This is a genomic window from Novosphingobium flavum (assembly GCF_014230315.1).
Taxonomy (GTDB): domain Bacteria; phylum Pseudomonadota; class Alphaproteobacteria; order Sphingomonadales; family Sphingomonadaceae; genus Novosphingobium; species Novosphingobium flavum.
In genome coordinates this window covers 223,228-276,809 of sequence record NZ_JACLAW010000006.1, presented here as the reverse complement: position 1 = coordinate 276,809, position 53,582 = coordinate 223,228, and the positions used below count along the sequence as shown (strand labels likewise).

General features: G+C 67.2%; 64 protein-coding genes and 1 tRNA gene (2 of these 65 only partly in view). 21 read left to right on the top strand and 44 right to left on the bottom strand.

Annotated elements, in window-relative coordinates; translation table 11 throughout:
* Positions 1-484, bottom strand: the 5' portion of a protein-coding gene (locus H7F51_RS09825; RefSeq protein WP_185664067.1) for an alpha/beta fold hydrolase. It extends 374 nt beyond the left edge of the window; 484 of the gene's 858 nt are visible here — the first part of the coding sequence; its start codon is at positions 482-484; its stop codon lies off the left edge, out of view.
* 87 nt (positions 485-571) lie between these two features.
* Between H7F51_RS09825 and H7F51_RS09820 the strand changes: the two genes are divergently transcribed.
* Together H7F51_RS09820 and H7F51_RS09815 are read left to right on the top strand one after the other, a co-directional pair.
* Positions 572-1,990: a protein adenylyltransferase SelO family protein gene (locus tag H7F51_RS09820; RefSeq protein ID WP_185664066.1), complete on the top strand. Its 1,419-nt coding sequence runs from the start codon at positions 572-574 to the stop codon at positions 1,988-1,990.
* A 107-nt stretch (positions 1,991-2,097) separates the two neighbouring features.
* Positions 2,098-3,516, top strand: a complete 1,419-nt coding sequence (locus H7F51_RS09815) for a succinylglutamate-semialdehyde dehydrogenase (protein ID WP_343061262.1) — start codon at positions 2,098-2,100, stop codon at positions 3,514-3,516.
* Positions 3,517-3,598: 82 nt separating this feature from the next.
* Here H7F51_RS09815 and H7F51_RS09810 read toward each other — a convergent pair whose 3' ends face one another.
* Complete coding sequence (locus H7F51_RS09810; RefSeq protein WP_185664064.1) at positions 3,599-3,874, bottom strand: hypothetical protein; 276 nt, start codon at positions 3,872-3,874, stop codon at positions 3,599-3,601.
* A gap of 288 nt (positions 3,875-4,162) precedes the next feature.
* Positions 4,163-4,894 (bottom strand): hypothetical protein, encoded by a 732-nt coding sequence (locus H7F51_RS09805; protein ID WP_185664063.1) that lies wholly within the window; start codon positions 4,892-4,894, stop codon positions 4,163-4,165.
* Positions 4,895-5,061: 167 nt separating this feature from the next.
* On the opposite strand from H7F51_RS09805, the gene rarD reads away from it, so the two are divergent.
* Positions 5,062-5,982, top strand: a complete 921-nt coding sequence (rarD, locus tag H7F51_RS09800) for an EamA family transporter RarD (RefSeq protein ID WP_185664062.1) — start codon at positions 5,062-5,064, stop codon at positions 5,980-5,982.
* A 44-nt stretch (positions 5,983-6,026) separates the two neighbouring features.
* Positions 6,027-6,761 carry a CAF17-like 4Fe-4S cluster assembly/insertion protein YgfZ gene (gene ygfZ / locus H7F51_RS09795; RefSeq protein ID WP_185664061.1) on the top strand — a complete coding sequence of 245 codons (735 nt, stop codon included), beginning with the start codon at positions 6,027-6,029 and terminating at the stop codon, positions 6,759-6,761.
* A 16-nt stretch (positions 6,762-6,777) separates the two neighbouring features.
* Here the strand turns inward: ygfZ and H7F51_RS09790 are convergent, their stop codons facing one another.
* Complete coding sequence (locus H7F51_RS09790) at positions 6,778-7,371, bottom strand: TetR/AcrR family transcriptional regulator (RefSeq protein WP_185664060.1); 594 nt, start codon at positions 7,369-7,371, stop codon at positions 6,778-6,780.
* A 28-nt stretch (positions 7,372-7,399) separates the two neighbouring features.
* Here H7F51_RS09790 and H7F51_RS09785 point away from each other — a divergent pair, with 28 nt between their 5' ends.
* On the top strand, positions 7,400-8,278 hold the full coding sequence (locus H7F51_RS09785) for a metal-dependent hydrolase (RefSeq protein WP_185664059.1): 879 nt from the start codon (positions 7,400-7,402) through the stop codon (positions 8,276-8,278).
* A 51-nt stretch (positions 8,279-8,329) separates the two neighbouring features.
* Here H7F51_RS09785 and H7F51_RS09780 read toward each other — a convergent pair whose 3' ends face one another.
* The 3 genes from H7F51_RS09780 to rplU form a co-directional block, all read right to left on the bottom strand.
* Positions 8,330-8,890 carry a GNAT family N-acetyltransferase gene (locus tag H7F51_RS09780; RefSeq protein WP_185664058.1) on the bottom strand — a complete coding sequence of 187 codons (561 nt, stop codon included), beginning with the start codon at positions 8,888-8,890 and terminating at the stop codon, positions 8,330-8,332.
* Between the two features lie 216 nt (positions 8,891-9,106).
* The gene (gene rpmA / locus H7F51_RS09775) at positions 9,107-9,376 is read right to left on the bottom strand and encodes a 50S ribosomal protein L27 (protein WP_185664057.1); all 270 of its coding nucleotides are present in this window, start codon (positions 9,374-9,376) and stop codon (positions 9,107-9,109) included.
* A 17-nt stretch (positions 9,377-9,393) separates the two neighbouring features.
* Positions 9,394-9,759, bottom strand: coding sequence for a 50S ribosomal protein L21 (gene rplU, locus H7F51_RS09770; RefSeq protein ID WP_185664109.1), 366 nt, complete (start codon positions 9,757-9,759; stop codon positions 9,394-9,396).
* A gap of 199 nt (positions 9,760-9,958) precedes the next feature.
* On the opposite strand from rplU, the gene H7F51_RS09765 reads away from it, so the two are divergent.
* Complete coding sequence (locus tag H7F51_RS09765; protein WP_185664056.1) at positions 9,959-10,528, top strand: hypothetical protein; 570 nt, start codon at positions 9,959-9,961, stop codon at positions 10,526-10,528.
* 39 nt (positions 10,529-10,567) lie between these two features.
* On the opposite strand, the gene H7F51_RS09760 is transcribed toward H7F51_RS09765, so the two are convergent.
* From H7F51_RS09760 to thrC, 8 genes are all read right to left on the bottom strand, one after another.
* A complete protein-coding gene (locus tag H7F51_RS09760; protein WP_185664055.1) occupies positions 10,568-10,993 on the bottom strand; it encodes a hypothetical protein in 426 nt (141 codons plus the stop codon).
* A 159-nt stretch (positions 10,994-11,152) separates the two neighbouring features.
* Positions 11,153-11,593, bottom strand: coding sequence for a molybdenum cofactor biosynthesis protein MoaE (locus H7F51_RS09755; RefSeq protein WP_185664054.1), 441 nt, complete (start codon positions 11,591-11,593; stop codon positions 11,153-11,155).
* A 2-nt stretch (positions 11,594-11,595) separates the two neighbouring features.
* On the bottom strand, positions 11,596-11,838 hold the full coding sequence (locus H7F51_RS09750) for a MoaD/ThiS family protein (protein WP_185664053.1): 243 nt from the start codon (positions 11,836-11,838) through the stop codon (positions 11,596-11,598).
* The gene (gene moaA / locus H7F51_RS09745) at positions 11,838-12,839 is read right to left on the bottom strand and encodes a GTP 3',8-cyclase MoaA (RefSeq protein WP_185664052.1); all 1,002 of its coding nucleotides are present in this window, start codon (positions 12,837-12,839) and stop codon (positions 11,838-11,840) included. Before moaA ends, H7F51_RS09750 begins: the two co-directional genes overlap by 1 nt.
* An 8-nt stretch (positions 12,840-12,847) precedes the next feature.
* Positions 12,848-13,174, bottom strand: a complete 327-nt coding sequence (locus tag H7F51_RS09740) for a Rossmann fold domain-containing protein (protein ID WP_185664108.1) — start codon at positions 13,172-13,174, stop codon at positions 12,848-12,850.
* Positions 13,175-13,178: 4 nt separating this feature from the next.
* On the bottom strand, positions 13,179-13,550 hold the full coding sequence (locus tag H7F51_RS09735; protein WP_185664051.1) for a dihydroneopterin aldolase: 372 nt from the start codon (positions 13,548-13,550) through the stop codon (positions 13,179-13,181).
* A 10-nt stretch (positions 13,551-13,560) separates the two neighbouring features.
* Complete coding sequence (locus H7F51_RS09730) at positions 13,561-14,448, bottom strand: class I SAM-dependent methyltransferase (protein ID WP_185664050.1); 888 nt, start codon at positions 14,446-14,448, stop codon at positions 13,561-13,563.
* 13 nt (positions 14,449-14,461) lie between these two features.
* Entirely contained in the window at positions 14,462-15,862 is a 1,401-nt protein-coding gene (gene thrC / locus H7F51_RS09725) for a threonine synthase (protein ID WP_185664049.1), read from the bottom strand.
* An 89-nt stretch (positions 15,863-15,951) separates the two neighbouring features.
* Here thrC and H7F51_RS09720 point away from each other — a divergent pair, with 89 nt between their 5' ends.
* A complete protein-coding gene (locus H7F51_RS09720) occupies positions 15,952-16,434 on the top strand; it encodes an SRPBCC family protein (protein ID WP_246448064.1) in 483 nt (160 codons plus the stop codon).
* Positions 16,435-16,481: 47 nt separating this feature from the next.
* Here the strand turns inward: H7F51_RS09720 and H7F51_RS09715 are convergent, their stop codons facing one another.
* The 8 genes from H7F51_RS09715 to coxB all read right to left on the bottom strand — a co-directional run bounded on the left by H7F51_RS09715 (position 16,482) and on the right by coxB (position 22,941).
* Positions 16,482-17,051, bottom strand: a complete 570-nt coding sequence (locus tag H7F51_RS09715; protein WP_185664048.1) for an SURF1 family cytochrome oxidase biogenesis protein — start codon at positions 17,049-17,051, stop codon at positions 16,482-16,484.
* Complete coding sequence (locus H7F51_RS09710; protein WP_185664047.1) at positions 17,048-17,464, bottom strand: DUF983 domain-containing protein; 417 nt, start codon at positions 17,462-17,464, stop codon at positions 17,048-17,050. Before H7F51_RS09710 ends, H7F51_RS09715 begins: the two co-directional genes overlap by 4 nt.
* 15 nt (positions 17,465-17,479) lie before the next feature.
* Positions 17,480-18,304 (bottom strand): cytochrome c oxidase subunit 3, encoded by an 825-nt coding sequence (locus tag H7F51_RS09705; protein ID WP_185664046.1) that lies wholly within the window; start codon positions 18,302-18,304, stop codon positions 17,480-17,482.
* A gap of 64 nt (positions 18,305-18,368) precedes the next feature.
* Positions 18,369-18,992 carry a cytochrome c oxidase assembly protein gene (locus H7F51_RS09700; RefSeq protein ID WP_185664045.1) on the bottom strand — a complete coding sequence of 208 codons (624 nt, stop codon included), beginning with the start codon at positions 18,990-18,992 and terminating at the stop codon, positions 18,369-18,371.
* Between the two features lie 2 nt (positions 18,993-18,994).
* Positions 18,995-19,141, bottom strand: coding sequence for a CoxF protein (locus H7F51_RS09695; protein WP_185664044.1), 147 nt, complete (start codon positions 19,139-19,141; stop codon positions 18,995-18,997).
* 5 nt (positions 19,142-19,146) lie between these two features.
* Positions 19,147-20,088 (bottom strand): heme o synthase, encoded by a 942-nt coding sequence (locus tag H7F51_RS09690; protein ID WP_185664043.1) that lies wholly within the window; start codon positions 20,086-20,088, stop codon positions 19,147-19,149.
* Between the two features lie 99 nt (positions 20,089-20,187).
* Entirely contained in the window at positions 20,188-21,879 is a 1,692-nt protein-coding gene (gene ctaD / locus H7F51_RS09685) for a cytochrome c oxidase subunit I (protein ID WP_185664042.1), read from the bottom strand.
* Positions 21,880-21,909: 30 nt separating this feature from the next.
* A complete protein-coding gene (coxB, locus tag H7F51_RS09680; protein ID WP_185664041.1) occupies positions 21,910-22,941 on the bottom strand; it encodes a cytochrome c oxidase subunit II in 1,032 nt (343 codons plus the stop codon).
* A 200-nt stretch (positions 22,942-23,141) separates the two neighbouring features.
* On the opposite strand from coxB, the gene pyrE reads away from it, so the two are divergent.
* The 7 genes from pyrE (at position 23,142) to ruvX (ending at position 28,716) form a co-directional block, all read left to right on the top strand.
* Positions 23,142-23,726 (top strand): orotate phosphoribosyltransferase, encoded by a 585-nt coding sequence (pyrE, locus tag H7F51_RS09675; protein WP_185664040.1) that lies wholly within the window; start codon positions 23,142-23,144, stop codon positions 23,724-23,726.
* Between the two features lie 27 nt (positions 23,727-23,753).
* Positions 23,754-24,500 (top strand): pyridoxine 5'-phosphate synthase, encoded by a 747-nt coding sequence (locus H7F51_RS09670; RefSeq protein ID WP_185664039.1) that lies wholly within the window; start codon positions 23,754-23,756, stop codon positions 24,498-24,500.
* A gap of 157 nt (positions 24,501-24,657) precedes the next feature.
* Complete coding sequence (gene acpS / locus H7F51_RS09665) at positions 24,658-25,059, top strand: holo-ACP synthase (RefSeq protein ID WP_185664038.1); 402 nt, start codon at positions 24,658-24,660, stop codon at positions 25,057-25,059.
* 30 nt (positions 25,060-25,089) lie between these two features.
* Entirely contained in the window at positions 25,090-25,938 is an 849-nt protein-coding gene (gene lepB / locus H7F51_RS09660; RefSeq protein ID WP_343061259.1) for a signal peptidase I, read from the top strand.
* Between the two features lie 30 nt (positions 25,939-25,968).
* Entirely contained in the window at positions 25,969-27,096 is a 1,128-nt protein-coding gene (locus tag H7F51_RS09655) for an AI-2E family transporter (RefSeq protein WP_185664037.1), read from the top strand.
* 7 nt (positions 27,097-27,103) lie between these two features.
* Positions 27,104-28,216: a DUF3089 domain-containing protein gene (locus tag H7F51_RS09650; RefSeq protein WP_185664036.1), complete on the top strand. Its 1,113-nt coding sequence runs from the start codon at positions 27,104-27,106 to the stop codon at positions 28,214-28,216.
* A complete protein-coding gene (ruvX, locus tag H7F51_RS09645; RefSeq protein WP_185664035.1) occupies positions 28,213-28,716 on the top strand; it encodes a Holliday junction resolvase RuvX in 504 nt (167 codons plus the stop codon). Before H7F51_RS09650 ends, ruvX begins: the two co-directional genes overlap by 4 nt.
* On the opposite strand, the gene H7F51_RS09640 is transcribed toward ruvX, so the two are convergent.
* From H7F51_RS09640 to argH, 7 genes are all read right to left on the bottom strand, one after another.
* Positions 28,713-29,606, bottom strand: a complete 894-nt coding sequence (locus tag H7F51_RS09640) for a transposase (protein ID WP_185664034.1) — start codon at positions 29,604-29,606, stop codon at positions 28,713-28,715. The genes ruvX and H7F51_RS09640 overlap by 4 nt on opposite strands.
* Positions 29,594-30,559 (bottom strand): hypothetical protein, encoded by a 966-nt coding sequence (locus H7F51_RS09635; protein ID WP_185664033.1) that lies wholly within the window; start codon positions 30,557-30,559, stop codon positions 29,594-29,596. The genes H7F51_RS09640 and H7F51_RS09635 overlap by 13 nt, the downstream gene beginning before the upstream one ends.
* 39 nt (positions 30,560-30,598) lie before the next feature.
* Complete coding sequence (locus tag H7F51_RS09630) at positions 30,599-30,748, bottom strand: hypothetical protein (RefSeq protein WP_185664032.1); 150 nt, start codon at positions 30,746-30,748, stop codon at positions 30,599-30,601.
* A 131-nt stretch (positions 30,749-30,879) separates the two neighbouring features.
* Positions 30,880-31,671, bottom strand: coding sequence for a precorrin-2 dehydrogenase/sirohydrochlorin ferrochelatase family protein (locus H7F51_RS09625; protein WP_185664031.1), 792 nt, complete (start codon positions 31,669-31,671; stop codon positions 30,880-30,882).
* A 91-nt stretch (positions 31,672-31,762) separates the two neighbouring features.
* Entirely contained in the window at positions 31,763-33,022 is a 1,260-nt protein-coding gene (gene lysA / locus H7F51_RS09620) for a diaminopimelate decarboxylase (RefSeq protein ID WP_185664030.1), read from the bottom strand.
* A gap of 27 nt (positions 33,023-33,049) precedes the next feature.
* Positions 33,050-33,298 carry a hypothetical protein gene (locus tag H7F51_RS09615; RefSeq protein ID WP_425491018.1) on the bottom strand — a complete coding sequence of 83 codons (249 nt, stop codon included), beginning with the start codon at positions 33,296-33,298 and terminating at the stop codon, positions 33,050-33,052.
* A 20-nt stretch (positions 33,299-33,318) separates the two neighbouring features.
* Entirely contained in the window at positions 33,319-34,692 is a 1,374-nt protein-coding gene (gene argH, locus H7F51_RS09610; protein WP_185664029.1) for an argininosuccinate lyase, read from the bottom strand.
* A 16-nt stretch (positions 34,693-34,708) separates the two neighbouring features.
* Here argH and H7F51_RS09605 point away from each other — a divergent pair, with 16 nt between their 5' ends.
* The 3 genes from H7F51_RS09605 to H7F51_RS09595 all read left to right on the top strand — a co-directional run bounded on the left by H7F51_RS09605 (position 34,709) and on the right by H7F51_RS09595 (position 36,925).
* The gene (locus H7F51_RS09605) at positions 34,709-35,296 is read left to right on the top strand and encodes a TlpA family protein disulfide reductase (RefSeq protein ID WP_246448063.1); all 588 of its coding nucleotides are present in this window, start codon (positions 34,709-34,711) and stop codon (positions 35,294-35,296) included.
* 89 nt (positions 35,297-35,385) lie between these two features.
* Positions 35,386-35,472: transfer RNA gene (locus H7F51_RS09600), tRNA-Leu, on the top strand.
* Between the two features lie 178 nt (positions 35,473-35,650).
* Entirely contained in the window at positions 35,651-36,925 is a 1,275-nt protein-coding gene (locus H7F51_RS09595) for a tyrosine-type recombinase/integrase (protein WP_185664027.1), read from the top strand.
* 191 nt (positions 36,926-37,116) lie between these two features.
* Here the strand turns inward: H7F51_RS09595 and H7F51_RS09590 are convergent, their stop codons facing one another.
* Complete coding sequence (locus H7F51_RS09590; RefSeq protein ID WP_425491017.1) at positions 37,117-37,341, bottom strand: helix-turn-helix domain-containing protein; 225 nt, start codon at positions 37,339-37,341, stop codon at positions 37,117-37,119.
* A 463-nt stretch (positions 37,342-37,804) separates the two neighbouring features.
* Between H7F51_RS09590 and H7F51_RS09585 the strand changes: the two genes are divergently transcribed.
* Both H7F51_RS09585 and H7F51_RS09580 read left to right on the top strand, forming a co-directional pair.
* Entirely contained in the window at positions 37,805-38,056 is a 252-nt protein-coding gene (locus tag H7F51_RS09585; protein WP_185664026.1) for a helix-turn-helix domain-containing protein, read from the top strand.
* A 14-nt stretch (positions 38,057-38,070) separates the two neighbouring features.
* Positions 38,071-39,384, top strand: a complete 1,314-nt coding sequence (locus tag H7F51_RS09580) for a type II toxin-antitoxin system HipA family toxin (RefSeq protein WP_221774080.1) — start codon at positions 38,071-38,073, stop codon at positions 39,382-39,384.
* Between the two features lie 72 nt (positions 39,385-39,456).
* Here H7F51_RS09580 and H7F51_RS09575 read toward each other — a convergent pair whose 3' ends face one another.
* The 12 genes from H7F51_RS09575 to H7F51_RS09520 all read right to left on the bottom strand — a co-directional run bounded on the left by H7F51_RS09575 (position 39,457) and on the right by H7F51_RS09520 (position 51,300).
* A complete protein-coding gene (locus H7F51_RS09575) occupies positions 39,457-39,672 on the bottom strand; it encodes a DUF2274 domain-containing protein (protein WP_185664024.1) in 216 nt (71 codons plus the stop codon).
* 9 nt (positions 39,673-39,681) lie between these two features.
* Positions 39,682-40,875: a TraB/TrbI/VirB10 family type IV secretion system protein gene (locus tag H7F51_RS09570; protein WP_185664023.1), complete on the bottom strand. Its 1,194-nt coding sequence runs from the start codon at positions 40,873-40,875 to the stop codon at positions 39,682-39,684.
* The gene (gene trbG / locus H7F51_RS09565; RefSeq protein WP_185664022.1) at positions 40,872-41,804 is read right to left on the bottom strand and encodes a P-type conjugative transfer protein TrbG; all 933 of its coding nucleotides are present in this window, start codon (positions 41,802-41,804) and stop codon (positions 40,872-40,874) included. The genes H7F51_RS09570 and trbG overlap by 4 nt, the downstream gene beginning before the upstream one ends.
* The gene (gene trbF / locus H7F51_RS09560) at positions 41,801-42,598 is read right to left on the bottom strand and encodes a conjugal transfer protein TrbF (protein ID WP_185664021.1); all 798 of its coding nucleotides are present in this window, start codon (positions 42,596-42,598) and stop codon (positions 41,801-41,803) included. Before trbF ends, trbG begins: the two co-directional genes overlap by 4 nt.
* Before the next feature lie 3 nt (positions 42,599-42,601).
* Positions 42,602-43,900, bottom strand: coding sequence for a P-type conjugative transfer protein TrbL (gene trbL, locus H7F51_RS09555; RefSeq protein ID WP_185664020.1), 1,299 nt, complete (start codon positions 43,898-43,900; stop codon positions 42,602-42,604).
* Positions 43,901-44,013: 113 nt separating this feature from the next.
* Positions 44,014-44,757 (bottom strand): P-type conjugative transfer protein TrbJ, encoded by a 744-nt coding sequence (gene trbJ, locus H7F51_RS09550; RefSeq protein ID WP_185664019.1) that lies wholly within the window; start codon positions 44,755-44,757, stop codon positions 44,014-44,016.
* Positions 44,758-44,761: 4 nt separating this feature from the next.
* Complete coding sequence (gene trbE / locus H7F51_RS09545; protein ID WP_185664018.1) at positions 44,762-47,212, bottom strand: conjugal transfer protein TrbE; 2,451 nt, start codon at positions 47,210-47,212, stop codon at positions 44,762-44,764.
* A gap of 10 nt (positions 47,213-47,222) precedes the next feature.
* A complete protein-coding gene (locus H7F51_RS09540) occupies positions 47,223-47,507 on the bottom strand; it encodes a VirB3 family type IV secretion system protein (protein WP_185664017.1) in 285 nt (94 codons plus the stop codon).
* Entirely contained in the window at positions 47,504-47,839 is a 336-nt protein-coding gene (locus tag H7F51_RS09535) for a TrbC/VirB2 family type IV secretion system protein (RefSeq protein ID WP_185664016.1), read from the bottom strand. Before H7F51_RS09535 ends, H7F51_RS09540 begins: the two co-directional genes overlap by 4 nt.
* 2 nt (positions 47,840-47,841) lie before the next feature.
* On the bottom strand, positions 47,842-48,831 hold the full coding sequence (gene trbB / locus H7F51_RS09530) for a P-type conjugative transfer ATPase TrbB (protein ID WP_185664015.1): 990 nt from the start codon (positions 48,829-48,831) through the stop codon (positions 47,842-47,844).
* The gene (locus H7F51_RS09525) at positions 48,828-49,247 is read right to left on the bottom strand and encodes a CopG family transcriptional regulator (protein WP_185664014.1); all 420 of its coding nucleotides are present in this window, start codon (positions 49,245-49,247) and stop codon (positions 48,828-48,830) included. The genes trbB and H7F51_RS09525 overlap by 4 nt, the downstream gene beginning before the upstream one ends.
* A 1-nt stretch (position 49,248) precedes the next feature.
* Entirely contained in the window at positions 49,249-51,300 is a 2,052-nt protein-coding gene (locus H7F51_RS09520; RefSeq protein ID WP_185664013.1) for a conjugal transfer protein TraG, read from the bottom strand.
* Positions 51,301-51,609: 309 nt separating this feature from the next.
* Between H7F51_RS09520 and H7F51_RS09515 the strand changes: the two genes are divergently transcribed.
* Positions 51,610-51,888 (top strand): acylphosphatase, encoded by a 279-nt coding sequence (locus H7F51_RS09515; RefSeq protein WP_185664012.1) that lies wholly within the window; start codon positions 51,610-51,612, stop codon positions 51,886-51,888.
* Between the two features lie 183 nt (positions 51,889-52,071).
* On the opposite strand, the gene H7F51_RS09510 is transcribed toward H7F51_RS09515, so the two are convergent.
* Positions 52,072-53,160, bottom strand: coding sequence for a MucR family transcriptional regulator (locus tag H7F51_RS09510; protein ID WP_185664011.1), 1,089 nt, complete (start codon positions 53,158-53,160; stop codon positions 52,072-52,074).
* A 201-nt stretch (positions 53,161-53,361) separates the two neighbouring features.
* On the opposite strand from H7F51_RS09510, the gene H7F51_RS09505 reads away from it, so the two are divergent.
* Positions 53,362-53,582, top strand: the 5' end (the start) of a protein-coding gene (locus H7F51_RS09505; RefSeq protein WP_185664010.1) for a Rossmann-like and DUF2520 domain-containing protein. It continues 640 nt past the right edge of the window; only the first 221 of its 861 coding nucleotides appear in the window; it begins with the start codon at positions 53,362-53,364; its stop codon lies beyond the right edge, outside the window.

Genomic DNA, 53,582 nt, shown 5'->3' with positions numbered 1-53,582 from the left:
CCAGCGCGCGGGCGGCGTGCATCCAGGTGGCGAAGGCCCGCCCCTGCCCGACATAGCCGCGAATGCGCGCCAGCCCCGCTTCCTCGATCACCGGGCCAATGTCGCCCAGCACCGCCCCCGCGACGAGGCCAGGATGCTTGAGCGAGAGGATCGCGGTCATCAGCCCGCCGAGCGAGGTGCCCACGGCCACGATCCACTCCAGCCCGAGCGCGCCGAGCAGCAGTTCGACATCCTCGACATATTGCAGCGGGTTGTAGCTGGCTGCATCCTTCGCCCAGTCGCTGTCCCCCCGTCCGCGCAGGTCGGGACAGATCACCCGCCACTCCCCGGCATGGCGCGCGGCCAGAGCGGCAAAATCGCGCGCGTTGCGGGTCAGGCCCGGCAGGCACAGCAGCGGCGGGCGGTCCTCCCGCCCCGGATAGTCGCGGTAATGGAGCTTGAGCCCGTCGCGGCTCGACCAGAAGCGATTCTCGAACTCGGCCATGTCGGGAACAGGTACTTTCGGCAGCGATAGGGTGCGCGGCCCCCGGGATGACTTGCCCCACGGCGCCGCGATCCCCACTATCGCCCGATGAGCGCCGAACCGCAAGCCGGGGCCTATCGCCCCGATCCCCAGATAGCCCCCCTCGCCCCATGGCTCGCCGATCCGGTCGCGGCGGCGGATTTTCCGCGCGCCGGCTTGCGCTTTCGCAACCAGCGCTGGGCCGGCGCGGTCGGCCTCGGCGATCTCACCGACGAGGACTGGACGCAGCATTTCGCCCGCTTCGCCCCGCTGCCCGGCAACCTGCCCCAGCCGCTCGCCCTGCGCTATCACGGCCACCAGTTCCAGGTGTACAACCCCGACATCGGAGACGGGCGCGGCTTCCTCTTCGCCCAGTTGCGCGACGCCGATGGGCGCCTGCTCGACCTTGGCACCAAGGGCTCGGGCCAGACCCCGTGGAGCCGCTTCGGCGACGGGCGGCTGACGCTCAAGGGCGCGGTGCGCGAGATCCTCGCCACCGAACTGCTCGAGGCCCACGGCGTCTACACCAGCAAGACCTTCTCGGTGATCGAGACCGGCGAGGAGCTGGTGCGCAATGACGAGCCGTCGCCCACCCGCTCGGCCGTGCTGGTCCGCCTCTCGCACGGACACATCCGGATCGGTTCCTTCCAGCGCCTGCTCGCGCTGGAGGAAAAGGACCACATGGCCGAGCTCGTCGACTATTGCCTCGCCCGGTTTCCCGGCTCGCCCGCGCCCGCCGATGCCCCGGGGCGGGACGAGCCGGCCGTGCGCCTCATGCACCAGGTGGTCGAACGACTGGCCGACATGGCCGCCTCCTACATGGTTTCGGGCTTTGTCCATGGCGTGCTCAACACCGACAACATGAACGTCACCGGCGAGAGCTTCGACTATGGCCCGTGGCGCTGGCTGCCGCGCTTCGATCCCGCTTTCACCGCGGCCTATTTCGATCACCAAGGGCTCTATGCCTATGGCCGCCAGCCGGGCGCGATCCACTGGAACTGCGGCCAGCTCGCCGTGGCGCTGCGCCTGCTGGCCGGCTCCGAGCCGCTGATCGCCGCGCTCGACCGTTTCGCGCCGCTTTACCGCGCGGCGCTGGGGCGGCGGTTCTGCTGGCGGCTCGGCGTCGAGCCGCAAGGCGAGGAGGCCGACCTCGCCCTGTTCCAGGGCGCCGGGCAATACATGCAGCAGGAAGGCCTTTCGCCCGACCTGTTCCACTTCCTCCACCGCGCCGGGCGCAATCCCCCCGAAGGCGCGCTGGGCGACCTGCTGCGCGCCCGCCGCCCCGCCGCCGCGCCCGACGACCCGCTCGGCCACCCGTTCTGGGCCGAGGCCGCACCCGTCACCAATCACATCGACGAGGTCGAGCGGATCTGGTCCGCGATCGCCGATCATGACGACTGGTCGCCCCTTCACGACCAGGTTGCCGCGATCCGCCGCCTCGGCGCGGCGCTCGGTCCGGCCCCGGTCCCGGCCGGTCACGGCTTTTGAACCGAAATCGCGCATTATCTTGGGGCGGGGGATAACAAAGGATTGCCTCCGTCCGCCGGGGCCGCGAAGATGGCGCCGACTGCGGGTCGCTCCGAGGGTACTTCACGATTGCGATGACCGATGAGATCGTTTCCCTGGCCCCCGCCACCGGCGCGGAATTGTGGCGCGCGCCGGTCGGCGATGTGGACGAACTGGTCGAGCGCGCCCGCCGCGCCTGGGGCACATGGGCGGCGCAATCGCTGGCCAACCGGATCGAGCTGTGCCGCCGTTTCGTCAACGAACTGCGCAAGGAGCAGGATTCCTTCGCGGAACTGATCGCGCAGGAATGCGGCAAGCCGCTGTGGGAAGCCCGCAGCGAGGTCGAGGCCGTGCTCGCCCGGGTCGAAATCTCGGTGCGCTCCTATGCCGAGCGCACGGCCCAGCGCCGGCTCGACAATGCGATGCAGGGCTCAACCGCGCTGCGCCACAAGCCGCACGGGGTCATGGCCGTGATCGGCCCGGCCACTTTCGCCGCGCACCTGCCCGCCGGGCACATCATCCCGGCGCTGATCGCGGGCAACGCCGTGATCTTCAAGCCGAGCGAAAAGGCGCCGGCCACGGGCGAGTTCCTCGTGCGCTGCATGCACCGCGCGGGCATTCCCGCCAATGCCCTGCAACTCCTCGTCGGCGGCCCCGCGATCGGCCAGGAACTGGTTGCCCACGATGGGGTGGACGGCATCCTGTTCACCGGCTCGGCGCTCAACGGCATCGCGATCAACCGCAAGCTCGCCACCAACCCGGCCAAGATCGTCGCCCTCGAACTGGGCGGCAACAACCCGATCGTGGTCTGGGACACCCCCAAGATCCAGGACGCGGCCACCCTCGTGGTGCAATCGGCCTTCGCCACCAGCGGCCAGCGCTGCACCAGCGCGCGGCGGCTGATCGTCCGCTCCAGCCTTTACGACGCCGTGGTCGGCGAGGTGAAGGCGCTCGCTGACCGGATCGTGGTTGGCGCCCCGTTCGACGATCCCCAGCCCTTCATGGGCCCGGTGATCGACAATGGCGCCGCCGAGGGGCTGACCGAGAGCTTCGTCTACCTGCTCTCCCACGGCGGCCGCCCGATCAAGCACATGGTCCGGCTCGACCGGGAGCGCCCCTTCCTCACCCCGTCGATCATCGACACGACCGCCATGGCCGAACGCCCCGACGTCGAACTGTTCGGCCCTCTGCTGCAGGTCATCCGGGTCGACGATTTCGACGAGGCCATTGCCGAGGCCAATGCCACCCGCTTCGGCCTCGTCGCCGCGCTGATCGGCGGCGCCCCGCAGGATTACAACCGCTTCTGGGCCAATGTCCGGGCCGGGGTGGTCAACTGGAACCAGACCACCAATGCCGCCACGGCCGGCGCCCCCTTCGGCGGGATCGGCCTGTCCGGCAATCACCGCCCCGGCGCCTTCTACACCGCCGACGCCTGCGCCTACCCCGTCGCCTCGACCGAACTCGAACAGCCCCGCGCCTCGATCGGCATCGGCCTCAAGGAAGTCTGATCGGCGAATTTGCCGCATGGGCCCTGCCAAATGGCCGCTTTCACGGCAGACACAGCGCGCAGTAAAGGGTAGGAAGGTCGGGTTAGCTGCCGTTCGGCGAGGCATTACCAATAAAGCCAAAGCTAAGCTCAGGCATCGACTTCAAGCCATCGAACACGCAGGTAAGGCGCCGCCTCTCTACGGTAGTTAGCGCAGCCGACCGGGTAAGTAGCTGTATTTCCACTTCATTGCCTGGGTGCGCTACGAACCGAATGTCCTCGGAAGCGTGACAACGCCTCACCAACTCATTGATCCGCTCCTGAACGATGGCGGTGTCGTTCACCGACGAAGCGTGCATCAGGAAGGTGAGGAAGAGCATAGGACCAAGCCTAATTTAATTCCTGTGTCGTGCAATGTCCGAAGCGTCGGCGGGTCCGGACAGTCCGCTTTCAGTCGGAAAACGCCGAAACCCGCCCCGGCCCCGCCCAAACCATTTTCCTACATCGCCCGCCCCTGTCATCCTCCGCCCGTTCTTTGAAAACCGGCCGCGCGAACAATCCCTGTAGGACAAGTGTCACCCATGCACTGTTCCGGCGAGCCCTTGAATAACAGCAGCTTAACTCCGGGACAGCGCCCGAACAGGGTGACACTCGTGTCACCCTGCGCGCTAAAGCCCGTTGGTCACCAGATCGACCTCGGTCATCAGATCGCGGCTGCGGACATAGGCAACGAAAGCGGCAGCGCCCTTCTGTCCGGCGACGACATGGTCCTCGCCCGCCAGCCGGTGGCGCGGGGAAAGCCCGGCGCGGCGGCCGCGGGTCCAGTAGAAGTCGACCACCTCGCCGAGCGGTACGGGGGTGCGAAACGTGACGACGCGCAGGCGGCAGGGCGCCGCGTCACTGCCCGCGGCATCCTGCACGTGGCCGCGCGGATAGATCGGCAGGACCGCCGGCATCCGCGCCGCCCAGATGAAAGCGTAGTCGAGGCTGCGCGCGCAGCCCCTACCGGGACCATTTTCGGCCAGTGCGCTGTTGGCGGTCAGTTCCGCGGTCATCCCGGCCGCCGAGGGAGCCCCCGGCTCGGGCTGCGGAGCGTGGAGCGGCGCGGCGCCGACCAGCCGGACCGCCTCGGCCCGCGCGGCCGCGATCGCTTCCGGGCTGCTGTCTTCCGGCGGAATCGGCACGGCGGGCGGGCCGCCGGGGGTGACCACGGCATGGCGCGGATTGATCCGGGCCAGATCGGGATCGGCCATGAGCTGCTCGTCCAGCGCGGCAGAGACGATCGGATCGCTGCTCGGCCGGCGGCCATCCTCGCCCGCCTTGCTGTCGCAGGCGGAGAGCGCCGGGACCAGCGCCAGCGCCGCGGCGGCGCAGATCGGCAAGGCGGTCCCACGCTTCATCCAGATTCCTCGTCTCACACCGGCACCAGCCCGGCCTTGCACGACCGGCCCCTGCCCGCGAATCGGTGAAAATTCGGTTCAGCCCGCACACGACCCGCGTCAGACTGCGCCAGATTGCCGACGAACGCCACCTTGCCGCAGCGCAGCAAAATCTCTAACGGCCGGCCATGGCCGCCAACCCTTCTTCAACCCGCCCGCAGGCAGCCCATCTGCGCGGCGGAATCCTGCTGGCGGTTCTCGCCAATCTGGTCTGGGGATCGGCGCCGATCTACTTCCATGCGCTCGGCCATGTCGATCCGCTGGTGATCGTGTCCTGCCGCATCCTGTTCTCGGTGCCCTTCTGCCTCGCGCTCACCGCCGCGACGCGCCAGACGGGCGAGGTCCGCGCCGCCCTGCGCGCGCCGAAGCGCGCGGCGGCACTCTGCACCAGCGCCGTCCTGGTCGGGGTCAACTGGTCGCTCTACATCTATGCCGTGTCCCAGCATCACGTGCTGGCGAGCAGCCTGGGCTACTACATCAACCCGCTGGTCTCGGTCCTGCTCGGCACCCTGTTCCTGCGCGAGCGCCTGTCGCCGCGGCAATGGCTGGCGATCGGCCTCGCCGCCCTGGCCGTGACCCTGCTGGCCGAGGAAGCTCTCGGCATGCTGTGGATCAGCATCTCGCTCGCGCTCACGTTCAGCCTCTACGGGCTGGTGCGCAAGGTGGTGGTGGTTCCGGCCGTAGCCGGGCTGACGGTGGAGACCCTGGTGCTGGCGCCGCCCGCGGCCGCCTATCTGGCTTGGCTCGTCCTGCACCGCCCCGAGGCGCTGCTGGGCTTCGACGCGGTGACATATCTCCTGCTGGCCGGGATGGGCCTGATCACCACCGTGCCGCTGGTCCTCTTCGCCGAGGCGACGCGGCAGCTCGACCTCTCGATCGTCGGCGTGCTCATGTACATCACGCCGAGCTTGCAGTTCCTCGTCGGCATCCTCGCGCTGGGCGAGGCGTTGCGGCCGATCCAGCTTGCCTGCTTCGTACTGATCTGGCTGGCGATCGGCATCTATCTTGCCGACCTCGCGCTGAGGAACCGGCGCCCGGTAACGGCCTGATCGCCCCTTCCGCTTCGCGGCCCGGCGCATTACCTAGGGCAGGCATGACAGGAACCCAACTCTACGCCCGCGCCCTGGTCCGCCTCTCTCCCGAAGAGGGTGAGGATGCCGCCGCCTTCCTCCAGGGACTGGTTACCAACGACGTGACCGGATTCCTGCCGGTCTGGGCCGGCCTGCTCAGCCCGCAGGGCAAGGTCCTGTTCGACTTCATCGTCTGGCCCGCCGGGCGCGACCTGCTGCTGGACTGCGAGGCCGAGGCGGCCGAAGCGCTGGTCAAGCGGCTCTCGCTCTACCGTCTGCGGCGCAAGATCGCGATCACCGTCGCAGAGCGCCTCTCGGTCCACTGGCGCCCGCACACCGGCGACGGCGCTGCGGCCGACCCGCGCCTGTCCGCGCTGGGCGAACGCTGGATCGCCCCGCCCGGCGCCGATGATGACGAGAGCGCCGACCAGGCCTGGCTCGCGCACCGGCTCGCCCACGGCGTGGCCGAGGGCCGCGCGGAACTGGGGGAGGGCGAGACCCTGTGGCTGGAATGCAATGCCGCCGAGTTGCACGGGGTGAGCTTCACCAAGGGCTGCTACGTCGGGCAGGAAAATACCGCGCGGATGAACTGGCGGCAGAAGGTCAATCGGCGGCTGGTGGTCGTGCCGATCGAGCGGTCGGACCCGGCGCGGCAGCGCGTGGCCTATCCGGCGCTGGGCAAGGCGATCGACCATCTGCGCCTCGAGGACATCGACGCGGCGCTGCTCCCGGCCTTCCTCAAGGACATCAAGGAATAGCACCGCTGCCCGGCGATCAGGGCAATGGCGGCGGCGCGAGGCCTGCCCGCTCAGTCGCCTCGGCCAGCATGCGCTCAGCCTGATCGCGCCCGGTGGTCCGGGCCAGATCGAGCGACTGGGTCAGCGGCGCGCCCATCAGCGCATCACCGAGCGCCAGCAGCACGAGGGTAAGCGTCGTCGCCCGCATGGCTTCCGAGCCGTAGTCGTGGAGGTCCTCGACCAGATCGTGGATCGCGCCAATGATCGGGTCGAGCGCGCCCTCGTTGCCCGTGAGCAACATCCACGAGGCCAGCGCGCCGCCGCCCTCACGGTCAAAGGCGTCGAACGTCAGGTCGACCACGTCGCGCGGGCTGGCAATGCCGGAGCGGCTGGCGATCACCGTTTCGCCGATCTTGGCGCAGATGGTCGAAGCAAGGTGTTCGGCCAGCGCCTTCTGCAGCCCGGCAGCCGAGCCGAAGTGATGCAGGAGGTTGGCGTGAGTCCGCCCGACCCGCTCGGCAACCGCCTTGAGCGTGACCGACTGCGGGCCCGTTTCGAGCAGCAGTGCCCGCGCCGCAGCCAGCGCGGCCGCGCGGCTTTCTTCCTGGGTCAGGCGGCGCCTTATTGACATCCTTGTAAGTAACTCTATCTTGGAGGGCATGGACGCGCCTCTCCCTGTCCCGATAGAACCACAGCGGCCTCTCGGCAACACCGTTCCGTCACAGGGCGGGCCCGCGATCACGGTGCGCGACCTGCGCTTCGGCCGGACCGGTTGGAGCCGGCGCTGGTGGCTGGGCGGCGATCCGGTGGCGAGCGCCTGGCACAATGCCCTGTCCGGCACCTTTCCGCGCGGCGAGGCCTTTTTTATCGAGGCGGTCAAGGCCTTCCGCGACGGGGCACCGCCGCGGCTCGCCGCGGAAATCCGCGCATTCGTGATCCAGGAGGTCAATCACACGCGCGAGCATGTCGCCTTCAACCGGATCGCGACCGAGGCCGGCTACGACATGGCGCGGGTCGATGCGCGGGTCGAGGCGATGATGGCGAAAACCCGCGGCCGCCCCAAGATCCTCGACCTCGCGGCAACCATGGCGCTGGAGCACTGGACGGCGATGATGGCGCACCAGTTTCTCTCGCGGCCCCAATACTTTGCCGGAGCCGACCCTCAGATCGCGCGGATGTGGCAATGGCACGCGATCGAGGAGATCGAGCACAAGGGCGTGGCCTTCGACACCTGGCTCCACGCGACGCGGGAATGGCCTGCGGGCAAGCGCTGGCGGGTGCGGGCACTGATGATGGCGGTGGTGACCTGGCACTTCCTGCGCCACCGCTTCGCCGATGGGCTGGACCTGCTTGGACAAGACGGAATTCCGCGCTGGAAAGCGAGGGTGAAGCTGGGCTGGTATCTCTGGGTAAAGCCCGGGGTCCTGCGGAGAATCGTGCCGGACTGGCTGCGCTTCTTCCGCCCCGGATTTCACCCCTGGGACGTCGATGACCGCCACCTGATCGGTGCGGCCGAGCAGGCGTTGCAGGACGCCTGAGGCGTCACTGCAACGCTATTGCAACGCCCCTACAACGCCCTTGCAAGCTCGTCAGGCGGCGCGGCGGGCCATGGTCGAGCCATCATCGTCGCAATCGCTCGGCTGGCCGAGGTCGATCGCGTGGATCGCGGCCGCCGAATCGGTGCCGCGCCCGCACGAATGGCGATGGACGATCTCCCCCGTCGGGCAGAAGCCGACCTTGCGCAGCACCCGGCCCGAGGCCGGGTTGTCGATGAAGTGCTGGGCGACGATCCGGCGGTGGCCGAGAGTGCGGGCCAGGGTCAGGACGGCGCGTGCCGCCTCGGTGGCATAGCCCTGCCCCCAGGCGTCGCGCGCGATCCAGTAGCCGAGTTCGGTCTGGTCTCCGATCCGTCCCAGACCGGCGGCGCCGACCAGACGGCTCCCGTCGGCGCCCGGCAGGGTGACGAGGAAATGCGGATGACGCGGAGACTGGGCCGTGGCGGCAAAGGCCTGCGCGTCTTCCGGCCGGTAGGGCCAGGGCGCGCGGGCCAGGTTGCGGACGATCCCCTCGTCCGCGATGCGGCTATGCAGTTCGTTCCAGTCCTCCGGCCAGCCGGGGCGCAGGAACAGGCGCTCGGTGCGAATGAACATGACGCTCTCCTCGTCGATCAGCCCGCTGACAGCGCGTCTACACCGCCAGCGTGACATTCGTGTTGCGCCGTGCGACCGGATGCTCGGAGCGCACGACAAGCGACTGAGGGAGAACGAAAAAAGGGAGACGGGCGGGGCCCCTCTCCCTCGTTGACGGCCAGTGTTCAGGACACTGGCGGGGCCATCCCGTGGGATGGCCCATGAATGACCATCCGGTTATTCTGCCGCTTCGGCCATCATGTCGACCGACACGTACTTGCGGCCGAGCTTGCCGTCGTGGAAGCGCACGCGGCCTTCCGTGAGAGCGAAGAGGGTGTGGTCCTTGCCCATGCCCACGTTCGCACCCGGATAGACGCGGGTCCCGCGCTGACGGATGATGATGTTGCCGCCGATCACTTCCTGACCGCCGAACTTCTTGACGCCAAGGCGACGGCCAGCCGAATCGCGACCGTTACGCGAGGAGCCGCCTGCTTTCTTGTGTGCCATGTCGAACTACTCCGAACTTATTCAGCAGCCGCAGCGGGGGCGGCGTCTTCAGCCTTGGCGGCCTTCTTGGCAGCCTTCTTCTCGGCCCCACCGACCGAAAGGATGCGCAGCAGGGTCATCTGCTGGCGGTGGCCGTTGCGACGACGGTAGTTATGCCGGCGACGCTTCTTGAAGACGATGACCTTCTCGCTCTTGGCCTGCGCGATGATCTCGGCCGAAACGACGACACCCGCCGAATCCTTGACCTCGCCGCCGTCGCCGGCGAGCAGGACGTCGCCCAAGGTGATCTTGTCACCGGCTTCACCAGCCAGCTTCTCAACCGCGATCTTGTCTCCGGCGGCAACCCGGTACTGCTTGCCGCCCGTGCGCACTACTGCGAACATGGTGCTCAATCCAATCTGTCTTTGCCCGTGCCGCCCCGCACGCTTTACCGGCAGAACCGGTTGCGGGCGACGCGCCGACTCCCTGCCCCGAAACGGACAGGTGCCGGAAGAAGCAGCGCCCCTAGTGCAACGGGCCTTTGCTGTCAACCGCGAGAGGCGGGGTTTCGCAGGGCTTCGCGAGGGTTTATGCCCCTATCCCATGAAACCCGTGATCGCGCCGCTGGCCGCGCTTGTCCTCCTTTCCGCCTGCGGCTCGCAAGGCGAATTTCCCTCACTCGCCAAACGTCAGGCCGAGCTGGCGCTGGAGGCCCGGCCCGCCGGATCGCCCCCTGCCCCGGCAGCCGCCGGGGCGCCCGGACGAATCACGGGAAGCGGGGCGCCGGCCGCCCCTGCCCCCGATGCCACGGCGAGCGAGCGGGCGGTTTCGGGCGACCTTGCCGCCCGTCTCAGGGAATTGGGAGATTCGGCGCGCGAGGCGCATGACCGGTTTGGCGAGAAGCGGGAGCGCGCGCGGCAACTGGTGGCGGCGGCGAACGGCGCACAGGTGGCGAGCGAGGCCTGGTCGGTGGCGACCGTGGCCGTGGCCGACCTCGAATCGGCGCGCAGCGATGCGATGATCTCGCTGGGCGAGCTTGACCGGCTCTATGCCGCGGAACGGATTGACGGCGGCGATGGGGTTGCCATCGCCGCCGTCCGCGACCAGGTGACCGCATGGGTCGCCGATGAAGATGCGGTCCTGGCCGAGCTGGGAAACCGTCTTAAAACCTGACCGGAAGGCGCATCGGCGCCCCCTTCCGGCTAAATCGGATCAGTGGCCGACCACCGCGTAGATCACGGCGATGGCGAGGCCCCAGGCGAGGATCAGGACCGGCAGGATCAGGACCTGGGCAGACGCCTCGGCGGCGGTCAGGCGGCCCGACAGGGTCTGGATGCCGCGGCTGGCGAACTGGCCCATGGAGAGGGTCGGATTGTCGTTGCCCGGCTTCATCGCCACCCACTTCCAGCCAAGCCCGAAGCCGCCGACGATCGAGACGACGAAGGCCGCCATCGGCAGGACCAGTTCCGCGTTCATGAACAGCGCGCTCATCACCACGAGAAAGCCGAGGTAGCAGGCGACCGTCAGGGCATAGAGTCCGGCGGGCAGCTCGAAGGTACGATTGACCCGGGTCTGGACCGGGGCATCGGCCACGAGGGCCTTGGCGGCGAGATCCGCCTGGGTAACGTGTCTGGACATCGGCGACACTCCTTTCGGGAGCGTCGTTAGGGCCGATGGGCGGGGCGTTCCTTGACCTCGATCAACGGGGCCGGCGGATTCGGCGGGCCGAGGTTGGGGCGTGGCTGCCCTGGATTGCCTCGACGCTGCGCTCCTCGCAATGACGAGGGGAAGTCGGGCTTACCAGCGGGTGAGGTCGGCGTGGTCCTGCTCGCGCGGTTCGATCCAGCGCCATTCTCCGCCCGAGCGTTCGCGTTTCCAGAACCACGAATCGCTCTTGAGGTGGTCCATCACGAAGTCGGTGGCGGCGAAGGCGTCGCGGCGGTGGCGGGCGGCAGCGGCGACGAGGACGATGGGGTCGCCCGGCACCATGACCCCGCTGCGGTGGACGACGAGGAGCCCAGCGAGGTTCCAGCGTGATTCGGCCTGTGCGGCGAGCGCCTGCATCCCCGGCAGGGTGAGCGGGGCGAAATGCCTGAGTTCGAGGGCGTCGACCGCATCGCCGGCGCGGACCTTGCCGAGGAATGAGACGATCCCGCCGGCTTCATCGTGCGCGGCGCCGAAGGCCGTGAGTTCGGCCGCCGGATCGAACGGCGCGAGGGCGAGGCGGACCTCGGGCATGGTCAGCCGCCGCTGACCGGGGGAAGGAAGGCGAGTTCGTCGCCTTCGGCGAGGACGAGGCCTTCGGGCGCGACCAGCGCGCCGTTGCGGGCGAGGCGGACGCGGGGGCCGGAGAGCGCTGCGGCGAGATCGGCGGGCAGGCCGGCGAGAATGTCCGCCAGGGCCGTGGGGGCGGTGAGCGGCAGCGCCCGTTCCGGGCCGCCGGCGAGGTCTTCCAGCCTTCCGAGAAACAGCAGGCGGGCCATCAGCCGCCGGTCATCGACATGTGGCGCGGCAGGGCCGGCTCCGCGCCGGGACGGTCGATCGCGAAAGAATGGCGCAGCGGCTTGATCCGCATGGCCTCGTCGATCGCGGCGGCAAGGTTTGCCTCGGGCTGGTCCGAGCGCAGGGCGGCGCGCAGGTCGACCTGCTCGCGCCCGCCGAGGCAGGCGAAGAGCTGGCCCGTGGCGGTGACGCGGATGCGGTTGCAGCCGTCGCAGAAATTGTTGGTGAGCGGGGTGATCAAGCCGAGACGGCCGCCGGTCTGCTCGACGTCGAAATAGCGCGCCGGGCCGCCGGTGCGGTGGCCGGAGGGCGCAAGGGTGAAGCGCTGTTCGAGGCTCTCGCGCACGGTGGAGAGTGGGAGGTAGTGATCGAAGCGGTCTTCCTCGACCTCGCCCAGCGGCATGACCTCGATCAGGGTCAGCTCCATGCCCTTGTCATGCGCCCAGTGCATCAGGTCGGGGATCTCGGCCTCGTTCACGCCCTTGAGCGCGACGGTGTTGAGCTTGACCTTGAGCCCGGCGGCGCGGGCCGCCTCGATCCCTTCGAGCACCTGCGGCAGCATGTCGCGCCGGGTCAGGCGGGCGAAAGTCTCGCGGTCGCGCGTGTCGAGCGAGACGTTGATGCGGCGCACCCCGGCCTCGAACAGATCCCCGGCCAGACCGGCGAGCTGAGTGCCGTTGGTGGTGAGGGTCAGTTCCTCGAGCCCGTCTCCCAGCTTGCGGCCGAGCGCGCGGACCAGCTCGATCATGTCGCGCCGCACGAGCGGCTCGCCCCCGGTTAGGCGCAGCTTGGTGATGCCGCGCGCGATGAAGCCGAGCGCAAGCTTGTGCAGTTCCTCGAGGCTGAGCACTTCCGCCTTGGGCAGGAAGGTCATCCGCTCGGGCATGCAATAGGAGCAGCGCAGATCGCACCGGTCGATCACCGAGAGCCGCAGGTAACTGATCCTGCGGGCGAACTGATCGACGAGGGGTGTTGCGGCCATTGGCACGGTCATACCACAGGACCGGCGCCCGCGCCATCGAGCGCGAGATATTGCCCGGTGAGGCCCGGCGCATCGGCGAGATAGGCGAGCGTGGCGGCGATGGCGGCCTCGTCGGCCGAGGCCAGCGCGTTGATCCGGGCCGGGGCATGGGCGCGGGCGAGGCTGGCGACGAGTTCGGCGCGCCAGCCGCGATGTTCGTGCCCGGCCGGGGCGAAGACGAGGGTCAGGACCGCGCCCCCGGAAAGGGCTTCGCGCACGCGCGGCAGGATCTCGGCGTGGAAGTGGGCGCTGGCCGCGAGCGCGTCGCCGGGCAAGGGGCCGACGTCGAGCCGCATCACTTCAGCGACGCTCGCGGTGGAGGGTCATGCCGATCTGCTCGCCCGCCTCGGCAATGGCGAGCTTGACGATCTTGACCGTGACGGCCTCGACCCGCTCGTCGCCCACGAACAGGGTTTCGCAGATGTGATCGGCCACGGCCTCGATCAGCTTGAAGTGGACGCCCGGCGGCAGGGCTTCGCGCGCCGCGAACTTGAGGTCCATGTAGTTCTTGCTGGCGCCCAGCGGGGTATCGGGGCCGTAGTGCGGCGCGGGCTTCAGGCGGACCTTGATCGTGATGCGCAGCGGCTGGGGCTGGCCGGTCTCTTCCGAATAGATGCCGGTGAGGACGTCGACTTCGAGGTCGGCCACTTCGAGGATCAGCGAATCGGTCATCGGGCGCGGCTTAGCTCTTGTTGGACCAGCGGGCGAAGATCGCGGTGGGCAGGAGACGGCCGTTGTCGTCTTCGCGCACCGCGAGGTCGCCGTGCTCGATCGCGCCGGGCAGATCGGCGAAGACTTCGCTGAGGAGGCCGGCGAGCGCGAGCGAACTCATGCGCACGGCATAGACGGTGAGGAAGAGGAAGCGGCTGTCGGCATCGAGCAGCCGGCGGCAATCTGCGACGAGGCCGGGAAGGTGTTCCTCCAGCCGCCAGACCTCGCCTTCGGGGCCGCGCCCGAACTTGGGGGGATCGAGGATGATCCCGTCATAGCGCTTGCCCCGGCGCACTTCGCGCGCGGCGAACTTGGCGGCATCGTCGATGATCCAGCGGACCGGGCGCTGCTCCATGGCCGAGAGCGCGGCATTGGCGCGGGCCTGGGCGACGGACTTCTTGCTGGCGTCGACATGGGTGACCGGACCGTGCTCGCTCAGGCTGAGCGTGCCGACGCCGGTGTAGCCGAACAGGTTGAGGGTCTGCGCCTCGGCCTTGCCTTCGAGCATTTCGCCCATCCAGTCCCACACCGGGGCCATGTCGGGGAAGAAGCCGAGGTGGCGGAAGGGGGTGCAGGAGGCCGTGAATTTCACGCCCCCGCGCGACAGGTCCCAGCCTTCGCGGGGGACTGGCCCGGAGAACTGCCACCGGCCGCCGCCGTCCTCGTCGGAGCCGGGGACGAATTCGCCGTGGGCCTGCCAGTCGGCCAGCTTGGGCGTCCACATCGCCTGGGGCTCGGGGCGCACGAAGCGGTAGGGGCCGTAGCGCTCCAGCTTGCGGCCATGGCCGGAGTCGACCAGGCCATAATCGGCCCAGCCGTCACCGACGAGAAGCCGGGGCGTCTCGTCGAGGCGGGCCATCAGGCGTTCCCCATCATGGGCGCGGCGTTGCGTGGGCCGAGACGTAGTCGGCCACGGCGTCGTAGTCTCCGGGGAGCGCGGTGAGGCGTTCCTCGCGCTCGAACAGGTCGCCGACGCGGGTCGGGAGCGTCGGGCGGATGCCGGTGGCATGCTCGACCGCGTCGGTGAACTTGGCCGGGTGCGCCGTGGCGAGGGTGACGACCGGAATGTCGGCGGCGATCCCGGCGACGCGGGCGGCGTGGAGGCCGATCGCGGTGTGCGGGTCGATGGTCTCGCCGCATTCGACGAAGGCCCAGCGGATCGCGCGGTTCATGTCATCGGCGTCGGCGCGGGCCGAGGAGAACAGGGCGGCGGCGCCCTCGCGCTGGGCGTTGGTGAGCTGCATCGCCTTGGTCGCCTCGAAGCCGGCCATCTGCTCGGCCAGCGCCTTGCCGTCGCGCCCGCCGACGTCGAACAGCAGGCGTTCGAAGTTGGACGAGACCTGGATGTCCATCGAGGGGGCAGCCGTCGGCGTGACGGTGCCCTGCGAATAGTCGCCGGTCGACAGCGCGCGGTGGAGGATGTCGTTGACGTTGGTGGCAACGATCAGGCGCTCGATCGGCAGGCCCATCTGCGCAGCGACATAGCCGGCGAAAACGTCGCCGAAATTGCCGGTCGGCACCGAGAAGGCGACCTTGCGCTGCGGCGCGCCGAGCTGGAGCGCGGCGGCGAAGTAATAGACCACCTGGGCCATCAGGCGCGCCCAGTTGATCGAGTTGACCGCGCCGATGGCGAAGCGGTCGGTCATGCCGTTGTCGTTGAACATGCGCTTCACCATCGCCTGGGCATCGTCGAACGAGCCCTCGATGGCGATGTTGTGGACGTTGGGCGCCAGCACCGTGGTCATCTGGCGGCGCTGGACGTCGGACACCCGGCCGCGCGGGTGGAGCATGAAGATGTCGATCTTCGCCCGGCCCGCGACGGCGTCGATCGCGGCCGAGCCGGTATCGCCCGAGGTGGCGCCGACGATGGTGAGGTTCTGCTCGCTGCGAGCGAGGAATTCCTCGAACAGCAGGCCGAGCAGCTGGAGCGCGACGTCCTTGAAGGCCAGCGTCGGCCCGTGGAACAGTTCGAGCAGCCACTGCTGCTGGTCGAGCTGCTTGAGCGGCGTCACGGCGGCATGGGCGAAGCGGCCATAGGCGGCGCGGGTCAGTTCGAGCAGGCGCTCTGCACTGAGGCTCCCCTCGACGAAGGGCAGCATGATCTTCTGGGCCAGCTCGGCATAGGGCAGCCCGGCCATCGCCGCGATCTCGTCTTGCGAGAACTTCGGCCAGGTGCGCGGCACGTAGAGCCCGCCGTCGGAGGCGAGACCGGCGAGAGTTGCTCCGGCGAAATCGAGCGCGGGCGCGCTGCCACGAGTGCTGATATAGTCCATGGGGCCGCGCGTTAGCGTCACATCGCGGCAAAGGAAACCCTTGCGGCGATTCGGAGTTGCACAGGATTATTGCGCGAACGAGCGCGCGAATGGCGCGCAAGCTGGGCTGGAGTGGGGAAATGGACCTGAAGTTCACCGTGTTCGGGCGAATCGCCCGGCCTGTCGCCGAAGTTTACGAGGCCGTGGCCGACCCGGCCCAGCTCTCGGCCTATTTCACCACCGGCGGGGCCCGCGGCCGGATCGAGACCGGCGCCACCGTGACCTGGGACTTCGCCGACTTTCCCGGCGCCTTCCCGGTCGAGGTGGTGGAAGCCCATGCCGGCGAGCGGATCGTGCTGCGCTGGCAGGCGCGCGAGGCGGCCGGCAGCGAAGGCAAGTCGACCGTGACCTTCTCGTTCATGCCGACCGACGACGGGCGCACCCTCGTTGAGATCAGCGAGGGTGCCTGGCAGGAGAGCCAGGCCGGGCTCGACGCCAGCTACGGCAATTGCATGGGCTGGTCGCAGATGCTCTGCGCGCTCAAGATGTGGCTGGAGCACGGGGTGAACCTGCGCGAAGGTATGTATGTTTAGGTTATGCCGCCGCTCGGCCCATGGCGGCCTGCAAATGGCGACACAACCTAACCGCGCAGGCGCTTCCTCAGCGCGAGGGCGTAGATGATCACGGCGATGGCGGCGAAGAGGAACCACTGCACGGCATAGGCCAGGTGGTTGTTGGGAATGTCGCGCGGGTCGGGCCGGGCATTGGGCTGGAGGCCGGCGAGCGGGGGATCGGCATAGACCAGAACGTCTTCGCCCTTGGGAACGAAGGTTCCCGTCACCGCCCCGCCTTGCCACGTTGCCGGCGCTGGCTGGCTGGACCAGCCCAGTACGATGCGCGCCTTCGCCCCTTCCGGCGTCGCGCATTGCACCACCTGCGCCCAGCCTGATTGGCCGCTGGCGCTGCGGCCCGCTTCGGGCTGGGCCGGACCGGCCGAACGGCATTCCAGCTGCAACCGGGTGTAACCAAGGGGAGCGATCCCACCGCGCGGCCATGGATGAACCGTGCGGTCAGCCTCTGCCGCGGTGAAACGGGCGAGCATGTCCTGCTTCTGGGCCAGACGGTCGAGCTGCCAGAAGCCGAGACGGACCATGATCGCGGCGGCGATCAGGACGATCGCGGTCGGGATGATGGGGATCCTGCGGGTCATTCGCCGTCTTTCGGCGTGATCGTCCAGTCCTCGTTCACGGCTTCCTTGGCGTGCCGGCGGTATTCGGCCTGTAGCAGCCATGCCTTGGTGCCGCGCAGGCCGCCCAGCACGCAGAGCGCGGTGAGCGGGACCCAGAGCACGGCGTGGACCCAGAACGGCGGGCTGGCCGCCAGTTCGAGCCAGATCGCAAGGCCCGTTACCAGCGTGCCGATGACGAGGGTGAGGAAGGCAGCGGGACCATCGCCCACGTTGAAGCGGGTGAAGTCGAGCCCGCAGGCGCGGCAGCGGTCGGCGAACTTCGCATAGCCCGCGAACAGGGTGCGCGCGCCGCAGCGGGGGCAGCAACCGAAAAGGGCAGCCTTGGCGGTGCCAGGCTGCCCCTTCGTTGCGTCCGGTTGGACGGGTTCGGTCACTATTCGATCCCAACCTTACTCAATGACCGCGCCCCAGTTGCCCCAGACGTAGATGCAGACGAACAGGAACAGCCAGACGACGTCGACGAAGTGCCAGTACCACGCCGCCGCTTCGAAGCCGAAGTGCTGGCGAGGCGTGAAGTCGCCGTTGTACATGCGCTTCAGGCAGACGAGCAGGAAGATCGTGCCGACGATGACGTGGAAGCCGTGGAAGCCGGTCGCCATGTAGAAGGCCGAGCCATAGGTGTTCTTCCCGAAGGGGAACGGCGCATGGATATATTCGTAGGCCTGGATCGAGGTGAACAGCACGCCGAGGATGATGGTCAGCCACAGCCCCTTCTTGGCGCTATCACGGTCCCCGTGGATCAGGGCGTGGTGCGACCAGGTCAGCGTGGTGCCCGAGCAGAGCAGGATCAGCGTGTTGAGCAGCGGAAGATCCCAGGCATTGATCACCGCTTCGATCGCCTTGGGCGGCCACTGCCCGCCGACCACTTCGGCCGCGATCTTGCTGGGGAACAGCGAGAAATCGAAGAAGGCCCAGAACCAGCCGACGAAGAACATCACTTCCGAAGCGATGAACAGGATCATCCCGTAGCGCTGGTGCAGCTGCACCACCGGGGTGTGATCGCCGGCATGGGCTTCGTGGACGATCTTGGTAAACCACTGGAACATGCAGGCCAGCAGCAGGGCGAGGCCCAGCCAGGGCACGACGTGCCCGCCGGGCAGCTTGTGCATCATCAGAACCATGCCCGACGTGAAGGTCAGCGCGCCGATCGTGCTCAGCAGCGGGACGATATCGGGCGGAAGGATATGATAATCGTGGTTCTTGGTACCGGCCATGATCTGACAGTTCCCCGTTTCACGCCTGCCGCGCGGGGCAGGCGCCATAATCTGTTGTGGCCCCTTATCGCGCGTTTCCGGCGCGGTCCAGACCCTTCGATGCGACCTTCGCCTTCGCGGCGAGATCGGCGCTGGCGTCCTTGTCCTCGTGGAAGGTGTAGCTCAGCGTGATCTGGCGGATGTCCTTGCCGTCCTCGTCCTTGGTGATCGAGGGATCGACAAAGTAGATCACCGGCATGCGCACTTCCTGCCCCGGCTCGAGGGTCTGCTCGGTGAAGCAGAAGCACTGGACCTTGTTGAAGAACTTGCCCGCGTCGTCCGGCGAGACATTGTAGCTGGCGCGACCGACGATCGGCCGGTTGGAGAGGTTCTTCGCGGTGAAGATCGCGAGGTTACGCTCACCCAGCCGCACCGTCTGCGTCACTTGCTGGGGCTTGAACTCCCACGGCAGGTCGCGGTCGGTATTGCCGTCGAAGCGGATCGACATGGTCGCGGCGGCAACCTTGACGCTGGCAGCCTGGGCCGCGGAGACGCGCTGGGTCGTGCCCTGGAAACCGGTGACCTGGCAAAACAGGCGATAGAGCGGGACCGAGGCATAGCCGAGGCCGAGCATGGCGAGCGCGGCGAGCAGGGCGTAGAGCCCGACCCTACGGTTGCGCTGCGAAAGCTCGGCCGGGGCGGCGTGCATGGTCAGATCTTCATCTTGACGATGGTGATCGCGAAGAACAGCACGACGAAGAAGCCGAGGACCAGCGCCGTCGCCACGTTGCGCTGGCGGATCACCTGCTTGCGGCGTTCCATGTATTCGGGCGATTCGGGATCGGGGGTGTCGGTCATCGCGCTCACCCCTGCACCAGCAGCCAGCGATCGGCAACCAGCGCCGCGAACAGCGCGAAAAGATAGAGCACCGAATAGCCGAACAGCTGCTTTTCGGGCTTCATCGAATCGTCCTCGCCCGACCGGCGGCGCAGGCCGACCCGGACCGAGAGCGCGAGGAAGGCCGTGGACAGGACGGCGGCGGCCACCCCGTAGACCAGCCCGGCCCCGCCTAGGCTCTTGGCGATCAGGCACGGCACCAGGGTGAGCGGCAGCAGCAGGACGGCATAGATCATGATCTGGCGGCGCGTCACGGTCTCTCCGGCGACGACCGGGAGCATCGGGATGCCGACCTTGGCATAGTCCGACTGCACGAACAGGGCGAGCGCCCAGAAGTGCGGCGGGGTCCACATGAAGATGATCGCGAAGAGCACGACCGGCATCAGCGTGATGTGGCCGGTGGCCGCGACCCAGCCGATCAGCGGGGGGAAGGCCCCTGCCCCGCCGCCGATCACGATGTTCTGCGGCGTGCGCGGCTTGAGCCAGATCGTGTAGATCACGGCATAATAGACGATCGAGATGGCGAGGATTAACCCGGCAAGCCAGCCGACGGCCAGGCCCATGACCAGGACCGAGCCGGCCGAAAGGCCGACGCCGAAATCGCGGGCGCTGGTCCGGTCCATCCGTCCGGCCGGGAGCGGCCGGTTGCGGGTGCGGCGCATCCCGGCGTCGAGGTCGGCCTCCCACCACTGGTTGAGCGCGGCGGCACCGCCCGCGCCCAGCGCGATGCACAGGATCGTGGTGAAGCCGATCACCGGATGGATCGGCTCGGGCGCAGCCAGCAGTCCGCACAGGCCGGTGAAGATCACCAGGCTCATCACGCGCGGCTTGGTCAGCGCGAAGAAATCGCGCCATTCGGCGGGAAGCGGCAGGCCCTGGGCGGCCGGGGTGGGAGCGGACTGAGTCACGGCCCGGCCTATAGGCCGGTGCGGGGGAAGTTGGAAGGGCAAGGAAAAGGCCCCGGAGTTTCCCCCGGGGCCCTTCGTGATCAGGCCTTTCGGCCGGGATCAGTGGTGATGCGCATCCTCGATCACCGGGAGCGTTTCGAACTGGTGGAACGGCGGCGGGCTCGACAGGGTCCACTCGAGCGTGGTCGCGCCTTCGCCCCAGTAGTTGTCTTCGGCCTTCTTGCCGGCGATGAACGCGTAGGCGATGTTGATGAAGAAGATCAGCACCGAGACGGCCATGATCTTGTAGCCGTCGGTCGCGACATGGTTCCAGTGCTCGTAAGCGGCCGGATAGTCGGGATAGCGGCGCGGCATGCCCTGGGCCCCGAGGAAGTGCATCGGGAAGAAGATCAGGTTCACGCCGACGAAGAACACCCAGAAGTGGATGTGGGCCAGCAGTTCCGAGTACATCTTCCCGCTCATCTTCGGGAACCAGTAGTAGAAGCCCGCGAAGAGCGAGGTCACCGCGCCCAGCGACAGCACGTAGTGGAAGTGCGCCACGACGTAATAGGTGTCCTGGAGATTGTCGTCGATGCCGCCGTTGGAGAGGACGACACCGGTGACGCCGCCGACGGTGAAGAGGAAGATGAAGCCGATCGCCCAGACCATCGGGGCCTTGAACGACAGGCTGCCGCCCCACATCGTCGCGATCCACGAGAAGATCTTGATGCCGGTGGGGACCGCGATGACCATGGTCGCCGCGGTAAAGTACATCTTCGTGTTCACCGAAAGACCGGTGGTGTACATGTGGTGAGCCCAGACGATGAAGCCCACGACGCCGATCGCGACCATCGCATAGGCCATGCCGAGGTAGCCGAAGACCGGCTTCTTCGAGAAGGTCGAGATGATCTGGCTGATGATGCCGAAGCCCGGCAGGATCATGATGTACACTTCGGGGTGGCCGAAGAACCAGAACAGGTGCTGGTAAAGAACCGGATCACCGCCGCCCGAGGCGTCGAAGAAGGTCGTGCCGAAGTTGCGGTCGGTGATCAGCATGGTGATCGCGGCGGCCAGAACCGGCAGCGCGAGCAGAAGCAGGAAGGCGGTAACCAGCACCGACCACACGAACAGCGGCATCTTGTGCAGGGTCATGCCCGGCGCGCGCATGTTGAGGATGGTGGTGATGAAGTTGATCGCGCCCATGATCGAGCCCGCACCGGCGAGGTGGAGCGAGAAGATCGCGAAGTCGACCGCCGGGCCCGAGGAACCGTAGGTCGAGAGCGGGGCATAGGCGGTCCAGCCGATGCCGGCGCCAAGGCCGGTCGTATCACCCGGCACGAAGGCCGAGAACATCAGCGAGCAGAAACCGGCGACGGTCAGCCAGAACGAGATGTTGTTCATCCGCGGGAAGGCCATGTCCGGCGCACCGATCATGATGGGCACGAACCAGTTGCCGAAGCCGCCGATGATCGCCGGCATGACCATGAAGAACACCATGATCAGGCCGTGCGCGGTGATCAGCACGTTCCACAGGTGGAGCGCGGTGTTCATTTCGGCCGGCTTGCCGTCGAACCAGGTCGCCCACAGGGTGAGGTACTGGATGCCCGGCTGTTCGAGCTCGAGCCGCATCAGGCCCGAAACGGCGCCGCCGATGATCCCCGCGAAGATCGCGAAGATCAGGTAGAGCGTGCCGATGTCCTTGTGATTGGTCGACATGAACCAGCGGGCGAAGAAGGCCGGCTTGTGATCATGGTCGTGCGCATGGTCGTGCGCGTCGCCGTGCGCCTGGAAGGTCTCAGCGGTGGTAGCCATGGTGTGGTTGCCTCGTCTTTCTGAGCGAGATCAGGCGGCGGGCGCCGCGGATTCGGTGGCGGCGGCTTCAGCCGTGGCGGCCTCGGTCGCGGCAGCAGCCGGAGCGGCAGCGGCGGCCGGAGCGGCAGCGGGCTTGGGCTGGTGGTCGAGTTCACCGCCCTGGGCCAGGACCCAGGCGTTGAACTTGTCGCGCGGCAGGGCCTCGATCGCGATCGGCATGTAGCCGTGGCGGGCGCCGCACAGTTCCGAGCACTGGCCGTAGTAAACGCCCGGCTTTTCGATGAAGAGGACCTTCTCGTTGATCCGGCCGGGGACGGCGTCGAGCTTGAACCACAGCGAGGGCACGGCGAACGAGTGGATCACGTCGGCGCCGGTTGTCTGCAGGCGGATCGGTTCGCCGACCGGCAGGACCAGGCGGTTGTCGACCCCGAGCTTGGCGGGTTCGCCGCGCTTCACGGCCTCTTCATCGGGCAGCATGTTCGAGATCACCTCGAAGCCGCCGTTGTCCGGGTAGCCGTAGGTCCAGAACCACTGGTTGCCGGTGGCCTTGATGGTCAGGGCGTTTTCCGGGGCCGGCTTGTACTGCTTGGCAAGCAGGCTGATCGAGGGAATCGCGATGCCGACGAGGATGAGGACCGGGACGAGGGTCCAGATCACTTCGATCAGGGTGTTGTGGCTGGTGCGCGAGGCGACCGGATTCTTGGCCGTGCGGTAGCGATAGGCGACCCACATCAGGAGCCCGAGCACGAACAGGCTGATGATCGTGATGATCGGCATCAGGATCGCGTTGTGCATCCACAGCGCATAGTGGCCGTTGGGCGAGAACTGCTCCTGGAAGCCATAGGCGCCGTCGATCGGCTGACCGATGCCCGGAACCGGCTTCATCGGAACGTAGCTGCCGGCCTTGGCCGCAGCATTGCCGGCGGCTTCGGTGGCGGCGGCGGTTGCTTCCGCGGCAGCTTCCGCAGCTTGGGCAAATGCCGCCCGGGGCAGCGCCGTGAGGGAAAGTCCGAGGGCCATGACGACCGATCCCGCGCGGCGGGCCTTTTCGGCAAAAATCATCTGTCTTGCGCTTTCGCTTTTCCTATGGCGGCGAGAGACCCACGTTGGAAAACGGCCCCCTCTCGCCCCCGGGAGGCACAGTTTGGAGGGCCTATACGCGCGCTTGCGGGGCACCTCAAGCGCCTCTAGGGGGTTTTTTTGAGCAGGCGCAAAACGACGCGCCGCGACCTGTTGTAGAATCAGAAGGAGTCATCCGTCCCATGCAGGACGAAGAGGTTCTGGCCGAATTCCGCGCCAGCAAGGCATTGCTCGAGGGGCATTTCCTGCTTTCCTCGGGGCGGCACACCGCGCGCTATCTGCAGTGCGCCCGCGTGCTGATGAACCCTGACCGGGCCGGACGGCTCGCCGTGGCCCTGGCCGCGGCGCTGCCGCGCGACCTCAGGAAGCAGATCACCAAGGTGGTCTCGCCGGCCATGGGCGGGGTGATCATCGGCCACGAGATGGGCCGTGCCCTGGGGGTCGAGGCCCTGTTCGTCGAGCGCCCGACCGGGACCTTCGAGCTGCGCCGGGGGTTTGCCCTCGAGCCCGGCGACAAGGTGCTGATGGTCGAGGACGTGGTCACGACCGGCCTGTCGAGCCGCGAGGCGATCAAGGCGATCGAGGAGGCCGGGGCCGAGGTGATCGCGGCGGCCGCTCTGGTCGACCGCACCGGCGGAACGGTGGACCTTGGCGTTCCCTTCACCGCCCTGATCGCGCTCAACTTCCCGACCTATGCCCCGGACGAGGTTCCCGCCGAGCTGGCCGCAATCCCGGCGATCAAGCCGGGCAGCCGGGCCCAGCCCTGAGACTTTATATATAAGGAGTCGGCCGTGATGGCGGGCACGAAGCTCAGGTTGGGCGTGAACATCGACCACGTTGCCACAATCCGCAACGCGCGCGGCGGGCTCCACCCCGATCCGGTGCGGGCGGCGGAGATCGTGGCCGCGGTGGGCGGCGACGGGATCACCGCGCACCTGCGCGAGGATCGCCGCCATATCCGCGACGAGGACCTCGCGCGGATTCAGGCGGCGACCAACCTGCCGCTCAACCTCGAGATGGCGGCGACCGACGAGATGGTCGAGATCGCACTGCGCCATCGCCCTCACGCGGCCTGCATCGTGCCCGAGCGGCGGGAGGAGCGCACGACCGAGGGCGGGCTCGACGCGGCGGGGCAGCACAACCGGCTCGCCCCGATCGTGGCGCGGCTGGCGGACGCGGGGATTCGCGTCAGCCTGTTCATCGCGCCGGAAGCGCGGCAGATCGAGGCGGCGATGCAACTTGGCGCACCGGTGGTGGAACTGCACACCGGCGAATATGCCCATGCCTGCCAAGAACCAGGGGGGGGCGAGGCGGTCGCGGTGGAGCTCAAGCGCATCGCCGACATGGCCGCGCTGGCCGCCAAGAACGGGATCGAGCCGCATGCCGGGCATGGGCTGACCTATGACAATGTCCAGCCGATCGCGGCGATCCCGCAATTGGCCGAACTCAACATCGGCCATTACCTGATCGGCGAGGCGATCTTCACCGGGCTCGATGCGGCGGTTCGGCGGATGCGCGAGTTGATGGACGAGGCGCGGTGACAGTGTTTCTTTCCCGCCTCACGGCGGGGGCGGCACCGGCCCGCTCCCCCGGCCCAGCCACCCACAGGGTACACTCGATGGGTGGCTGGGCCGGGGGCGCGGGCCGGTGCCGGCGAGGTCATGCCGCCGGCATGACCGGACAACGCACGAGACTCCCATGATCATCGGCCTCGGCTCAGACCTGTGCAACATCGAGCGAATCCAGAATTCGCTCGACCGCTATGGCGAACGGTTCATCGCCCGCGTTTTCACCGAGACCGAGCGGGCCAAGGCCGAGCGGCGGCCGTTCACCCGCGCCGGGACCTATGCCAAGCGATTTGCCGCCAAGGAGGCTTTTTCCAAGGCGGTCGGGACCGGGTTCAAGTCCGGCGTGTTCATGAAGGACATCGGCGTGGTCAACGCGCCGTCGGGCGCGCCGACCCTGGCGCTGACCGGCGGAGCGGCGGCGCGCCTTGCCGCGATCACTCCAGCCGGGCATGACACCGTGATTCATCTGACGCTGACCGACGACCATCCCTGGGCCCAGGCCTTTGTCGTCATCGAAGCGCGCCCGCGCTGACTTTCCCCCATTTCGAAAAGCAGGAACAACGTGACCGGATCCACGGACAAGAAGGGCATCGACTGGCTGGCGGAACTGCGCGGCCTGGTGCTGATGCTGCTGGCGGTGGTCGCGTTCCACTCGCTGGTGGCCAAGCCGTTCTACATCCCCTCGATCTCGATGATGCCCAACCTGCTGGTTGGCGACCGGCTGGTGGTTTCCAAGTGGCCCTATGGCTGGAACTGGTCCTCGGCCTCGTTCCACGTGCTGCCGCGCGGGACCGGGCGGGTGATGGGCGCGACCCCCGAATATGGCGACATCGTAATCGTGGTGCCGCCCAACCGGACCGACGACCTGATCAAGCGCGTAGTCGCCCTGCCCGGCGACCGGATCGCGGTGGTGAACGGCCAGATCGTGCTCAACGGCAAGCCGGTGCCGCAGACCGTGGAGCCGCCAGTGCAGATCCCGTCGGACGATGCGCTCTCCTGCGACGGGGCGCCGTGCTACGACGCCTTCGCGGAATATCGCCAGCGCCTGCCCAACGGGCAGGAGGTCTATGAGCTGCCGACCTTCCGCGAGACCTTGCCCAATGGCGCGACCTACCAGATCATCGACCACATGAACCAGGATCTCGACAACGTGGACGAGATCACCGTGCCGGCGGGCCACGTCTTCCTGATGGGCGACAACCGCGACCATTCGGCCGACAGCCGCGCTCCGCTGTGGGAGAATGGTCTTGGCGGGCCGGTTCCGCTGTCCGACATCGGCGGGCGGGCCGAGTTCATCACCTTCTCGCTCAACGGCACCGAGACGCTGAACCCGCTGACCTGGTGGGGGGCCTTGCGTTCGGGCCGGGCATGGACCAGCCTGCGCCCGGCGGTGATCAAGCCGGCGCGCTGACAGGCTTCGCAGGGACAGGGAGACACCGGGATGGCTGGGGAGATTGACAGGGCGGCCGCGCCGCATGGCGAGACTCCGGCCTCGCCGATCACCAGCCGGGCCGGGCCGACCGACTTTGCCGGAGACGACATCAAGGGCGAGGCCAAGCGCGCGGCGGTGTGGATCGGCATGGCCGCGGCCGTGGTGGCGGCCGTGTTCATGGCCCAGCCGTTGCTGGTCATCTTCGCGGGCCTTGTCTTTGCCGCGATGATCGACGGGGGGGCGCGGCTGCTCGGCCGTGTCCTGCCGATCGGGCGCGGCTGGCGAATCCTGATTGTGGTGCTGGGCGGCTTTGCCTTCCTCGGCTGGACCGCGTGGTTCGCCGGGAGCACCGTGGCCAGCCAGGCAGCGCAGCTGCCCGCGACGGTTGAGACCCAGGCGCTGCGCGGGCTCGGCTGGCTCGAGGCCCACGGCATCAAGGTCGGCTCGGGCGATCTCAAGAGCTTCGTCCAGCAGGCGCTGGGCGGCGTGGCCCAGTTGACCCGGGTGGTGGGCGGCATCCTCGGCGGGGCGACCACCCTGTTCCTCGTGGTGGTGCTGGGGATCTATGTCGCCGCCGAGCCGCGGCTCTACCAGCGCGGGCTCGCCTGGATGCTGCCGATGGAGAGCCGCGCCCATTTCCACGGCACGGCGGCACTGATGGGCCGCTCGCTCAGGATGCTGATGTTCGGCCGCCTGATCGGCATGACGGTGGAAGGGATCGGCACCGGGCTGGCGCTGGCCATCTACGGTGTGCCGATGGCCGGGCTGCTCGGCCTGCTGACCGCCCTGCTGGCTTTCCTGCCCAATATCGGTGCGCCGATTTCGGGCCTGATCATGGTGCTCGTCGGCTTTTCCGGCGGGACCACCATGGGATTCTATTGCATCGCGGTCTACGTCATCGTCCAGACCGTGGACGGCAACCTGATCGTGCCGATGGTGGCCAAGAAGACGGTCGACCTCGCCCCGGCGCTGGTGCTCGGCGCGCAGCTGATCATGGGGGCCCTGTTCGGCATCCTCGGCCTGGCGCTGGCCGATCCGCTGGTGGCGATGATCAAGATCTGGCTCGAGCGGCATTCGGCGCGCCGGGCCGAGCGGGTCGGCGAAGCCGGAATTCCCTTTACCGGGGTTCAGGGGTGAGGCCTGAGTGGTTCGCAAGTTTCTCTATGTCATCGCGGGGCTGACGGTGGTGTTCTTCCTCGGACGCGTCGCGCTCAATTTCTGGAGCGGCGACCTTGCCCGCATGGCCCTCGTGCCCGATCACGGGATCGAGGCGGCGGCGCCATTGCCGGCCTCCGCCTGGGCCGATCCCCGGATGTGGCTCGCCCGGCCGGGCCTTGCCGCCGATCCGGCGCAGTTCCGCCCCGAAGGCATGGCGCCCGATCCGGCGCCGCTGCCGGCCGCCGTGTTCTTCGTTCACCCGACCTCCTATTTCGACCGCGCCCACTGGAACGCCCCGCTGGACGACCCGCACGCCGAGGTGATGAGCATCAACATGGTGCGCGGCATGGCCAGCGCCTTCAACGCCAGCCCCGACGTCTGGGTGCCGCGCTACCGCCAGGCGACCTTCGGCGCCTTCCTGACCGAGGGGGCGGCGCGCGATGCCGCGCTGGAACGGGCCTATGGCGACGTGCGCGCGGCCTTCGCCGCCTTCCTCGCCGCCGTGCCGGCGGACCGGCCGATCGTTCTGGCCGGGCATTCGCAAGGCGCGCTGCACCTCAAGCGGCTGCTGCGTGACGAGGTGGCCGGAAAGCCCCTCGCCCGCCGGATCGCCGCCGCCTACGTGATCGGCTGGCCGGTCTCGATCGAACATGACCTGCCGCAGGTGGGCCTGCCCGCCTGCCAGAATGCCGGACAGCCGGGCTGCGTGGTCTCGTGGCAGACCTATGCCGAGCCGGCCGACCCCGGCCTGACGCTGGAAGCCTATGCCCGCACCCCGGCGCTCGACGGGAAGCTGCCCGGCGCCTCGCCGTTCCTGTGCACCAACCCGCTGACCGGTGCGCCCCATTCGGCGGCGACCGGCGCGGCCAACCTTGGCACGCTGCTGCCCGACCCGAGCCTGACCGGCGCGCGCCTGCTGCCCGGCCTGGTGCCCGCGCGCTGCGGCGGCGACGGCTTCTTGCTGATCGGCCCTCCGCCCGCGATGGGGCCCTACGTGCTGCCCGGCAACAATTACCACATCTACGACATCCCGCTGTTCTGGGCCAACCTGCGCGCCGACGTGGCCGCGCGGGTGGCCGCGTGGAGGCCTGCCCCATGACCGCCGCCCCGCCCGCAGCCCCGCCCCCCGCCGAGGTCACCCAGAGCGCGCTGGCCTATCGCGATCTGCTGCCCGAGGGCGGCGCGCTGATCGGGCTCGACCTTGGCACCCAGACCATCGGCACGGCCTTCTGCGATGCCGGCTGGCGCTTCGCCTCGCCCGGCAAGACCCTGAAGCGCGGCAAGTTCGGCGCGGACCGCGAACTGCTGCTGGCGTTGGTGCGGGAGCGGCAAGTGAAAGGCTTCGTCATCGGCCTCCCGCTCAACATGGACGGCAGCGAAGGGCCGCGCAGCCAGTCCAGCCGCGCCTATGCCCGCAACCTCGCCGCGCTCGGCCTGCCCGTGCTGCTGTGGGACGAGCGCTGGTCCACGATGGGCGCCGAACGCGGGCTGATCGAACAGGACATGAGCCGTGCCAAGCGCGCCGAGCGGATCGATTCGGCGGCGGCGGCGGTGATCCTGCAGGGCGCGATCGACGCGCTGGCGGGATCGGCGTTCTAGGCCAGCTCCGCCCGGCGCGCGCGGGCTTCCATCGCCACCATCCGGAGGCCGGATCGCTCGGCCCGCGCCCACAGCGCATCGCGCGCGGCGTGATCCGGGGCCTGCCCGGCGAGGGCATCGAGCGCGGTGAGGCGCATCCGTTCACTCGGGTGACTGGCGGCGACGTGCTCGGCGAGGTCCAGCGCTTCGCAGGTTCCAAGCGCCACGGCGATCTTGAGGAAGGCTTCGGAGGGGCCGGAATCGACCCGGCCGGTGATCGTGCCCTTCTCCACGTCGAACGAATATTGGTCGAGCCAGTGCATCGCCGGCTCGGCGTGCATCACGTTGAGCGAGACCGACAGCGAATCGGCCGGCAGCTGGCGGTGCACGTCGCGGTGCGCGCGGTAGAGCATGACCTTGCCGGGTTCGAGGCGGCGGCGGCCGGTGTGGGTGAGATGGGCAAGTTCGCCGGTCCAGCCGGAGACCGCCTCGTAGTCGTACTCGTAATAGTCGCTCCAGTAACCCGGACCGAAGTAACCGTGGGTGAGGAAGCTGAAATTGTGATCGTGCGGCAGGCCATAGACGAACGAGGCGCTGCCGCTGGCCGCGACCATCGCATCGGCCATGGCGGGCCAAACGGCGGCGCGCAGGAACACGCCGTTTTTCGGCCGGGTGAGCTGGATCGCCTGGGGGCCGTACCCCTGAGCGGGCTCGTCACGGTGGCGGTGCTTGAGCGATTCGACGAGGATATCGCCCAGAAAATCGGGGTTGTTGCCGAGGCGGCGCAGCCACAGCGCGGTTTCGGCCAGGCTCTCCTCGCACGACGGGGCGAAGCCGGCGGCGTGGATGGCATCGGCGCATTCGCCGAGCGTGACGAGGGCTGTATCCGGACAGTCGATCAGACGGGGCATGGTTCGATCTCCGCGAGGATGGGGTGCGCCTCGATCAGCTGGGCGCGCAGGGCTCCGGCGGCATGGGCGAGCGGATCGCCGCTGGCCCACGCGAGGCGGACGACGGCGAGGAAACCGGCGCGGGTATCGAGCGCAAGGCACTTGCGCAGGGCCTGCCAGCGCAGCATGTCTCCCAGCGCCGGGTCCGCGGCGATCTCGGCGAGCAGCGGGGCGGCATCCACCCGGCCCATCCGGCCGAGCAGGGCAACGGCGATCTCGTGCCGGCTTTCGCGGGCGCAGGAGACGGACTGGTGCAGCGGCGCGCCGTCCGCCAGCGCGAATTCGCGCACCGGTTCGGGCCCCGGGCGGCGGCGTCGGAGGCGCAGCAGGAGCAGGGTGCCGTGCGCCGCATCGACCAGCAGTGCCTCGCGCGCCGCGTCGCGCCCAAGGGCGACGCCGGGTTCGAGCCGCAGCGGGTGGACCGCGATGCCGGGCGCGCCGTGGCGCTCGGCAAGGCGGCCCTGCCCGGTGCCGGCAATGACCACGTCCCATTCCTCGGCCTGGGCGAAGGCGGCGGATGCGGCACAAGGCTGAAGCGCGAGCCCAACCCCGTCCAGCGCGACAAGGCTGAGCGAGGCCTCGCCCTCCCGGGCGAGCATCACCGTGGCGGCGGCGCGGCTGTGCGAGTGGCGCAGCGGCACCTGCCCGAAGCGGGCGGCGGCCATGGCGGGCAGGAAGCTTGCCGCGAGCCCCTCGGCAAAACGGCGCGCCCGGTCCGATCCATCGAACAGGGCGGCCAGCGCGGGCAGTGCCGAGAGCGGCCTGCCCGCGGCAAAGGCCGCGAAAGCATCGAGCACGGCGGCGGCGGGCGGCGAGGCCCGCCACCGGTCCAGCGCGGCCTGATGCGCCGCCTGCTGCGCCTGCAGCCCGGCCGGATCGCTCAGGTCTGTGCGGATTTCCGGGTTGAACTGCATGTCGATCGCCCCCGCGGCCTGTGACGGTTGCCGGTCCGGTCAGTCGCCGAAGGTGTCGTAGAGGAAGGTGATGATGATGACGGTGCTGTCCCCCGAGACGAGCGCGGCCTTGTGAGCAAGGCTGCCGAACACGCCGGTCATCACATCAAGGTTGGGAAGGGCGGAAACGTCGATCTGCGGAAGGTTCATGTCTGGTCCCCAAAGTGGCCGAATGGCGCGGGACACGTTCGCCCCGCTGACCGGCTGGTCGCAAAACGGGGCGATCAACTGAAATTAAAACCCTTTAATCGCGCGGGCGCGGCAACATTTCACACGCCTTTTCAGGATGTTGGTGCGCGCAGAATTACCACGGTTCCGGACAGGTCCGCGCTTGCCCCCTGCCCCACGCCAAGCGGCACGTTCACCGCATCGGCGCGGGCGCGCAGGAGAATCGCCGGGGCAACACCCGGCTCGAAGGCAACGACGTCGGCCGTGCCGAGCAGGCGCGCGGCGCGCAGGGTGAGATCGTCGGGGTCCCCGCTGGCGAGGCGGATTTCGTGATGGGCTGCCGGCGCGGCAGCGGCCCCGGCCAGCCAGCCATCGACGCGGTCGGCGCTGGCTCCGTCGAGCGGATCGAGCAGGCCGCCCGGCGCAAGGGCGGCGTCGATCGCGCGGCGGCGGTCGGCCGCGGCGGGAAAGCGGGCGCGCAGCGCGGTGCGGGCCGCGCCGAGGCGTTCGGCGAGCAGGCCGAGGCTGGCGGGCAGCAGGCCCTCGAGCCGCAGGCGCAATTGCTTGGCAAGGCCGGCCGAGACCCCGCCGGTGCCGACCGCGACCAGCACGGGGCCGCGTTCGAGGAGGCTGGGCACGGTGAAATCGCACAGCGCCGGGCGATCGACCACGTTGACGAGGAGCCCGGCGCCGTGGGCGCGGATCGCGTCGGCCCGGGCCTCCTCCTCGCTCCCGTGCGCGATGAAGGCGAGACGGGCGCCACGATCGATCCCGGCCTGGAGATCGTCCACCACTTCGGCCCCGGCGCGCGTGACCAGCCGCCGCTTGGCCTCGGCCGCCTCGCCGCCGCCGAGCACGATCACGGGCTGGCCGGTCAGGCGGTGGTAGAGCGGAAGCGTGTCCATCGTCGCGGCTCCGGCGAGTGGCGCCCGGGCTGCTACAGGCTCAGCCCGGGCGGGTTGGTAATCGGGCCGGAAACTGGCGGAGAGTTTCCCCTCAGTCCAGCCAGTCCGGCACCTGTTCGGCGGCGAGGATCGTGGCGGGCTGGATGCGCTCGGCCACGATCGCCCACTTGTCGCCATCGACCATCACCTCAGGCACCAGCGCGCGGCTGTTGTAGGTGTTGGCCATGGTCGCGCCGTAGGCGCCGGCGGTGCGGAACACGGCAAGGTCGCCGGGGCCGACCGCGTCGATCGTGCGGCCCATGGCGAAAGTGTCGGACGTCTCGCAGATCGGGCCGACAATGTTGGCGACCATCGTGGCGCCATTGGGCTCGGCCGCGATGAAATCGTGCCAGGCATCGTAGAGCGCCGGGCGGGCCAGGTCGTTCATCGCCGCATCGACGATCACGAACGGCGCCGAGACGCCCGGCTTGACCCGCACCACCTGGGTGACCAGCACCCCGGCATTGCCGCTGATCACGCGGCCCGGCTCGAACATCAGGGTCACGTCCCAGTCCGCCGTGACGCGCGCGACCATGGCGCCATATTCAGCCGGGCTGGGGAAGACCTCACCCGCCTTGTAAGGCACGCCGACGCCGCCGCCGAGATCCATGTGGGTGATCGCATCGCCCTGCGCGCGGACCTCGCGCATCAGTTCGCCCATGCGCACGAAAGCCGCCTCAAGCGGATCGAGCTTCGCGAGCTGGCTGCCGATGTGGACGGCAAGGCCGCGCATCTCGATCCCCGGTAGGGCGGCGAGGCGGCCATAGATCCCGGCGGCGCGATCGAAGGGCACGCCGAACTTGTTCTCGGCCTTGCCGGTCGAGATCTTGCCGTGCGTTTCGGCATCGACATCGGGATTGACCCTGAGCGCGGCCCGCGCGGTGAACCCGTGGGCCGCCGCGATCTGGGCGAGCTCGACACCCTCTTCCTCGCTCTCGAGATTGAACTGGCCGATCCCCGCTTCCAGCCCGCGCAGCATTTCCGCCGCGGTCTTGCCAACACCGGAAAAGACGATGCCCTCTGGCGCGACGCCGGCGGCAAGCGCCCGCTCCATCTCGCCGCCCGAGACGACGTCCGCGCCCAGCCCCTCACGCGCAAGAACGCGCAGCACGGCGACATTGGGGTTGGACTTCACCGCGAAGGCGACGTGCTTCTTCGGCAGCGCCGCGAGCCCTTCGAGGAACACGCGGGCGTGGCGCGTCAGCGTGGCGCGCGAATAGATGTAGACCGGGGTGCCGACGGCCTGGGCAATGGCCGGAACCGGCACGTCTTCGGCGTGCAGCACGCCGTTCCTGAGTTCGAAATGATCCATGGTGTCCCTGTGTGGGGTCTAGCGGTTTCAGCCTTGCGGCGGCAGGTCGAAGGGATCGTCCTGCCGGTCTTCCGAACGGCTGCGCAATTCATCGGAGCGCTGCGGCATGTCCTGCGTGCGCGGGGCGAGAAGCTGGTTGGCGCCGGGGCGGTCGTCGCGGCCATAGGGCGCGGCCGGGAGCTGCTGCCCGGCGCGCGGTTTCAGCTCGGCCGACTGGCCGCAGCCCGCGAGCAGGGCGGCAAGGGCAAGCGGCACGGCCATGCGGTACATCGGCATAGAGTCCTTCCGGCGCCCGGTCACGCCAGGCCCAGCGCCCGGCGCGCTTCGGCCACGCGCTCAGATACCTGTTCCGGCGCGGTTCCGCCATAGGAGGCGCGCGCCGCCACCGAAGCCTCGACCGAGAGCGCAGCATAGACCCGCTCGTCGATCCGGGGATCGATCGCCGTGAGATCATCCAGCGCGAGCTGATCGAGCGCGACGCCGCGGCTTTCGGCCAGCTTCACCGCCGAGCCGGTGATGTGGTGCGCCTCGCGGAAGGGGATATTGGCCTGGCGCACCAGCCAGTCGGCCAGATCGGTCGCCGTGGCATAGCCGAGTTCGGCGGCGGCGCGCATCCGGTCGGTGCGGAAGGTGGTCTGCTCGACCATCCCGGTCATCGCAGCAAGGCACAGCGTGAGCAGGCCCGCCGCCTCGAACACCGGCGGCTTGTCGTCCTGCATGTCCTTCGAATAGGCCAGCGGCAGGCCCTTCATCGTGATCATCAGGCTGGTGAGGCAGCCCACGATCCGGCCCGAGTGGCCGCGCACCAGCTCGGCCGCGTCGGGGTTCTTCTTCTGCGGCATGATCGAGCTGCCGGTCGACAGCGCGTCAGGCAGGCGGACGAAGCCGAACGGCTGGCTCGCCCAGATAATGAACTCCTCGGCGAGGCGCGAGAGGTGCAGCGCGCACTGGCTGGCCGCCATCAGGTAATCGAGCGCGAAATCGCGGTCCGACACCGAATCGAGGCTGTTGGCGGTCGGCCCGTCGAAGCCGAGCGCGCGCGCGGTCATGTGCCGGTCGATCGGGAAGCCGGTGCCGGCCAGCGCCGCCGCGCCGAGCGGCGAACGGTTCATCCGCGCGCGGGCATCGGCGAAACGCGAACGGTCTCGGCCCGCCATCTCGTAATAGGCCATCAGGTGGTGACCAAGGGTGACGGGCTGCGCGGTCTGCAGATGGGTGAAGCCGGGCATGATCGAGGCGGTGTGCTCGTCCGCGCGGATGACCAGCGCCTTCTGCAAGGCTTCGAGGCCGGCATCGGCCTGGTCCATCGCGTCGCGCACCCAGAGGCGGAAGTCGGTCGCCACCTGGTCGTTGCGGCTGCGCGCGGTGTGGAGGCGCCCAGCGGCCGGGCCGACCAGTTCGGCAAGGCGGCTTTCCGTTGTCATGTGGATGTCCTCGAGATCCCAGTTCTCGGGAACTCCGGAGACCTCGTATTCGGCGGCAACCTGGTCCAAGCCGCCGGAAATCGTGGCCGCATCCTCGGCCGAGACGATGCCCTGCGCGCCGAGCATGGCGACATGGGCCTTGGAGGCGGCGATGTCCTGCCGCCACAGTGCCTTGTCGAAGGGGATCGAGGCATTTATCTCGCGCATGATCGCCGAGGGCCCCTCGGCAAACCTGCCACCCCACATCTGGTTGGAGCCCGTCTTGCTGTTGTCCCGCTCGCTCAAGCCTGCTGTCCTTGGTCTCGCCGCGCTTTCCGCGCTGAATCTCGCGGGGTGCGATAGGCAAAGTGGCGACGGCGCGCAACCGGCGGCGCAGGCCAGCGGTACGACGCAAGCGGCCGATGCCGCCCCCACCAAGGGCGCGGACCGCAGCCACAAGGGCGCGGCGCTGCCCGACTTCACCTTCGCCGACCCCAAGGGGGGCAAGCTCGCCCTCGCCTCGCTGGGGAGCAAGCCACTGCTGATCAACCTGTGGGCGACCTGGTGCGCGCCGTGCATCAAGGAGCTGCCGACGCTCGACGCCCTGGCCAAGGCGGGCAAAGTGCGGGTGCTGACCGTTTCGCAGGATTCGGCCGAGCCGGCCAAGGTCGGCCAGTTCCTGACCGACAAGGGGCTGGCCAAGCTCGAACCGTGGCTCGACCCGGAAAACCAGCTGGCCTTTCACTACATGACCGGAACCCTGCCGACGACCGTGCTCTATGACAGCCACGGCCGAGAAGTGTGGCGTTTCGTCGGCGAAAACGACTGGGCCAGCGCCGAAGCCAGCGCGCTGATCGCCGAGGCGAAATAATTTCGGCGCGAGGTGTGTTGACAGGCTGATCCCCCTCGCATAGAGGCGCGCTCCTACCCGGTGCAGAGCAACTGAGCGCTGCACACCGTGCCCAGATGGCGGAATTGGTAGACGCACCAGCTTCAGGTGCTGGCGCTCGCAAGGGCGTGGAGGTTCGAGTCCTCTTCTGGGCACCACTTTTCGTCTCTGGATACGTCCAGAGGCGTCCAGCAAGCGGCTGGTTTTACAGCATTTTTCAACGGAAAATCGCCCGACAACCGTCCGGGCTGATCCACCGGAATCCAGCAAAAGACCATCACTTTGTTGGTGTTTTTGTTGGTCCTGTATCGGCCCGGCCAAGCTGGGACGAACACGATGCTGACGCATATCCAGGTCTCCTCCGCCAAGCCGGCGGCCAAGGCATACAACCTCTCCGACTCTCAAGGCTTGCACCTCGCGGTCCGACCCAATGGCTCGAAGCTTTGGCGAATGAACTTCCGCTATCTCGGTAAGCAGAAGACGCTGCATATCGGCCCTTGGCCGGATATCAGCCTGGCCGAAGCCCGCGCCCGCCGCGACGATGCACGAAAGGCGCTCGCCGCCGGCATCGACCCTGTCCTGGAAAAGAAGCGGGCAAAGGTCACGGCAAAGTTCGCCGCGGCCACCTCGTTCAAGGAAGTTGCGCAGGAATGGATCGCCAAGTGCGAGCGCGAGGGGCGAGCCGCAGTTACGCTCGAGAAGGTCCGTTGGCTCCTGAACATGGCTTATCCGTTGATCGGTTCGCATCCGATTGATGGCATCACCCCGCATGAGGCACTCGCCGTCCTGCGCAAGGTGGAAACAAACGGTCGCTATGAGAGCGCTCGCCGCATGCGGAGCGTGCTGAGCCGCGTCTTTCGCTACGGAATTGCGACGGCACGCTGCGACCGCGATGTGGCCGCCGACCTGCGCGGTGCGCTGACAACGCCCAAGGCTGTACATCACGCAGCGATCATCGATCCCCATGAGGTCGGCATCCTCCTGAAGACCATGGACGGCTATACCGGACAGGCGGTGACGCGAATGGCCTTGCGACTGTCTCCACATCTGTTCGTACGACCCGGTGAACTTCGGCAGGCCGAATGGGCCGAGATCGATGTCGAAAAGGCGATCTGGTCGATTCCTGTCGAGAAAATGAAGATGCGACGACCGCACCGGGTACCGCTGTCCCGACAGGTACTGGCAATGATCGAGGAACTGCGCGAAATCACCGGCCACCGCCAACATCTGTTCCCGTGCATGGGAAGTCCGAGGCGGCCCATGTCCGAGAACGGCGTCAACCAGGCACTCCGGCGACTAGGATATGAAAGTGGGGAAATGACCGCCCATGGCTTCCGGGCGATGGCGGCAACGTTGCTCAACGAAATGGGCCAGTGGAATCCGGACGCGATCGAGCGGCAACTTGCCCATCAGGATACCTCGGCGGTGCGTCGTGCCTATGCGCGCGGCGAGTATTGGGACGAGCGTGTCGCCATGATGCAGCACTGGTCGGACTACCTGGACGGCCTGCGTGATACTGCAGAGGCGCCAAGAGCTCCCAAAACCGCTTCCGGCAATTCAAAGGTGAGGAAACCAAAGGCCGGGCGTCCGCGCGGCCGCCCCAGACGGTAAGCCGCTTATTCCCTACAGGGCATAATACCACCTTTATGCCCTGTAGGGGCATGGCCTTTCCCTCAGCCGCCCATCAGCACGCTTCTGCGTCGCCTGCTGCTTTATGAAAATGCCGATTAGTCCGCCAAAGCCGGACTTAAAGGCGACTTCTCGAAGTGCTGCTGCCCGTCGATGCAATGCTGCGAGCCGAGTTAACGCTCAATCTGCGTAAGGCCTTTCAAGCTCCGGTAATTAACCAGCGTCGCGCGCCCCACCTTGACCGCTTCAAGATCGCCGGACTGGATCAACTCGTAGATGCGAGAACGGCTAAGTCCGGTTATCCGGACCGCAGTGGAGATGCGCACCGTGAGCGGCTCGATCTTCTGCTCCCACGCCCGCTCGATCATTCCTGCCACCGCAGTGTCGGTGACATCCAATCAAGCACAAACCAAATACCTGCGAGAAGGTTCGCCGGCATGGCAATGATCTGGCCAATCGGAAACGGCGTTGGTGTCATTGGGCCTCCGGCATATATGCGACTCAGTCGCTCTCGGGCGGGCCAAGACTGACAAAGGCGCGACGGATATGTCAGATTGTTTCTGGGGACGTATCAGTCGTCTCTGGGGAAACGAGGCTCCGGCTCAGAAGCGTCTAATTCCAGAACGATCGCGGAGGATTGAACCGAAGGCGGCGATGGGCTCTGCCCATCGCCGCCCCTTCGCGAAAGAGGACTCGAATGCGGGTTGGCCTGATGCCCGATAGCTCCATCTGCCCGGAGACTATCTCACATGGCGCATACCCTCAGTATATACAAATTGACGTATAATTACTAGATATACGCCACATCGTATATTGAAAATTTATCTCACTTGGCGTATATGCAGGTCATCGGAGAATCCAATGACCCAGATCGCACGAACTCCCAGGCAACTCGGCGAAGTGCTGCGGCGCTATCGCACGCTTGCCAAGCTTAGCCAAACGCAGCTTGCCGCCAAGGCGGGCCTTCGACAGGCGACGATCTCGCAGATCGAAGGAGGCCACGGCGCGACGAGGGTCGAAACTCTTTGCGCCGTGCTGGCGGCACTGGATGTCGAACTGACGGTCGCCCCCCGCTCGAAGAGCAGCGCAAAGGACATTGAGGACATCTTCTGATGCCGAGGAAGCCCATGCATGCGCCCCTCAATGTCTTCCTGAACAACCGTCATGTCGGTCGGTTGACGCGGCAGTCGAGCGGGGCGATCGACTTCGCTTATGATGCGAACTGGCTCGGCTGGGAGCACGCCATTCCGGTGTCGCTCTCTTTGCCGCTTCGTGAAACCCGCTATCTCGGCGACCGGGTCACAGCCGTATTCGAGAACCTCCTTCCTGACTCTAGGACAATCCGGACGAGAGTTGCCGAACGCGTCGGGGCCAAGGGCACCGATGCGTTCAGCTTGCTCAGCGAAATCGGCCGTGACTGCGTCGGCGCCCTGCAGTTCATGGCAGTCGATGATCTTCCTCCACCCACAACGGCAATCGAGGGAGTCCCCGTAAGCGAGGACGAGATCGCCGCTATCCTCGCGAACCTTGCCCGCGCGCCGCTTGGCCTCGACAAGGACGACGACTTCCGCATCTCCGTGGCTGGCGCCCAGGAAAAGACCGCACTGCTTCGCTATGACGGAAAATGGTTGAAGCCGGCCGGGACGACGCCAACAACACATATTTTCAAGCCCCAGATCGGCGAACTGCCCAACGGCATCGACCTCTCGAACAGCGTCGAGAACGAATTCTACTGCCTCAAGCTGATGGAAGCGTTCGGGCTGCCGGCAAATGAAGCCGAGATCGCGACCTTCGGGGCAACAAAGGTTCTGGTCATCACGCGGTTCGACCGGCGCTGGACCAAGGATGGCAGGCTGCTCCGCCTGCCGCAGGAAGATGCCTGCCAAGCACTTTCCGTCGCTCCCACCAATAAATACGAGAGCGAAGGCGGCCCCGGCATAACCAGGATCGCCGAACTTCTGGCGGGAAGCGACGATCCGTTCGCCGACCGGCTGGCGTTCTTCAAATCACAACTGTTGTTCTGGCTGATCGGCGCGACTGACGGCCATGCCAAGAATTTCAGTATCTTCCTGGCGCCCGGCGGCCGTTTTCGCATGACGCCATTCTACGATGTTTTAACCGCGCAGCCGAGCCTGGATGCTCATCAAATCCAGCGGAAGCAGCTCAAGCTGGCGATGGCTGTCGGCAATTCCCGAAAATATCGGATCTTCGACATTCACGGACGCCACTTCGTCGAGACGGGACGCGCCGCCGGGCTCCCGGTTCAACTCATCGGCCAGGCCATCGACGAAATCCGGGAGGCGTTCGACGAGGCCTTTGCAGCGGTTGAGCGCTTACTCCCGAAGCATTTTCCCGAAGCAATTCACGCGGCGGTTGCAGCAGGCGCCCGCGAACGACTGCGTCAGTTAGGAACTGCGGACGCGGAACTCGCACGAGGATAACTGGTGTATACGAGGAGCAGGCGGTCACCTTGTTCGCCTAGGCTCGTCACTCCCTGGCAATAGGAATGTGACTCACGACCTGTTTCGCGACCGGACAAACCCCCTGTCACTCTCGAGGAAGCTCGCCAACATAGCAGGAATGAGTTCGACGATAGGCTCCTCCCGGCCATAGGCTTCGGCGTAGAGTAAGGCATAGTGTTGCAGCATCTCGTGCAGGTCGGGTGTGATGGTGATCGCCAACTTTATCGGGGTTCGGTCAGGCAATTTTGCCAGTTTCAGATCGGGCATGATAAACTCCTAGCCGCGCCAGGGCGCGAGAATGAGATCCTTGTGGACGACCAGCCGAACGGTTGCGCCGGGCCGGATCGTGATCGTCGGTTGAATGTTGAGGTTGCGCGACGTGAGCTGGTCACCGGCGCGCGACACATTCTGCTGGGTCGATTGCCGGATGGCCTGGACCAGGTCGCTTTCACCCGTAACGGTCAGTTCCGAGCCGACCCCAAGCAAGGTGGACAGCCCAACGCCCTTGAGCAGCGCCCAGGTGTGGAAATCGACCTTGTCCTGCAACCCCGAATAACCCGACGCATCGGTCGCCGGCACATTGTCGATCCGCAGCGAGCTGCCGTCCGGCAGCACGATTCGCTGCCAGACGATCAGCGCCCGTTTCTGGCCGAACGCCACGACACTGTCGTAGCTGCCGATCAACCGCGATCCCTGGGGAATGAGCAGGATACGGCCGGTGGGACTGTCGAACACCTGGGCAGTCACCTGTGCCGTCACCAGCCCCGGCAGGTCGGAACGAAGCCCCGTGATCAGGCTCGCCGTAATCACGCTGCCGGCCGAGAGTAGATAAGGGGAAGGCGCTGCGGTCAGCGTGTGCGGGTTGATGTCGTCCGAGCGGTCGAGCGTGCCAACGAACTGAGCCTTGCGGCCCTGCGCGTTCGGATCACGGTCGGGGTCGAGCGCCGGACTGGCCGCGGGCGCCGGGCTCGGCGATGGCCCGGTCGCTGCATCGGGAGCCGTTGAGGGCGAGGCGGCCGCGCGGCCCTGCACCAGGACGCCCGATTCGCGGGCGGACTTGAGTTCGGCGAGTTGGTGCTCACGTTCCTGGGCCACCTGGCTGGCCGATGGATCGCCGCCAGTTCCGGTTTCCGCCGCCATCTTGCGCTGGCTCTCGAGAATCGGTCGTCCAAGATCACCGGGCAACGGCGGCCCCAGCTTCGGCGCATCGCCATAGGTCGCCGGCAAGCCATTCAGGGTATCGGTCGATGGTCGGTTGCTTGGCTCAGACAGTTCCTGGGCGTTGGTGACGGCGCTGAATACGCGCGGTTTCAACGCGACCCAGGCGACGGTCGTAAGGCTGACCGAACCCAAGGCGGCGATGGCGATAATGACCCCCCGGCGGAACCGGATGGCGCGGGCGGGTTTGGTCCGGATAGCCAAGGTCTCGGGATCGACCTTCGGCGCCGGTGGAATGACGGCCTCGCTCATGAGCGCTTGCCCTTCCGCGCGGCACCGCCTTCGGCGACGCGGTTGATACGGACGATCTGCTGCTTGTTGGTGCCGAGCCTGAGCTCGGCCACATCGAAGATGCGATCGATCACGTAAAACCGGCCGCGGACGCGATAGTTGGCAAGCTCAGCTTCGCCCGTCGGACCGATAATGAAGAATGGCGGCGCCTCGCCGACGGCAATGCTGGCCGGAAACTCGACAAAGGTCTGCCGCCCGTCGTCGAAGGCGCGGAGCGGTCGCCATGCCGCGTGATCGCCGCCGATGACGTAGTTGAAATGAAGACTGTCGACCGACAGACCCTCCGAGACCGGTGCGGACGCGGCAGCCTGTTCGGCGGCCCGGCGCAGTGCGATCAGCTGGTCTGCAGGATAGGTCCAGGACAGCGCCGCCATGGCGGTGCGCGAGGTTGCGGTAAGCTGGACGTGGTAGCTCCGCCGATCGGTGGTGATGACGAGGTTGGTTGCGAGGCCCGAAGCAAACGGCTTCACCAGAATGTGCGTACGTTTCTCCGTGCCGCTGCCGCTGGTCGTATCGCCGATGACCCAGCGCACGGTATCGCCGGCGGCAACCGACACGAGGCTTTCGCCCGGCTGAAGGGCAATGTCCGTCACCGCGCCCGGCGCGGTGTAAACCTGGTAGATTGCCCCATCGGCGAAGGGAAAGACCTGCACGGCATTCACGAACCCCTGCACCTGTGGTTCCTGCGTCGCCGCCCTGTTCGCGGCGGCGACGCCAGCCACGTTGGGGCTGACCGGACGTTTGACGCGGACGCGACGGACGGGGGGCTTCGAAACTGGCGGGGCGACGGGCGCAGCAACGGGCGTTGGCGACTGCGGCGTTGCGACGGTCTGCGCGGACGCTGGTGCGATCGAGAGCGCGATGGCCGATGCGGCGAGGATAATCTTCATGGACGTGACTCCGGGGCGGGCTGCGCGGGCGCAGCGAGATTGGGATCGAGGGGCGAGCCGAGTGGCAGGTTGACCCCTGCCGGCGGCGGCGCTGTCGGCCGCGGCGTCGGCGGATCGAGTTCGCGGCTCCAGTCGACCGCGTCGACATAGACGCCGAGCGGATTCCGACGGAGCGTGTCGGCGTCGCTCGGTGGCTTGATCACGATCGTGAGGATCGCGGTCCAGCGCGCGGTCCCGGCCTCGGTGCCACGCTCATAGGCGGTCTCGGTCCACTTGACCTGGAACGAACGGTCCGACGCCCGCACCACGCTGGTGACCTGCACCGCCACCGTCCGTTCGCCGATATTGGCGAAAGGATTGGCGCCGCGCGCATAGTCGCCGAGGAACTGGCTTCCCCGCCTGGTCGTGAATTCATAGGCCTCGAGCCAGTCCTGGCGGACGAGTACCGGATCGAGCGAACGGCCACGGACGTTGGCAATGAAGCGCGACAGGTGCCACGCGACCTGTGGATCGGTAGGATGATATCCGGCCTCGGCCTCCGTAACAGCGCGGGCCTCGCCTAGGCGGTCGACCTCGACAACATACGGCGTGACGCGGCTCTGGGTCGATTGCCAGACAAGGCCTGAAGTAAGGCCTCCGGACAGCGCCAGACAGCCGAACGCCATCAGCCGCCAGTTGCGCGCCTGGGCGCGGGCTGACCCTATCCGCTCGTCCCAAACCTGGCCTGCACGCTGGTAAGGCGTCTCCGGCTCCGGCGTTCGTCCATAGCGCTGGACGGCGCGTTTGAAGATCATGGGCTAGTCCCTTTCCTTGATGTCGGGGGTGGCGGAAGCGCCGCCGCGATCACCTTGCTGGAGCGCGTGCATCGCGACCTGGCGGTGATGACGCGCGGTCTGCTGGCTGCGCATCGCGCGCGCCCAGGCTGGAGCGCCGTCGCTGCTGGGGCCTTGCGAGTTATCGCCGCTTCCGGTTCGATTGAGCGCGTTCCATGCTGCGGCCCGGCCTTGGGAAGCAGCCTCGCCGAGGCCAAGGGCGCTGGAAACGCGTTCGCGGGCAGCATTTCCGGCCGCGCGCGCAACACCGCCAAGGCCAGCCGCCATCGTCGGTGCCGGAGCGGCTTCCTTGCCAAGGTTGTAGGCAGTCGACGCCGCCGATCCCATCGCGGTGCCGGCACGGACGGCGCCCAGCGCGGCGCCGCCAAGCGCCCGTGTGCCGCCAATAGCCGCGCCGCCCGCCAGCATGGTGATGCCTGCGGCACCGACCGTCGTGCCGAGCGCCGCGCCCGCGCCGAGTTGCGGAGCGCCCGCGACCAGCCCCGAGGCGATGCTGGGTCCGAAGATGCCGAGACCAAAGATGGTGAGGCTGGCAAGCGTCAGGCTCATCGCCTGGCCAATGTCGGGTTCCTGCCCCTGCAGGGCGGCGGTGAACTCGGTGAAGAAATTCGACCCGATGCCGACGATCACGGCGAGCACCATGACCTTGATGCCGGACGACACGACATTGCCGAGCACGCGCTCGGCAAGGAAGCTGGTGCGGCTCCAGAGAGAGAATGGCACCAGGATAAAGCCGGCCAGCGAGGTCAGCTTGAACTCGATGATCGTCACGAACATCTGAACGCTGAGGATGAAGAAGGTGATGATCACGATTGCCCAGGCGAACAGCAGCACGGCGATCGTCAGGAAATTGTCGAAGAAGGTCGTGAAGCCCATCAGCTGCGAGACCTGCTGAAGGAGCGGCCACGCCGCCGAGAAGCCGGAGCCCGCCAGTCGGCCGGGCTTCAGAAGATCGGCCGCGGTCAGCGTGCCGCCGCCGGCAGTCAGCCCGGCTTGGGCAAACGACCGGAATATGATGTCGGAGAGCGCCGAGAAGCTGTTCAGGATGAATGCGAAGGCCCCGACGTACAGGATCTTCTTGATGAACCGGCCCATGATATTGTCATCGCCGCCCAGAGCCCAGAACAGTCCGGCCAGGGTGATGTCGATCCCGATCAGGGTCACGGTCAGGAAATGGACATCCCCTCCGAGTAAACCGAACCCGGCGTCGATGTAGGTGATGAACGCCTGCATGAAGCGATCGATGACATTGAGGTCGTTCACGGCGGAATTCCTGAGGAAGTAAAAGGACCGCGGGGCGAGGCTGGGAGGCGGGACCCCGCCCCGCGGCGGACGGGCGACGGCATGCGCGACCGTCGCCCGTCCTGACCGGCGGCCTACCGGGGGGTGTAGGCCGAGCCGGAACCGAGGAAGCGGGTGGTCGCGGCACGCGCGTCGATCTCGGCCTGGGCGCGGCGCGCCTGCTCGATCGTCTCGGCGCGATACTGCGCGGCCATCATGTTCTGGATCTGGAACTGCTGCTTGGCGGTCAGTGCTAGCAACTGGTTCGTCGCCTGCTGCGCCTGCAGGGCCCCTTCAGCGCCCTGGCTCTTGGCAACAATCGCTGACAGGGTCTGAGCATCGGCCGCGACGTTCTCCGCGACCTGCGCCTGAATGGTCATGGTCTGCTGATATGCCGACATGACGGTGTCGAGCCGAGCGCGGGCGGCCATGACCTGTTCGTTGGTGCGCAGGGCCTGGCTGAAACTCTGCGGGAACATCTGCCGAAATTGCTGATCGAGGCCGGACACCTGAAAACGGATACCCTGGGCCTGGCCCATCAACCGGTCGATCTGCTGGAGCGTCTGGGTGATCGCCTGCAGTTCGGGGAAGTCGATGCGACTCAGGTTCTTCGCCTGGTTGATCAGCATGTTCGCCTCGTTCTGAAGCGACTGGATCTGGTTGTTGATCTGCTGGAGTGTGCGCGCGGCGGTCAACAGGTTCTGGCTATAGTTGCTGGGGTCGAAGACGATGATCGCCTGTGCCGGTGTCGAGGACACGGCAAAGCCGACAATGAGGGAAGCCGTGGCGCAAGCGCTGAGCGCGCCTGCAATCAGATTTTTGCGGTTGAGCAAACGCATCATATTACTCCTGTGCTTGGGGGGCGGGGAAGTCGGGGAGAAGGTCGGCGGCCCAGTCGAGACCGGCATCGACAAGGAAGCGCGCGGCGAAATCCGCCTGACCGCGCGTCGCGATCATTGCGTCGATCCGCGTCTGTGTTGCCGGGTCGGAAGCGCCACACAGCGTCAACGCGATCGGCCCCAGCCCCAGTTCGAACAGCCGGTTGCCGCGCGCTGACTGCAGGTAATATTGCCGCTTGGGGGTCGCTCGGCTCACCAGCTCGATCTGCCGGTCATTGAGCCCGAACCGCTCATAGGCTTCGCGGCTCTGCGGTTCGATCGCCCGGTCGTTGGGCAGCAAGATCCGCTGGGGGCAGCTTTCGATGATGGCCGGCGCAATGCTGCTCGATGCGATATCCGCGAGGCTCTGGGTCGCGAACAGCACCGCGACGTTCTTCTTGCGGAGCACCTTCAGCCATTCGCGGATGCGCGCCGCGAACAGCGGATGGTCGAGGAAGATCCAGGCTTCGTCGAGCACCAGCAGGGTCGGCCGGCCGTCGAACCGCTCCTCCAGCCGGTGGAAGAGATAGGTCAGGACTGGCGCGACAACGCCCGTCTGCCCCATCAGCGCCTCGGTCTCGAAGCACTGCACGTCGGCGAAGGCGAAATGCTGTTCGGCAGCGTCGAGCAGCCGGCCGTAGGGACCGTCGAGCGTGTAGGCACCGAGCGCGGTGCGGAGCGCATTCGACTGGAGCAGCAGGGTGAGCCCGGTCAGCGTCCGCTCCTCGGGCGGTGCGGAGGCGAGGCTGCCGAGCGCGGACCAGACCGCGTCCTTGACCTCGGGCGTGACGGCGACCTTTTCGTGCGCCAGCAGCGCGGTAATCCACTCGGCGGCCCAGCTTCGTTCGGCCGCATCGTCGATCCGTCGCAGCGGCTGGAACGCCAGCGTTTCGCCGGCCCCATAATCGACTGAGTCGCCGAGGCCGAGCGCATGATGCGCGCCGCCCATCGCCAGCACGGCGGCGCGCGCCGAAAACCCCTTGTCGAAAATATAGACCTGAGAGTCCGTGTAACGCCGGAACTGGAGCGCGATCAGGGCCAGCAGTACGGACTTGCCGGCACCGGTCGGCCCGACCACCAGCATGTGGCCGACATCACCGACATGGGTCGACAGGCGGAACGGCGTCGAGCCCGCCGTGCTGGCGTGGAGCAGTGGCGGTCCGTCGAGATGAGCATTGCGGGTCGGCCCGGCCCACACCGATGACAGCGGCATGAGGTGCGCAAGGTTCAGCGTGTGGACGAGCGGCTGCCGGACATTGGCATAGGTTTGCCCGGGCAGCGACGACAGCCATGCCTCGACCGCGTTCACGCCCTCGCGGATCGTCGTGAACCCGAGCCCGTTGACGATCCGCTCAACCTGCCGGACCTTGTCCTCGACCCGGCCGCGGTCGGTGTCGGTCACTGTGATCGTCGTGGTCAGATAGCCGAACGCGACATGGTCGCCGCCCAGCACCTGAAGCGCCATATCGGCATCGACCACCTTGTTGTCGGCGTCGCTGTCGAGCAGCTGGGCAGGCTGGTTGTACATGACCTCGCGCAGCAGCGCGGTGATCGACTTGCGCTTGTTGAACCACTGCCGCCGCAGCCTGGTCAGCGCCTTGGTCGCGTCGCTCTTGTCGAGCGCGATGAAGCGCGTGACCCAGCGATAGGCGAAATGCTCATGGTTGAGCGCGTCAAGGATGCCGGGCCGGCTCATGCTGGGAAAGCCGAGCACGGTCAGGGTGCGGATATGCGTTTCACCAAGCCGCGGCTCCAGGCCGCCGGTCAGCGGCGTATCGGCGAGCAGCGCATCGAGGTAGATCGGCGTATCCAGGACCGCCACGACATGCGGGCGCGCCGAGATCGTGCCGTGCAGAAAGGTCAGTGTTTCGCTGTCATCGAGCGCACGGACCTCAGGCATGAAACTGGCGAAGAGATCGAGCGCGCGGTCGCTTGTCGTGATGAAACTGGCGAGCGCGCTCCGCCAGTCGCGCCCCTTCGCCGCGTCCGGTCGATCGACCAGCGAGCGGCCGGCCGCCTCGGCGCTATCCGCGGTCGGCAGCCAGGTCAGCGTAAGATGGTAGCGGCTTTCAAAGTGTTCGCCCTCTCCGAGGAAGGCAGCCCGGCGTTCCTGGTCCACAAGCCACGATGCGGCGTCGGGAAAACTGCTGTCGGGATAGGCGGTGGCTTCCCGCCGCTCCGCATCGAAGAACAGAGCCCATCCCGTGCCGAACCGCTTCAGCACATTGTTCGCCCGGGCGCAGGCCGAGATGAGTTCGGCCTCGGTGGCGGACTCGAGATCGGGACCACGGAAGCGCAGCACACGCAAGAAGCTGCCATCCTTGTTGAGGATGACGCCGGGCGCGATCAGCGCCGCCCAGGGGAGATGATCGGCCAGTCGGTCGGTGCGGTGGCGATATTCAGCCAAATTCAACATGATGGATCCTTCAGCACGCGAGGTAGCCCTTCTGGCGGAGGTGGCGGATCAGCACGGGCGCGAAGTCAGGGTCGCGACGCGCGGCGAACACGGCGATGCTGTGGCCGGCGGCCCAGAGCACGAGGCCGGCCAGCCATTGCTGAAGCCCGAGGCCGACCGCAGCGGCGATGGTGCCGTTGACGATCGCGAGCCCGCGCGGCGCGCCGCCAAGCAGGATCGGCGAGCCGAGGCTCCCATGGATGGGAGCCTCGAAGCCTTCGAGGTGCTGTCCGGTGCCGAGCGGGACCGGGGTCATGCGATCAGCGCCCCGCCACCGAAGCTGAAGAAGCTGAGAAAGAAGCTCGACGCGGCGAACGCGATCGACAGTCCGAACACGATCTGGATCAGCCGCCGGAAGCCGCCACTGCTCTCGCCGAACGCCAACGTCAGGCCGGTGACGATAATGACGATGACCGCGACGATCTTGGCGACCGGCCCCTGGACCGACTCCAGAACCTGCTGGAGCGGCTGCTCCCAGGGCATGCCCGAGCCTGCCGCTTGGGCGGTGGCCGTGAGGGTGAGGCTCAGGCCGATGGTGCCGCCTACGAGAAGGCGAGAACCGCGTGACGGAATCTTGGCAAGCTGCATGATCATTCTCCTTGGATGCTGGCGGGGTTGAGAAGGTCGGCGAGTGCGTAGCTCCCCGTGTCGGGGTCGAGCCCGGCGACGCGCGCTAGCTGCGAGATGCGGCGCTGGAGGCCGCGGCCCGAGATGAAGACGATGATGTCGATCGCCTCGGCAATCAGCTGGCGCGGGACGGTGACGACCGCCTCCTGCACCAGGCCCTCGATCCGGTAGAGGGCGGACATCGCGCTGTTGGCGTGGACGGTGGCGATGCCGCCGGGGTGGCCCGTGTTCCAGGCCTTGAGCATGTCGAGGGCTTCCGGCCCGCGCACCTCGCCGACGATGATCCGATCCGGGCGCAGGCGCAGCGTCGAGCGGACGAGATCGGCCATGGTGACGACGCCCGGCCGCGTGCGCAGCGCGACCGTGTCGGCGGCCGGGCTTTGCAGTTCCCGCGTGTCCTCGATCAGGATCACGCGCTCGTCGGCCCAGGCCATCTCGGCGAGCAGGGCGTTGGCGAGTGTTGTCTTGCCCGAGCTCGTGCCGCCGGCGACCAGGATGTTGTGACGCTGTGCGACGCAGGCCTTCAGCCGATCGGCGGCCGCCTGGGTCATGATGCCGTCGGTCACATAGTCGTCGAGGCTGTAGAGCCTTGTCGCGGGCTTGCGGATCGAGAAGCAGGGCGCGATCGAGACGGGCGGAAGCACGCCTTCGAACCGCTCGCCGGCACGACCCTCGACATGGGGCGGCAGTTCGGCCGACACGATCGGTGCCTCGCCGTGCACTTCAGCGCGGGCATGGGACGCGACGAGGCGGATGATCCGCTCGACCTGCGCCGCCTCCATGCGAACTTCGGTGTCGGTTCGCCCCTCGCCGAGCCTGTCCAGGCGCAATGCCCCATCCGGGTTGACCATGATCTCGATGACCCGGGGATCCGTGAGCGCGTCAGCGATTGCCGGCCCCATCGCCGTGCGCAGCATCGCGCGCCGGCGGTGTGCGGAGATACCGGCGATCATCGGCCGGACTCCGTGTTGCCGCCCATTCCATCGGCAAGCGTTCGCCGGCCAGCGGCGATCTGCCGCCCGACCTGTGTGATGAAGGCCTCGAACCGCTTGGCGGCGATGGCGCGGCCCGCATGATCGTTCTCGGCGAGCGGCGCGTGGATCGCCAGCTCGTAGCGGACGAACAGGGCAAGGGTTTCGAGCTGGATATGGCCATCGCGCTCGAGCCGACCGATTGCGGCGGTCAAGCGATCGAGCCTGATGCCGAACCGGTCCTCCAGTTCCGAAGCGCCGCGACGGTTGAGCCATGCGGTGACGGCGTCAGTCAGGATCGCCGATTTGGATGCACCAGGCTTCGCCGCGAGTGCCTCGAGACGGTCGCTGACTGGCTTGGGCAGGAACAGCTGGTGGCGGATCTTCTCGGGCCTCATGTCAGAAATCCAGTTGCAGGTCGCCGGGCAAATGCCCGTTCGACCCATTCGCGCCCGCATCGATGGCGTAGACGGTGCGTGCCGTGCCGAGCGCCCGGGCCTGGTCCATCGCGCGTTGGTCGGCGGCGAGATCGCCATCGTCCTCACCAAGGCCGAGCGGATCGGCGCTGATCGAATCGGGCGACAGCGGGCGGTCGATTTCTTGAGCGGGATGGCGGGCCTGCTCGAGACCACCGCCCACATCGTCACTGTCATTGTCGATGGCAGCGCCGAGGCGCGCATCAACGCCGCGGATGATCCCGGCCCAGTCGTCTGCGCGCGCAGCGGGTCGATCGGCAAAGTCGCCACTCGCTAGCGTCGGCGGTGGCAGCACGCGGGCTTTGAAGTTGCTGTCCTCGAAGTAGCGAAGCTTGGTCGCGCGGATCGGCGGTGTGCCAGCGACGAGGACAAGCTCGTCGGTCGCGGGCAGTTGCATCACTTCGCCGGGTGTCAGGAGGGCGCGTGCTGTTTCCTGCCGGCTGACCATGACATGGGCGAGCCATGGCGCAAGCCGGTGGCCGGCATAGTTGCGCATCGCACGCTGTTCGGTGGCCGTACCGAGGGCATCGGAGATGCGCTTCGCGGTCCGCTCGTCATTGGTCGCGAACGCGATCCGAACATGGCAGTTGTCGAGGATGGCGTTGTGTTCGCCGTAAGCTTTCTCGATCTGATTGAGGCTCTGCGCAATTAGGAAGGCTCGCACCCCGTAGCCGGCGAGAAAGGCGAGGCTGGTTTCGAAGAAATCCAGGCGGCCGAGCGCGGGAAACTCGTCGAGCATCATCAGGAGCTTGTGCCTGACGGCCGCGTTGACGCCGTTCTCGGCGTGCAGTTGCTCGGTCGATCGGCGGCCGATCTGGTTGAGCACAAGGCGAATCAGCGGCTTGGTGCGGCTGATGTCCGATGGCGGCACGACCAGATAGAGCGAGACCGGCGACTTGCCCTCGACGAGGTCGGCGATGCGCCAGTCACAGCGCGAGGTCACCGTCGCGACGGTCGGGTCACGGTAGAGACCGAGGAACGACATGGCCGTCGACAGCACGCCGGAGCGTTCGTTCTCCGACTTGTTGAGCACTTCCCGGGCCGCTGAAGCGACGACCGGATGGACGATCGGCCCGTCGGCCGTGCCGAGATGGTTGGTGGTCATCATCCGCCGCAGCGTGGCGGTGAACGGGCGTTGCGGGTCGGACAGGAAGGACGCCACGCGGGCGAGTGTCTTGTCCTCCTCGGCGTAAAGGATGTGGAGGATGGCGCCGACAAGTAGCGAGTGGCTGGTCTTCTCCCAGTGATTGCGGCGTTCGAGCGCGCCTTCCGGATCGACCAGGATGTCGGCGATGTTCTGGACGTCGCGCACCTCTTGCGCACCGCGGCGCACCTCGAGCAGCGGATTGTAGCGGGCCGAGCGGGAGTCGGTGGGATTGAAGAGCAGGCAGTGCGAGAAGCGCTGGCGCCAGCCTGCGGTCAGCTGCCAGTTCTCGCCCTTGATGTCGTGGATGACTGCCGAGCCTGACCAGCCAAGCAGCGTAGGCACGACCAGGCCGACGCCCTTGCCGCTCCGGGTCGGCGCGAACGCCATGATATGTTCGGGACCGTCGTGACGAAGATAGTATGGACCGCTCCGACCGAGAAATACGCCGGATTCAGTGAGCAGCCCCGCGTTGCGTATGTCACTCGCGTCGGCCCAGCGCGCCGAACCGTAGGTGGTGAGGTTGTTGCGCTGCCGCGCACGCCATAGCGACCCAAAGATTGCAGCGCCGCATCCGGCGAGGCCGCTCACGGCGGCGATCGCGCCCGCCTCCTCGAATAGCGTCGGAGCGTAGGCTTCGAACGAGAACCACCAGCCGAACAGGGCCCAGGGCAGATAGATCGGACGGCCGAATGCTACGAGCCAGGGCCGGCCAAGCTCGGGCTGATAGGCCAGTTCCGCCGCAGCCCACTGAGTAGCGAACCAGACTCCCGCCAGCACGATGGCGAACACGACGATGATCTGTCCGATGAGCAGTTTGGTCGGGGTCATGCGGGCCTCCGCCCGCACGAGAATCAGTCTCTGCGGGCTCGGCCCCTAAATTCGGCTATCCCCTTTCTCTGCGTCAGTGCCTCTCCGGGGTCGCAAGGTACCGATCGGGGGAACGGCAGTTCCGCCGACAGAGATAGTGTATCGCGGCGACTGCGCCCTGGATGTGCCGCTTATGTATCTCGAATTAGCGGTCGTGCTTTTCGCCCTGCCAGGGGCCGGACTGCTTGCTCAAACAGAGGGATGAAGATCCCCTGCCCTCGTGCCAGGTGCGCAAGGCATGTCCAATCGCGATCAGGAACGGAGCCGGCAATGGTGCAATGCTGCCGCGTCGTGATCTCGGGCCGGGTTCAGGGCGTGTTCTTTCGGGAATGGACAGTGGGCGTGGCGCGCGAACTCGGGGTGACCGGCTGGGTCCGGAACTGCTCGGACGGCACGGTCGAGGTCAAGGCCATGGGCGCGCCCCATCTCCTCGACCAGTTCACGGCACGGCTGCGGGAAGGATCGCCAGCATCGCAGGTTACTGCCGTGCAGGTCGAGAGCCCCGCGCCTGAGGATTTCCGTGGCTCTTCCCGGCGTCAAACGGTCTGACCCGCGAGGCTTGAATGTCATGCCCTACGGCATGGATGACCATCGTGCCGTAATGCGCTCCTGGGCGAACTGGGGCCTTGAGTGCAGTTTTGAGACAGGCAAATGCCTTGCAGGCGCCGCGTCAACGGCCCGCAAGGCACAGTGCATTTCCACCGGCCACTTCGCTCACAGTCGTAACGCCGCTCAGCCGAATTTCATCGACAGCTTATTACGCGCCGTGCGAGCGGTCTTGGCCATGACCTTTTCGCCATTTGCTGCCGGAGCGCGGCTCACCTGCGCGGATTTCCCGGCTCGCGGCTCCGGGGTTGACGGGGAGCTTGCTGCCTGAGCCTTGGTATCGGGCATCGGCGCCGGAAGCATAGCGGCGTCTTCAGACTTGATTTCAGCCGCGGGCTGCCGCGCCATGCGGCGCTTTTTTTCGGGTTTGGCCGGGGCGGCCGTGGCCGCCACCACTTCACGCGCTGATGCTACGGCAGGCCGTGTTGCCGCCGCAGGGGCCTCGGCTACCGCAACCGGGTTCTCAGCTGGCTGCCTGGATGCGGCAGAAGCGGCCTTGGCAGCGCCTCCCGCGGTGAGGGAACCGCGCGGCGCCCGCTGCGGCGCAGGTTTCCGTTTCGATGCGGCGACAACTTTCGATGCGCGCGCCTTCGGTTTCGAGGCGGGCTTGGCCGAGGATAGTTTGACCGCTTGTGTCTCGGCCCCCGCGGCGGGCGCGGCCTCGTGCAGCGCAACTAGTGCCACTTCCTTGCCCTTGGCATGCAACTTCTTTGCGATACCGCGCCGGAGGTCGGCATAGGCCGGGGCCACCATCGGATAGTCATCGGGCAGATTGAACCGGGCCCTATATTCGGCTTCGGTCAGACCGTGCTTTTTGAGGTGCCGTTTCAGCATCTTGAACTTCTCGCCGGTAATCAGCGAGACGAGGACGGTGGAATCGGCCAGCGATTGGCTGACCGAGACAGCTGGCTTGATTGCAGGTGGCACCTTGGGCGCGTTTACAGGAACAGGCGATCTGCTTTCTTCAGCTGCGACAGATATCGCGGTAGCCTCGACCGGCCGCGTTTTTGCACGGGGCGCAACCTTCGCCCCGGCCTCGGTCGCGACCAAAGAACGGTCCGGTTCTACAGGCTGGCTCGCCTGTATTTCAAAGCCGGATATCGCCTTGAACACGTCACTCAACAGCGCCGGGAGTTCGCCAGCGCTGAGCTTGTTGTTGTTTACGAAGGCCGTGACCAAATCCAGCGAAGCGCGGCGAGCGTCGAAGTCGTCCATAACTGTCCAGTAGATTGCATGCCGATTGTGGGGGAGTGAATCGGAACTACATCCTCTAAACACGAACGATGGTCTCGGAGTCAAATTTCCATCTCACTGCGCCGCTGATGTCCAATCACGATTACGCCGCGGGCATGATTGGGGACGGTCATAGCTTCGGTGCACTTATCCGGCTAACAGGGGACCGTGACAGAAATTCCCATGTTCAGGCAGGTTGGCATCATCGGGACGGGCCGCGTGGCACAGGCTCTTGCCTTGGGGCTTGGCGCGCATTCGGTCGCTCTGCCACTGATCTGGGGCCGTTCACCAACGCATTGTGAAGCAGCGGTCGAACGTGTTGGCCATTGCCGTACGGCCTCGTCGGTCGCGGCGCTGGTGAACACGTGCGATGTGATTGCCATTGCCGTCGCCGACGACGCATT

Coding starts and splice junctions, on each gene's coding strand:
- H7F51_RS09820 (WP_185664066.1), top strand. CDS start 572: ATGAGCGCCGAACCGCAAGCCGGGGCCTATCGCCCCGATCCCCAGATA.
- H7F51_RS09810 (WP_185664064.1), bottom strand. CDS start 3,874: ATGCTCTTCCTCACCTTCCTGATGCACGCTTCGTCGGTGAACGACACC.
- H7F51_RS09805 (WP_185664063.1), bottom strand. CDS start 4,894: ATGAAGCGTGGGACCGCCTTGCCGATCTGCGCCGCCGCGGCGCTGGCG.
- rarD (WP_185664062.1), top strand. CDS start 5,062: ATGGCCGCCAACCCTTCTTCAACCCGCCCGCAGGCAGCCCATCTGCGC.
- ygfZ (WP_185664061.1), top strand. CDS start 6,027: ATGACAGGAACCCAACTCTACGCCCGCGCCCTGGTCCGCCTCTCTCCC.
- H7F51_RS09790 (WP_185664060.1), bottom strand. CDS start 7,371: ATGTCAATAAGGCGCCGCCTGACCCAGGAAGAAAGCCGCGCGGCCGCG.
- H7F51_RS09785 (WP_185664059.1), top strand. CDS start 7,400: ATGGACGCGCCTCTCCCTGTCCCGATAGAACCACAGCGGCCTCTCGGC.
- H7F51_RS09780 (WP_185664058.1), bottom strand. CDS start 8,890: ATGTTCATTCGCACCGAGCGCCTGTTCCTGCGCCCCGGCTGGCCGGAG.
- rpmA (WP_185664057.1), bottom strand. CDS start 9,376: ATGGCACACAAGAAAGCAGGCGGCTCCTCGCGTAACGGTCGCGATTCG.
- rplU (WP_185664109.1), bottom strand. CDS start 9,759: ATGTTCGCAGTAGTGCGCACGGGCGGCAAGCAGTACCGGGTTGCCGCC.
- H7F51_RS09765 (WP_185664056.1), top strand. CDS start 9,959: ATGAAACCCGTGATCGCGCCGCTGGCCGCGCTTGTCCTCCTTTCCGCC.
- H7F51_RS09760 (WP_185664055.1), bottom strand. CDS start 10,993: ATGTCCAGACACGTTACCCAGGCGGATCTCGCCGCCAAGGCCCTCGTG.
- H7F51_RS09755 (WP_185664054.1), bottom strand. CDS start 11,593: ATGCCCGAGGTCCGCCTCGCCCTCGCGCCGTTCGATCCGGCGGCCGAA.
- H7F51_RS09750 (WP_185664053.1), bottom strand. CDS start 11,838: ATGGCCCGCCTGCTGTTTCTCGGAAGGCTGGAAGACCTCGCCGGCGGC.
- moaA (WP_185664052.1), bottom strand. CDS start 12,839: ATGGCCGCAACACCCCTCGTCGATCAGTTCGCCCGCAGGATCAGTTAC.
- H7F51_RS09740 (WP_185664108.1), bottom strand. CDS start 13,174: ATGCGGCTCGACGTCGGCCCCTTGCCCGGCGACGCGCTCGCGGCCAGC.
- H7F51_RS09735 (WP_185664051.1), bottom strand. CDS start 13,550: ATGACCGATTCGCTGATCCTCGAAGTGGCCGACCTCGAAGTCGACGTC.
- H7F51_RS09730 (WP_185664050.1), bottom strand. CDS start 14,448: ATGGCCCGCCTCGACGAGACGCCCCGGCTTCTCGTCGGTGACGGCTGG.
- thrC (WP_185664049.1), bottom strand. CDS start 15,862: ATGGACTATATCAGCACTCGTGGCAGCGCGCCCGCGCTCGATTTCGCC.
- H7F51_RS09720 (WP_246448064.1), top strand. CDS start 15,952: ATGGCGCGCAAGCTGGGCTGGAGTGGGGAAATGGACCTGAAGTTCACC.
- H7F51_RS09715 (WP_185664048.1), bottom strand. CDS start 17,051: ATGACCCGCAGGATCCCCATCATCCCGACCGCGATCGTCCTGATCGCC.
- H7F51_RS09705 (WP_185664046.1), bottom strand. CDS start 18,304: ATGGCCGGTACCAAGAACCACGATTATCATATCCTTCCGCCCGATATC.
- H7F51_RS09700 (WP_185664045.1), bottom strand. CDS start 18,992: ATGCACGCCGCCCCGGCCGAGCTTTCGCAGCGCAACCGTAGGGTCGGG.
- H7F51_RS09695 (WP_185664044.1), bottom strand. CDS start 19,141: ATGACCGACACCCCCGATCCCGAATCGCCCGAATACATGGAACGCCGC.
- ctaD (WP_185664042.1), bottom strand. CDS start 21,879: ATGGCTACCACCGCTGAGACCTTCCAGGCGCACGGCGACGCGCACGAC.
- coxB (WP_185664041.1), bottom strand. CDS start 22,941: ATGATTTTTGCCGAAAAGGCCCGCCGCGCGGGATCGGTCGTCATGGCC.
- pyrE (WP_185664040.1), top strand. CDS start 23,142: ATGCAGGACGAAGAGGTTCTGGCCGAATTCCGCGCCAGCAAGGCATTG.
- H7F51_RS09670 (WP_185664039.1), top strand. CDS start 23,754: ATGGCGGGCACGAAGCTCAGGTTGGGCGTGAACATCGACCACGTTGCC.
- acpS (WP_185664038.1), top strand. CDS start 24,658: ATGATCATCGGCCTCGGCTCAGACCTGTGCAACATCGAGCGAATCCAG.
- H7F51_RS09655 (WP_185664037.1), top strand. CDS start 25,969: ATGGCTGGGGAGATTGACAGGGCGGCCGCGCCGCATGGCGAGACTCCG.
- ruvX (WP_185664035.1), top strand. CDS start 28,213: ATGACCGCCGCCCCGCCCGCAGCCCCGCCCCCCGCCGAGGTCACCCAG.
- H7F51_RS09640 (WP_185664034.1), bottom strand. CDS start 29,606: ATGCCCCGTCTGATCGACTGTCCGGATACAGCCCTCGTCACGCTCGGC.
- H7F51_RS09635 (WP_185664033.1), bottom strand. CDS start 30,559: ATGCAGTTCAACCCGGAAATCCGCACAGACCTGAGCGATCCGGCCGGG.
- H7F51_RS09630 (WP_185664032.1), bottom strand. CDS start 30,748: ATGAACCTTCCGCAGATCGACGTTTCCGCCCTTCCCAACCTTGATGTG.
- H7F51_RS09625 (WP_185664031.1), bottom strand. CDS start 31,671: ATGGACACGCTTCCGCTCTACCACCGCCTGACCGGCCAGCCCGTGATC.
- lysA (WP_185664030.1), bottom strand. CDS start 33,022: ATGGATCATTTCGAACTCAGGAACGGCGTGCTGCACGCCGAAGACGTG.
- H7F51_RS09615 (WP_425491018.1), bottom strand. CDS start 33,298: ATGCCGATGTACCGCATGGCCGTGCCGCTTGCCCTTGCCGCCCTGCTC.
- argH (WP_185664029.1), bottom strand. CDS start 34,692: ATGTGGGGTGGCAGGTTTGCCGAGGGGCCCTCGGCGATCATGCGCGAG.
- H7F51_RS09595 (WP_185664027.1), top strand. CDS start 35,651: ATGCTGACGCATATCCAGGTCTCCTCCGCCAAGCCGGCGGCCAAGGCA.
- H7F51_RS09585 (WP_185664026.1), top strand. CDS start 37,805: ATGACCCAGATCGCACGAACTCCCAGGCAACTCGGCGAAGTGCTGCGG.
- H7F51_RS09580 (WP_221774080.1), top strand. CDS start 38,071: ATGCATGCGCCCCTCAATGTCTTCCTGAACAACCGTCATGTCGGTCGG.
- H7F51_RS09575 (WP_185664024.1), bottom strand. CDS start 39,672: ATGCCCGATCTGAAACTGGCAAAATTGCCTGACCGAACCCCGATAAAG.
- H7F51_RS09570 (WP_185664023.1), bottom strand. CDS start 40,875: ATGAGCGAGGCCGTCATTCCACCGGCGCCGAAGGTCGATCCCGAGACC.
- trbG (WP_185664022.1), bottom strand. CDS start 41,804: ATGAAGATTATCCTCGCCGCATCGGCCATCGCGCTCTCGATCGCACCA.
- trbF (WP_185664021.1), bottom strand. CDS start 42,598: ATGATCTTCAAACGCGCCGTCCAGCGCTATGGACGAACGCCGGAGCCG.
- trbJ (WP_185664019.1), bottom strand. CDS start 44,757: ATGCGTTTGCTCAACCGCAAAAATCTGATTGCAGGCGCGCTCAGCGCT.
- trbE (WP_185664018.1), bottom strand. CDS start 47,212: ATGTTGAATTTGGCTGAATATCGCCACCGCACCGACCGACTGGCCGAT.
- H7F51_RS09540 (WP_185664017.1), bottom strand. CDS start 47,507: ATGACCCCGGTCCCGCTCGGCACCGGACAGCACCTCGAAGGCTTCGAG.
- H7F51_RS09535 (WP_185664016.1), bottom strand. CDS start 47,839: ATGCAGCTTGCCAAGATTCCGTCACGCGGTTCTCGCCTTCTCGTAGGC.
- trbB (WP_185664015.1), bottom strand. CDS start 48,831: ATGATCGCCGGTATCTCCGCACACCGCCGGCGCGCGATGCTGCGCACG.
- H7F51_RS09525 (WP_185664014.1), bottom strand. CDS start 49,247: ATGAGGCCCGAGAAGATCCGCCACCAGCTGTTCCTGCCCAAGCCAGTC.
- H7F51_RS09520 (WP_185664013.1), bottom strand. CDS start 51,300: ATGACCCCGACCAAACTGCTCATCGGACAGATCATCGTCGTGTTCGCC.
- H7F51_RS09515 (WP_185664012.1), top strand. CDS start 51,610: ATGGTGCAATGCTGCCGCGTCGTGATCTCGGGCCGGGTTCAGGGCGTG.
- H7F51_RS09510 (WP_185664011.1), bottom strand. CDS start 53,160: ATGGACGACTTCGACGCTCGCCGCGCTTCGCTGGATTTGGTCACGGCC.